This window comes from Butyricimonas sp. DFI.6.44 (assembly GCF_022132345.1).
Taxonomy (GTDB): domain Bacteria; phylum Bacteroidota; class Bacteroidia; order Bacteroidales; family Marinifilaceae; genus Butyricimonas; species Butyricimonas muris.
This window is the reverse complement of sequence record NZ_JAKNJD010000007.1, coordinates 230,686-285,844: the sequence shown is the minus strand read 5'-3', so window position 1 is coordinate 285,844 and position 55,159 is coordinate 230,686. Positions and strand designations below refer to the sequence as shown.

The following is a 55,159-nucleotide window of genomic DNA, read 5'->3' as shown; positions in this document are numbered from 1 at the left end:
TGAACAATGATATTCATCAGGTACAATCTGCCCCGGTAGAAGCTTTGATGACGCTCGCTAAAGAAATGGGTGCTCCTTTCGACCTCGTGAAATACGTGCACGAGAACGGTAAATTGCCGGTTGTAAACTTTGCTGCCGGTGGAATCGCCACTCCCGCCGATGCCGCTTTGATGATGCAATTGGGCTGCGAGGGTGTATTCGTTGGCTCCGGTATCTTCAAGTCGGGAGATCCTGCCAAGAGAGCGAGAGCTATCGTGTTGGCAACTACTTATTACAACGATCCGGTTAAATTGGCCGAATTGTCAGAGAACTTGGGCGAGCCGATGTCCGGGTTGGAAATATCCAAATTGGAAAATAAATACGCCGAGAGAGGGTGGTAAAATAATGAAAAAGATAGGCATTTTAGGGTTTCAGGGGGCTGTCGTCGAGCATGAGCGTCAGATTCAAGCATTGGGACATGAACCCGTGATCGTGAAATACCCGGAACAATTGGACGTTATTGACGCTATCATTTTGCCGGGAGGGGAGAGTACCACCATGGGTAAGATTCTCAATCGCACGGGGTTAATGGCCCCCCTGCGGGAGAAGATTGTCGGGGGACTTCCCGTGTGGGGAACTTGTGCCGGAATGATCTTGTTGGCAAAAGATCTGGTGAACGATTCGGTGACTCACTTGGGAGTTATGGATATCTCCGTGCGCCGCAATGCTTACGGTAGCCAGATTGATAGTTTCTCCACGAAACAGGTAATCCCCGCCGTTGACTCGAAAGAGATCGAGCTGGTGTTTATCCGCGCACCTTATATAACAAAGGTGGAAGACGGGGTGAAAGTATTGTGTGAACTGGACGGTCACGTGGTTGCCGCTGAAGAAAGAAATATGCTGGTGACCTCTTTTCATCCGGAACTTACGGATGATGTGACTTTCTTGAAATACTTTGTTTCTAAAATCAAATAGTTCATAGAGTTTTTAAGGTTTATAAAGTTCGTAAGGTTTATTACTTTATGAACTTTATAAACCTTATGAACTTTATAACTCTTTTCTTTCTACATCGCTTTTCTCAACTCTTCTGCCGTCAGCGTGGCGGTTCCGATCTTCTGTACCACGATTCCTGCCGCGATATTGGCGATGCGGATAGATTCCTTGATATCTTTACCTGCGGTCAGTGCTAACGCTAAGGCTGCCACCACGGTATCTCCGGCTCCGCTCACGTCGAACACTTCTTGCGAGTGTGTCGGGATATGCACGGTTTCTTGTCCAGAGATCAGGCTCATGCCTTTCTCGCTTCGAGTCACGAGCAAGGCTTTCAACCCGTACTTCCGGATGATTTCCTTTGCCGAAGCCTCGATTCCGGTGTCCTCGTTACTGATAGGATGCCCGATGATGTCCCCGAGTTCCTTCACGTTTGGCGTGATTAAATCCGCCCCGGCGTATTTTGCCCAGTTTTGTCCCTTGGGGTCCACGATGACATGCGTCCCGTGCTGTTTGGCGATCGAGATCAGAAAAGTGCAAATTTCGTCGGAAATCATGCCCTTCCCGTAATCGGAGATCACGAGAGTCGGGTTTTCACGGATGAGTTCTTCCAGATGAACTTTAAAATCTTCTTTTGTTTTCTCGGGTACTTCCAGTCGTTGCTCGTAGTCAAGGCGCACGATTTGTTGGCGTCCGCCGATAATGCGGGCTTTCGTGATCGTGGGTTGCTCTGTTTTGATGAACTCCGTGCGGATTCCCTTGCGGTGCGCCATTCGCTCGATCTCTTTCCCGAAAAAGTCGTATCCCACGGCTCCGCACAAGGTGGCTTGCCCGCCCAGACTGCTGATGTTGTTTGCCACGTTCGAGGCTCCGCCCAACCGGGATTCTTCCGTCACGATATTCACGATCGGCACGGGAGCCTCCGGCGAAATGCGTTCCACTTTCCCGAAATAATATTTGTCGAGCATCACGTCCCCGACGATTAATATTTTGCAATTACTGAAATCCATAATGAAAATTTAGAATTTATAGATTCTGTGATTTCGTGATTCTCGATTCTGTGATTTTTAATCACTAAATCATTGAATCGCTAAATCACAGAATCAGTATGTTATTCTTCCCCGCCGCCGAACATCATCAAGTAAGCCTTGATAAAATCGTTGATTTCACCGTCCATCACGGCTTGTACGTTTGATGTCTGGTAGTTGGTGCGGTGGTCTTTCACCCGTCGGTCGTCGAACACGTAGCTGCGGATTTGTGACCCCCATTCGATTTTCTTTTTTGTTCCCTCGATCTTGTCCATTTCTTCCTGACGTTTCCGAAGTTCCAGTTCGTACAACTGGGCTTTCAGCAATCGCATGGCGTTCTCCCGGTTCTGCAATTGCGAACGGGATTCCGTGTTCTCGATCATGATGCCTGTCGGGGCATGGCGCAGGCGTACTCCGGTTTCCACTTTGTTCACGTTCTGTCCCCCGGCACCTCCGCTTCGGAAAGTGTCCCAACTGATGTCGGCAGGGTTGATCGTGACCTCGATGGTGTCGTCCACGGCGGGATAGACAAATACCGAGGCGAAGGAGGTCATGCGCTTGTTCGACGCGTTGTAGGGGGACAGACGCACGAGACGATGCACGCCGTTTTCCGACTTCAGGTAGCCGTAAGCGTAATCGCCCTCGAATTCGAGCGTGGCGGATTTAATACCCGCTTCTTCACCTTCTTGGTAATCCACGTGTTTTACCTTGTAACCGTTCAGTTCACCCCAACGGATATACATCCGGTAGAGCATGCTTGCCCAGTCCATACTCTCCGTACCCCCGGCTCCGGAATTGATTTTCATGATAGCACCGAAATGGTCTTCCTCTTTACGCAGCATGTTGCGCATCTCGATATCCTCTACTACCCGTACGGTTTCCTCGTATTGGGCGTCTACTTCTTCTTCGGTGGCTTCTCCTTCCTTGGCGAAATCGAAAAGTACCTGTAAATCGCCCACGGCAGAAGTTACTTGTTCGTATCCTTCTATCCATGATTTTAATTCGCGTACCTTTCTCATCAAGACTTCCGCCTCTTTCGGGTTATCCCACAAGGAGGGATTTTGCGTTCTTAATTCTTCTTCAGCGAGTTGTACCTTTTTACCATCTATGTCAAAGATACCTCCTCAATGCTTCACCTCTCTCTGCCAGCTCTTTAATATGGTCGATCGTGATCATTGTATTTTTAGTTTATAAAGTTAATAAAGTTCGTAAGGTCTGTAAGGTCCATAAAGTCGAAAGTCCATGGCTCCTGCGGGCGCTTTACTATAACGGCAATTTTATTGCCGTTGATATAGTCCGAAGGACACCCGTGACCTTATAGACCTTATGGACTTTATAGACTTTTGACTGATAAAAAGGGGAATTTTTCCCTTTTTATTGTTTATTCATTTTACTGTCTATCGGGAAGTTTTTATTCACCCGGTTACTGGTGATCGGTTTCCCGGTCAGCGTGTTCTCCACCATGGTTTGTACTTCCTGTGCGAAATCTTCCTCGCCGCTGCTTCTTGCCCATCCGATCAACATTTGCAGTATCTGCATGCTGTTCCGTTCGTCCCGGTTAAGCATTTGCCTGCGGTTGGCGGATAGAGATTGGATATATCTTAACGTTTGAGCGTTATCCAGTGCCAAAGCCCATGCCAGATCGTTTGCTTTCTCGTTTTCTCCCGCTGTGTAATAGATCGGGATATAATAGATCAAGAAATAATCTGCCGGAACTTGGTAAAGCGGAATTTCTTCCAGTGATTTATCCAGTACTTTGACGGCTTCCTGCATCTTCGAGGAGTCTACGATTTCACTTATCGTGGAGTCGCCGAGTACCGTACTTTCGTTTACGGCTTCTTCCACCAGTTTCTGGGCAAGACGCAAGAAAGTATTCCGGTATTTCATCACGGCAATGGTATTGTCGTGGAAATGGTCGATATTTACTTTCGGGTCATTGATATTTCCCCAGACAAACTTATTCATCAAATTGTCATACAACACGTTCGAGTTGATGCGACCGAACTCGTAATATGCATCCTTGTTTTCCGTCTTGATCGGTACCACGCGGTAGCCGGCACCTTCCAGCTGGAAGTATTTGTCAAAGCCCATGTAGCTGTCCTGTCCCATGCCGATACCGAAATATACAGGCCGTTCCCAGTTATTGGCAGCCAGAATGTCGAGTACCATAAGTTGGGATTTATTCAGTGAGTTGCCTGTCAGCTTGATTTCCACCCTGTCCACGATCTCGTCTGCATCTTCCGGTTGCACGGTTCCGTTGGCGAGAACTTTCTCTTTGTCCACGGGGAGATACAGGCTCCGGGTAGGGATATAATTCAACGGTTCGCCTTGATAGCGGTTCGTCTTGTATTCCGCACCGTCCTGACCGACGAAATTCATTACTTCGGAGATGCTGAACGGCTTGTCGGTTCTCTCTTCGATAGCCACGAAGTCGCGTACTCCGTAATGATATTGGTCTTTCGTGAAAGAGATTGGTACCCCCGGTGATTCGTAGGCTTTTCGTTTCATCTGGTCGATATACCAGTCCCCGGCAAGCAAACTCAAATTCACGATGCGCACGTCCCGGCGGAAGCCTTCCACCTCTTGGGCGTACCACAACGGGAAGGTGTCATTGTCCCCGTAAGTGAACAGTATGGCGTTCGGGGCGCAGGTGCTCAAGTAGTTTTTGGCATGCGCGATCACCGCGTAACGTCCGCTGCGGTCATGGTCGTCCCAGTTTTGCGCCGCCATGTTCACCGGTACGGCGAACAGGCAAACTGCCGTTACTGCGATGGCAGCTTTGCGGGAATCCATTCTCTTTTGGAGAAGTTCCCAAAGGTAGAGTACCCCGAATCCTACCCAGATGGCAAACGCGTAGAATGATCCGGCGTAAGCGTAATCCCGTTCACGCGGTTGATAAGGATATTGGTTCAAGTAAAGCACGATGGCGATACCCGTGAGGAAGAAGAGCAGCATAACCACCCAGAAGTCTTTTTTTCCCTGTTTTCCCCGCTGGTATTGGTAGAACATACCCAGTAACCCGAGGATAAAAGGAAGCATGTAATATTTGTTGTTTGCCTTGTCGTGCTTCAACGTGTCGGGCATCATGCTTTGATCGCCGACCAGCATATTGTCGACGAAAGGAATGCCCGTGATCCAGTTCCCGTAACGGAAATCACCGTGTCCTTGAATATCATTTTGTCTTCCGGAGAAGTTCCACATGAAATACCTCAGGTACATGTGCCCGAGCTGATAACGGAACATGAATTTCAAATTTTGCCCGAAAGTCGGTTTTTGACGGTTTTGTCCGTCTACCGAGTACGTGGGGCCGGCGGGTAATCCCACCCATTCGATGTAAGACTGCGGGTCACGCGCGGTACTGTACATACGCGGCAGGATGGTACAAAAATGAGGATCGTATTTCACCTCGGTCTTGTGTCCCACGACATCGTATTTCCCGGTTTTCTCGTTCTGGTAATAGATCGGACCGCCTTCTTCCACGGCAATGACCGGGGCGTTGTAATAAGGTCCGTAGATCAACGGTTCCTGCCCATACTGGTCGCGGCTTATATAAGAAAGGAGCGCGAACACGTTATCCGGGCTGTTCTCGTCGATGGGAGGGTTGCTGACCGACCGGATAACCACCATGGCGTAGGAGGAGTAGCCGATCAACATGACCACGAAACAGGTCAGGATCGTGTTGACGATCGTGTGATTGTGTTTCAACGTGTAATATATACCGTAAGCAAGTCCGCTAATTAGAAGGATAGCGTAGACAACTACTCCCGTGTTGAAAGGTAGCCCCATGCTGTTGACGAACAGTAGTTCGAACCATCCGCCGATAATGATCACGTACGGGATCACACCCCACAGGATAGTCCCGAGGATCACGCAGGATAAAGCGGCAGCTTTGATCACACCCCATTTAGTCGTTTCGTATTTCTTGAAATAGTAGATAAACACGATGGCGGGAATTACCAGCAAGTTCAACAAGTGAACCCCGATGGAAAGCCCGATCATGTAAGCGATGAATACAAGCCAGCGATTGGCGTACGGTTGGAACGCCACGTTCTCCCATTTCAGGATCGCCCAGAACACGACAGCCGTGAACAGGGACGACATGGCATATACCTCGCCTTCCACGGCGGAGAACCAGAACGTGTCCGAGAACGTGTAGCATAGCGCACCGATCAGACCCGCACCCATGATAGCGTACAATTGTCCCATGGTACATTCTTCATCTTTTTTAATCACAACTTTCTTGGCCAGATGCGTGATTGTCCAGAACAGGAACAGTATCGTGAAGCCCGAACATAACGCCGACATGATATTAATCATGTAAGCCTGTGTTTCCGGGGACGGGGCAAAAATGGCGAACAGTCGCGAAACAATCATAAAGAAAGGTGCCCCGGGAGGGTGTCCTACCTGTAATCCGACTGACGTTGTGATGAACTCGCCGCAGTCCCATAAACTGGCTGTCGGTTCTACCGTGAGAATGTAAGTGATACTGGCTATCACGAACGCCACCCATCCGGTGACATTATTGATCAACCTGTAACTTAACGTGGGGTGATTTTTAATGTTGCACATGCTTCTCCTTCTTTGAATTTATATTTCTTATTAGTAATCAAGGATATCCTAAATTTGTTCCTTTTCAACCGCACGAAAATAGCAATTTTCTTTTAATTTTTCCGCATTTTGTTTTGGTGAAATGAAAAATTGCTATACATTTGCAGCGTCAAAAAACAAAATACTTGTTGAATTGACATGACGATTGTCCCATTGTGTAATGGTAGCACAGCAGATTTTGGTTCTGTCAGTCAAGGTTCGAATCCTTGTGGGACAACAAAAAAGAGAAGCCTTGCAGCAGGGAGTTGCAAGGTTTTTTGTCCGAAGTTCTTAGATACAATGCCCAGGTGGTGGAATCGGTAGACACGCTAGTTTCAGGGACTAGTGGCCGTACGGCTGTGCAAGTTCGAGTCTTGTTCTGGGTACAGAAAAACGCTTGATGGTGATAAACTGTCAAGCGTTTTGTTTTACCCGTGGTGAAATTGACGAGTTCCACCCACTCGAAGGGGTAGTCTTCATCCTCCTCGTCGCCGTACAGGAGGTTGTTGCGTTCGTTGCACATGTAGGCGTATTCCTGCAACATTCCGGTGATCAGTGCGTAGCTGCTGTCGAGAGTTTGCTCGTGCGTGTAACCGAGGGCTTCTTTCACGTTTACCAGAAACATGAAGCTACTCACGGGTTTATCCTGCTTTCCATGTTTTTTCGGGCGGCTATGATCTCCGCCTCGGTCATCGGGCTCATGTTCTTTATCGTCATGATAGATTTGTAGAAATAGACACTAGAATCCGTCTAAAAGAGAAAGTTACTGATCAGGATACGACGAAGGTAAAGTTGACTACCGGTGAAAAAAGAGGTCTGGAGCAAAATACAAGTGTCGATGAGGTCAAAAAGAGTGGAGTTGGGAGTTGGGTGTGGATCGTGTGGGGTGGCGTGGTAATTGCTGTCGTGTTGGTCGTGGTTGTGTATCGTGTACGTCTAATGGTTTGAATAAAAATACTTTGTCGCGATAAATATAAAATGAGAAATATGTCGTACATTTGTATCGAAGTATGACTAAATAGGATTGATTATGAATTTTAGAATGGTGTTTGTTTGGGGAATTATTGCCTCGTTGTTTTTATTGGCGGGATGCGTTGATAAGGATTTGTCGAAAAAAGAGGCTCCTGAAGGTTCCGGTGATTATTTTGATTTCCGTACGGCAAATAAATTGACGGCAGAGGTGAAGTATGATGTACCGAAAGGGTACGAGGTGTTTTTTGAGGCCTACGCGGAGTATCCCGTGGATACGATAAATGGGAGGACGGTGAAAAAAGAAAATCTGAAACCGTTATTCAGAGGGTTCACGGATGAAAATGGCGAGTATTCGGAGACGGTTCAAGTACCGACTTACGTGAATGAGATTTATTTATATTCGGCGAGTATAGCCGTGCCTATGGTGAAGACGTTGGAGGTTTCAAGAGGAAGAAGTATGGTATCCCGGGCAGGAGAGGACGGGTACGTGCATTCGACTTATCCGGTAGGCATGAAGGTGATAGATGGTATGACTTGGAATGATAAAGGTGTTCCTTCCAATCTGGGCGGAAAAAAAGATATTTCGGTAGACGGTTTAATCATGTTGAATGCGACGTTGAAGATGGATGATTCAAACGTGAGTGATTATATCGTGAAAAATAGTGAGGCGAACTTGAACGTGATAAAGGATGGGGCAACGGTGGATGTCGTGGTTATCAATAATTCCGGGAATACCCGTACGAATACGGTCGGATATTATTATTACTCGACAAACAACCCGCCACAGACAGCGGAAGAAGTGCAGAGAATTATCCTTTTCCCGAATGCAACATTCCCCGAAAAAGGTGGTTTGCAGTTGGGAGATAACGTGCGGCTTAAATATTGGGATGAGGTAAAGCAGGAGTGGAGTGAAACTTTCCCGGCGGGAGTGACAATCGGGTGGTTTATTCTGGCGGGAGGATACGACGCTAATAATCATACGGTAGTGGATGTTGCACGCGGACGTTCTATCGGGTTCTCGAATACAAGTTTGAATACAGAACAACGCAGCCACACGATTATCGTGCGTGATCCCAATACAAAAGTGCGTTACGTGGGACTTGAGGATCAGAATTTTAATTCATCACCCGTGTATCGTGATTTTATTTTTTCCATTGATGCGGATGATGACCACGTGGAATATAATGACGGAAGTATGCCGGACGGTAAGGATATGACGGATACTGACGGGGATGGAGTCCCGGATGTGGATGATGAATTCCCGAATGACGGGAGCGTGGCATATTCCATGACTTACGAGGGTACTTTGGCTTATGAAGATATTTGGCCGTATCAAGGCGATTATGATATGAATGATATGGTGGTTGAATATCATATAAAGCATTTTTTGAATAAAGGTAATTTGTTGGTTCGGGTAGAGGACTCGTGGACAGTGAAAAATGTCGGGGCACAATTGCAGAGTGGTTTCGGGTATCAGTACGGGTTTAGAAAGTATAAAGTTGGTAGTATGAGTGTTGAAACCACTTACCCGGGGCAATCTCGTTTCGCTAAGGACGCGAAAGGACTTGAGTATGCGCAACCGAATGATGCCACGATTATTTTATTTGACAGTGCTTTGGATGTGATAAATGCCCCGGAGGAGCAGAGAACGTTCACGGTAAAGATGACATTGAATGTGCCCACGAAGACGAATGAACTGGAGTTACCTCCTTATAATCCTTTTATTATCGTGAATACGAACGAGGGACGGGGGCACGAAGTGCATTTGCCGAATTACAAACCGACCGATTTGATGGACACGAAATTGTTGCATTACGGGCATGATTTGTCTGATCCGGAGAAAGGAATTTATTTTGTTTCGGATAATAATTTCCCTTTCGCGATACATATTATTAACGAATCGTTAGATTTGAAGAGTAAAGACGAGGGAAAGAGAATTGATGTGACTTACCCGCAATTTTCGAAATGGGCGTCATCGTTCGGGGAAGAAAATAAAGAGTGGTACAAACATAAAAAATGATTGTTTTGAGTATATCGAGGGAGTCGACTGTTTTTACAGTCGGCTTCTTTGTTATATCACTTTAATGCTTTGTCCGAGGGCGGTGATGATTTCGCCTTTCGTTATTTTTGCCCGTTTACGGGATTCCGGTTCTCCGTTGCGAGTGACTTCTCCGTTTTCGACAAGAATCTTTGCCATCGCGCCGCTTTCGGCTACGCGGGTGGCTTTCAGTAATTTTATTAATTCAATGTATTCGGTGTCTATTTCAAAGGTTATCATGGCATATAGATTTTGGGTACAAAGGTAACCAATTTTTATTGCATACCGTAAAGTAGAAACAACTTGAGGAGGCGAATGTTATTTTTGTGCCTTTAATTTTAAAAATAACTATCTTTTATTTTATAGAAGAATAGTAGAGTAATAATGTAAAGTAGATTGTATGAAGAAATTAGTCGTATTGGTAATGACTTGTATGTTGAGCCTGTCGGTTTTTGCCGAGGGATATCAAGTAAATTTGTTGAGCACGAAACAGACCGGAATGGGACACGTGGGCGTCGGGATGAAGTTGGGGGCAGAGAGTATGCATTTTAATCCGGCAGGGTTGGTGTTCTTGAAAACAAATATGGATTTTTCACTTGGAATTTCAGCCGTGATGGCGAAAGCGAAATATAGTAACGCGGGATATTCCGCTAAAACGGATAACCCGGTGAGTACGCCATTATACGCTTACGCGGGATTTAAGATATATGATAATCTGGCAGCGGGTATCAGTTTGACGACTCCTTACGGGAGTTCCTTGAAATGGCCGAAGCATTGGGAAGGTGCGTCGTTGATTCAGGATATTAGTTTAAAATCCTATGTAATACAACCCACGCTTTCATATAAGATCACGGATAAGTTGAGTATCGGTGTCGGTTTGCAATTGGCTTGGGGTAACGTGAATCTTTCCCGCGGATTGATGGGGGCAAAGGATTTTCAAGGGATAGGAACGGCATTGGAAAATTATTTGCCTTTATTGGCAGGACTTCCCTTGACTGATGCGGAAAAGCAAGGATTGCAGGATATGGTAACTCTGATGAAAAGCACAACGGTTCCGCCTGCTTACGCTCGTTTAGAGGGAAATGCTCATATGAGAGTAGGATTTAACGTGGGTATTATGTATGATGTTTGTGATAAAGTTACCGTGGGATTATCGTATCGTTCAAAGATAAAGATGCGTGTAAAGGAAGGGGATGCCGAATTGACTTATTCCAATCGGAATATTGAGAATATGTTCGGACAGATGGAATTGTTATTGGCTAAGTACGGAAGTTATTTGCCTGCAAATTTTCCGAATCTCTCTATCCCGAAATATGATCAAGGATCTTTCCACGCGGAATTGCCTTTGCCTTCCAACACGACGTTGGGAGTAAGCTATCGCCCTACGGATCGTTGGGAACTGGCGTTGGATTTGCAATACGTGGGTTGGAGTGCTTATGATTCATTAAACGTGTATTTCAACGAGGCCGAGTTAGGCATAGCCCCGATCAAGGCGGAGAAGAATTATAAAAATGCGATGACTTACCGTATCGGTGCGAGCTATAAGGCCACGGAGCGTTTGGATGTTCGTGCGGGAGTATATTTTGACCAATCACCGATCCGGAAGAACTTGTATAATCCGGAAACTCCGGGAATGAACAAATTAGGTATCTCTGCCGGATTAACATTCGAGCCTTACAAGAATTTGCAGATAGATGTCGCTTTCCTGTATATTCAAGGATTTGACCGAGATGGCAAATATCCCTATAAAAACGTGGTGACGGGTCAAGATGAGTCGTTTGGTGGAAAGTATAAATCCACGGCATTTACTCCTTCCATTGGATTGGCTTACCGGTTTTAATAAGTTATAAAGTTCATAAGGTTTATAAATCTTATGAACTTTATAAACCAAAATATAACGCAACGTTTCTTCGCATCTATTCGTACAACTGTGAAAATAAGTTGTAATTATGGATGCAATTAGTAATATCCCGGATCAGGGAACAAAGAAACGGGTTGTGATCGTGGGTGGAGGTTTCGGAGGGTTGAAATTAGCTCGTAAATTGAATGATCGTGATTTTCAAGTGGTGTTGTTGGATAAAAACAATTATCATCTTTTTCAGCCTTTATTGTACCAAGTGGCTACTTCGGGGATAGAGCCCAGTGCGATTTCTTTTCCTTTCCGGAAGATATTCAAGTATCGTCATGATTTCCACATTCGGATGTGCACGGTAGAGAAAGTGGTTTCGGAAAAGAATTGTATAGAAACATCAATAGGTAAGATTTCTTATGATTATCTGGTGATAGCCACGGGTGCAGGTACAAATTTCTTTGGTGACTCTACTTTGGCGGATCGGACGATGCAGTTGAAAACAACGTCGGATGCTTTGTTCAATCGTAACCGGGTGATCGAGAGTTTCGAGAAAGCATTGAATAGCGCGGATGATGATACTCGTAAACGGTGGTTGACATTCGTTATTGTCGGGGGTGGGGCTACCGGTATCGAGCTTGCCGGGGCGTTGGCGGAGATGAAAAAGTTTATGCTCCCGAAAGACTACCCGGAATTGGATTGGGATGAGATGAGGATTCTTTTGGTAGATGGGGGTGAGCGTTTGTTGAACGCTTTTTCGGAAAAGTCCTCGTTGGAGGTTGCCCGTAGTCTGTCAAGTATGCACGTGGAGATTTTGTTGAAAAAGTTGGTAAAGGAGTATGACGGGGAGAAGTTGACCTTTGTTGACGGGCAGCAGATCGTGACAAATAATGTCTTTTGGGTAGCCGGGGTAAAGGCGAATAGTTTGCCGGGACTGCCGCGAGAAGCTTACGGGCGGGGAAATCGATTGCTCGTGGATGAGTTTAACCGGGTAAAGGGAATGGCTGATGTGTTCGCGTTGGGCGATACGGCATTGATGATTACCACGGATTATCCCAACGGGCACCCTCAAGTGGTGCAACCCTCGATACAGCAAGCCGGTTTACTGGCAAATAATTTACGAAGTATGATCAAGGGCAAACCCCTTCGTCCTTTTAAATACAAGAATAAAGGTTCTATGGCTACAATCGGGAGAAACGATGCCGTGGCGGAATTATCCAAGGTGCGTTTCCGGGGATTCTTCGCTTGGCTGTTGTGGTTGTTGGTTCACTTGATGAGTATCGTCGGGGTGAAGAACCGTCTTTTTATTCTGATCAACTGGATGTGGAGTTACGTTACTTACGATCAGTCTTTGAGGATTCTGGTAAAACCGAAAATAAAGAAAAGCGACCCGTTCTGAGTCGCTTTTTCTTGTAAGTTATTCTCCCTTGGGAGCAGTCCCAGTGGCCACACTTTTACTGCGTTCAACGGATTGTAAAGCCAAATAGTTAGCCCCGAATTTCTCAAGGTTGTCCAATTCTGTTTCGTATTGGTCTTGATGAACTTCTTCCTCGGCTACCAAAGCTTCAAATAATTTCTTTGATACGGCATCAGCGTTTTCAGCGCATTCTTTTGCCCAAGCGTTATAATCGTTCACGCTGCCGACTTCCATGGCGGTAGCGAGTTCCAGCATCTCTTTGGGTTCGTGAATTTTCTTCACGTCGCCGGAAACTTTCATTTCAACTTCCCCTTTCAAGAACAGGATACGCTCGGCAAGTTGCTCCACGTGCATCATTTCTTGAATGGCGGTACGTTTGAAAAGACCGGATAATAAGTCATACCCCATATCATCGCAACGGAAATGGAAATACATGTACTGGTGTACAGCAAGCAATTCATCGCCTACCGCCCTGTTTAGTAGTTCGATACTTTTTTCTTTTTTACTCATGATAGTCAAAATTGTTAGTTATTTTTATTGTTTGCCAAATTATAAAAAAAATGTGATACATCCTAAATTTTGGCTTAGAATAAAAAAAGCGTACATTTGTTTAAGTATAAAATGATGATTATGAATAATTCTTCCCCGGTGTTGTTAGTGACACCTCCGTTCACGCAATTGAACACGCCATATCCCTCGATGATGTACTTGAAAGGTTTCCTGAACACGAGGGGAATCCCGACCGCACAGGTTGATTTGAGTCTGGAGGTTATTTTGGGTATATTTTCTTCCCGGGGATTGACGGAACTTTTCGAGAAGGCGGGGGAACAGTCTTTATCAAACAATGGAAAGCGGATTTATGCTTTGAGGAAAGAGTATACCCGCACGATTGATGCGGTGATTGCTTTTTTACAAGGGAAGAACCGCACGTTGGCTTATTCGATATGTGAAGAAAGTTTTTTGCCGAGAGCGGGGAGATTCGGGCAGACGGAGGATATGGAATGGGCATTCGGGATGATGGGGATGGAAGATAAAGCCCGCTATCTGGCGACGCTATATCTGGAAGACTTGTCGGATTTCTTGAAAGAATCCGTGGACGGAAATTTCGGATTCAGCCGTTATGCCGAGCATTTGGGACGTTCGGCTTCATCGTTTGATGAGTTGGCTGCCGAGCTGGCAAAGCCGTTGAGTTTCACGGATAGATATCTCACGGGATTGCTGACCGAGAAAATGGAGGCTTATCACCCGGATATCGTGGCGGTGACTATTCCTTTTCCGGGGAATTTGTACAGTGCTTTGCGATGCGGGGAATGGATTAAAAAGCATTATCCCGGGGTGACGGTTGCCATGGGAGGCGGTTTTGCCAACACGGAATTGCGTTCGCTGACAGATGCCCGTTTCTTTGCGTATACCGATTATTTATTGTTGGATGACGGGGAGTTGCCGATTTCACGTTTGATTGAACACGTGCGGGGAGGGTTGGACGAGAGCGGGTTGGTGCGTACGTTTATGTTACAAGACGGGAGAGTGGTGTATCACGACGATGTTGCGGCGGCGATTATTCCTCAAAGGGAAGTCGGGATTCCCGATTATTCGGGGTTGTTCCTCGATCGGTATATTTCCGTGATCGAGATAATTAACCCGATGCATAAGTTATGGAGTGACGGGAGATGGAATAAATTGACATTGGCTCACGGGTGTTATTGGGGAAAGTGTAGCTTTTGCGACGGTACGTTGGACTATATCCGACGCTACGAACCGAACGAGGTGAAAACTATCGTGGACAGGATGGAGAGAATGACGGAACAGACGGGGGAGGGCGGTTTTCATTTCGTGGACGAGGCGGCACCTCCTATGTTGTTGCGGGAAATGGCATTGGAGATATTGAGGCGGCGTTTGACTGTCGTGTGGTGGGGGAATATCCGTTTCGAGCGGGCTTTCACGGCGGATTTATGCAGGTTATTGAAGGCATCGGGCTGTATCGCCGTGTCGGGCGGGGTTGAAGTGGCATCCGAACGGGTGTTGGCATTGATCAATAAAGGTGTGACATTGCCTCAATTGATACGGACGACGGATCATTTTACACGAGCCGGAATTATGGTGCATACTTATTTGATGTACGGTTTCCCCTCGGAGACCGCAAGAGAAACGGTCGATTCGCTGGAAGTCGTGCGGCAGATGTTTGAGCGTGGGTTGATTCAATCCGGTTTCTGGCATCGTTTTGCCATGACGGCGCATAGCCCGGTCGGACAGGCACCGGGGCTTTTCGGTACACGGGTGACGGAACCGCCTTTCGGTGGGTTTGCCCGCAATGATGTGGCTTTCGAGGATTTGGAGGGAGGTGATCATGAACGGTTGGGTGACGGTTTGAGTCGTTCTTTATATAATTATATGCGAGGCGTGGGGTTTGATTTACCCTTGCAGAAATGGTTTGATTTTAAAATTCCTGTTTCAAGTGTATCGCCTCGTTTCGTGGAACAGCAAATGGAGGCGAGCGAATCTGTGGAGAATTTATATCCTCGGCGTTTGTATTGGATCGGGGGAGAGGTCGAGTTCGGTGCGGAGATCGTGAAAAAGGGGAAAATCGTGTTGACGCTCCATGATACTACGCGGGATATTCATTTGAAGATAAAAAAAGAAACTGCCGTTTTTCTGCATGATATCTTTTCCCGGATAAGCGCGGATGTTGGAGAGCCTTATTTGCTGAAAGATTTTTGTTGGGATTACGAAACGGCTATTCACGAGGATTTCCTGCCGTTTTGGTATGGTAAGGAAATGCAAGTGCTTCGGGAATACGGGTTGCTTTTGCTTTAAAACGGACAACTACCGCCATGTAGGGATAGTGCCGGTAAAATTTAGCTATTTATAGGGATTTCACGGGGGAGTGGAAGGGGTTATCTTTGTCATGAACAAAAAAGAAAGATAAAGATGAAAACGATAGGAATATTTTATGGCTCCACGACCGGGGCAACAGAAGGAGTCGCGGAAGCGATTGCTTCCCGCTTGGGTACAACAAACGTGTTTAACGTGGGTAACACGAAAGTGGACGAAGTGGATAAATATGATGTTTTGTTGTTGGGTAGTTCAACTTGGGGAATCGGTGAGTTGCAGGATGATTGGGGTGTTTTTCTCGATAAGTTGAAAGGTAAGAATTTGTCCGGCAAGATGGTTGCGATATTCGGTTGCGGGGACGGTATGTCGTTTGGTGGTTCTTTCTGTGATGCAATCGGTATTATTTACAATGAACTTCAAGGGACAGGATGTGAGTTTATCGGTAGCGTGGATGCTGACGGGTATAGTTATGATGATTCTGTCGCGTGCGTGGACGGTCGTTTCGTGGGATTACCGTTGGACGAGGCGAACGAGTCCGAGTTGACAGATAAAAGAATAGATACTTGGGTTAGTAATTTAAAACAAGTGATTTGTTGAGTCTAGTTGTTGTTGTTGAATTAGAGGGCTGATTTCCACGGCCCTCTTTTTGTTTGGAATTATTGAAGTTGGGGTGTCAATTTATAGATTGATTATTTTCCCTCTCTCCCCGATATATTCATACAATGCTTTGTAGAAAGCGTGGCGGGTGAGGGTTGGGGCATCGCCGAGTATGATAAGTTTCATGCGGGCCCGGGTGATAGCGACATTCATGCGACGCAGGTCATTGAGAAACCCGATGTTGCCGTCTTCGTTGGCACGGACGAGGCTGATGAGAATGACATCTCGTTCTTGACCTTGGAAACCGTCGACGGTGTGAATGGTAATAAGGCGTTTCAAGGGATGAAAGAAGCGGTTGTGCTTGATGAGTTGGCGGATGTATTGCACTTGCACCCGGTATGGAGAGATTAGTCCGAAGTCAATTCTTTCGTCTAAAACTCGTTCTATCCCGATTTTCTCGATATACTCTTGTAATTGTTGTACCAATAATTCTGCCTCCAGCTTGTTGATGCGCCCGAAGGTTTCGTTTACGCGGTCTTCCGAAAGTTCGAGTCGTGCCGTGTCGAACCACTCGACGGGGGTGTCGAACTCGAGGATATTGCGGTGGCTCACCTCGGGAGCGGCTTGCAGGCGTCCCCGGTAGAACCATTTTGACGGGAAATGCATGATGTCCTCGTGCATCCGGTATTGGATTTCGAGCATGGAAACAGTTTCCGGTTTCCGTCGGGAAATTTTTTGTATCAAAGTCCGGTCTAATCCGCCTCGTGCCGCCTCGATACATTTGATCGTGGGCGGGAGTTGGTAATGATCTCCGGCAAATACGACCCGGTTGGCTTTGGTGATAGCTATCCAGCAAGCGGCTTCGAGGGCTTGTGCCGCCTCGTCGATAAAAAGGGTGGAAAATGTTTTCCCGTTCAATATCTTGTTTGCGGAACCTACTAGAGTGCAGGCTATCACGCGGGCTTCCCCGAAGAGTTGGGCGTCGATTCTGATTTCCAGTTCAATGGCTTGGTCACGCAGGCGATTTAAGCGGGAGCGTTCCGATTCTTTTTTGTTTCCTTTCAAGCGTTTGACTCGAGCTATTGCTTCCCGTATGGCACTTCGGACGGAGCGTAACGTCGGGTAGGAGGGGTGTGATTCGAACCGGCGTTCGTACGTGAATGCGAGCATTTTGTCGTTTACCCGTGTCGGGTTACCGATTCGCATGACGTTTACCCCCCGGTCTACTAACTTCTCGGCTATCCAGTCTACTGCCGTGTTGCTTTGGGCGCATACCAGTACTTGGTTTTCCCGACGCAGTGTTTCGTACACGGCTTCTACTAGGGTTGTCGTTTTGCCCGTTCCGGGGGGACCGTGTACGACGGCAACTTCCTTGGCACGGAGTACCCGATTGACCGCTTTTTCCTGCGAAGGGTTCAGCCACATGAGGCGTGTCGGGAGAATTTCTCGTTGTTGCGGGGTGATACCGCCGAGAAGTACTTCCCGCAAGTGTGCCAAACGGTTGTTCTTTGCTTCCATGACTTCGGTCAACGCGGCAAACATGGTCTTGTATGAAGTACCGTCGAAATACAATTGAACGCCCAATTCGCGGGCGTTTTGTACGTCCAGCAAGGCATCGGGATGAGGCAACGCGACCAGCATCGTGTTCTCGTGCACGTAGCTGATAGTTGCCGAGAAATTGAAATAGCGTAATTGCCCGGCATCGTCAAACTTGAAAAAGCAAACCGGACGACCGTATTCGAAATTGTGTTCCGTTTCGTCATTCTCGTCACGATTGATCTCAACGACCAACTGGTTTAACGAGTTGTAGTAGCTTCGTCTGGGGGCTACCGGGTACCAACACACGCCTTGCCGGATACGTTTCGGTATTCCGGCTCGTTGGGTTTGTTGATAAAACATCTCCTTCTCGCATTCGTATTCCTGTTGCAATAACTTGTATTGCCGGAGTAAGTCGACGAGCGGGGAGTCTATCTGTTCGGAAGCCATGTGTAGGAGCTTACCATGTTAATATTTCTATTCCCGTTTCGGTGATCAAGACGGTATTTTCCCATTGGGCGGACGGTTGTTCGTCTTCGGTAATGACTGTCCAATCGTTCTCCTCGTCTATGAATATATCCGCTTTTCCCATGTTAATCATGGGTTCAATGGTAAAAATCATGCCGGGTACGAGGAGCATTCCCGTGCCTTTGCGTCCCACGTGTTCCACTTCGGGTATCTCGTGGAATTTCAGTCCTACCCCGTGCCCGCAAAATTCCCGTACCACGGTATAACCGTTGTTTTCGGCGTGGGCTTGGATGACGGCACCGATGTCACCGAGGAATCCCCATGGTTTGGTAGCCTCGATTCCTCTTTCAAGACATTCTTTCGTGACTTGCACTAGGCGCTGTTTGGCTTCCGAAACGTTGCCAATCATGAACATACGGGAGGCGTCGGAAAAGTAACCGTTATAGATGGTGGAAACATCGACGTTGATAATATCCCCGTCGCGCAGAATTACGTCTTTGCTCGGGATGCCGTGGCAAACTTCCTCGTTGATCGAGGTGCACACGCTTTTGGGAAATCCCTCGTAATTCAACGGTGCCGGGATAGCCCCGTGTGCCACGGTGAAATCGTAGACCAGCGTGTTGATGTCTTCGGTGGACATTCCCTCGTGGATATGTGCCGCCACGTGGTCAAGCACGGCGGTATTGATCTTGGCACTCTCCCGGATACCTTCTATCTGTTCTGCATTTTTAATGATTTTCCGGGGAGGAACGACGTGTCCCTGACGACGATAGTATTTCAGTTTTTCCTCGATTTCCGGGGAAAGTTTTTGTTCGTTCTTGTTAAATAGCATATTGCTTTCTCCTTTTTGTAATTGCACGCTAAGGTAGTGATTTTAAGGATAGGTTATTCTATTTCGCGAATAGATAATTACCAAGGCGGTCGACGGAAACATTCAATTCTTTTAAGTCTTTGATAAACAGATCGTGTCCGGAACGCAGATTGTCCCAGAAGTCAAGCAAGTCGGGATACGCTTTGTAGGTTTCCCTGTATCGCACCACGTTCTTGTCCGAGAATTTGAAAGGGAATATATAGACGGGGATATTCTTTTGCCCGTTCTGACGTGCCTGCACGGCGTACAGGTATATCTCTTTAATATGATTATCGGTCATCGGGAGACATCCGATCGTGACACAATTGCCGTGAATGCAAATACTTCCCCCGAGGTTTGATGCTTTGCTCTTCAGTCTGTCCGACCGGTTCGGGTAGTTTATCATCAGTGAAAGGTGGTAATTGCTGGCAGGGTTGAAATGGCTGATGTGATAGAAGCCTTCCGGTACTTGGAGATCACCTTGGCGGCGTTTAGGGCCTAAGCGACCGGAGCGGGCGCAGATGCGATAGGTCGTGATTTTCTTGTACACGGAGTCTTTAGGTGCTTTAGCGTAGACCGTCAAGCTCTCTTCCTGTTTATAAGCCGTGATAAGGATATGTATATTGTCAAACGATAACCCTGCATCTTGTAATCGTTGTCTTAACAAAGTTTCTTTTTCTTGGTAAGCATTCCGCACGCGGGGATATTTTTTTTGTTGCTTCACGAAATCCGGTTCGTTTTCCATAAACAAGCATAATGAGATGAGAAGGAGCATTTTCATAGTCTTTTCTTTTCGTGTCGTGTACAAAGTTCTGAAAAAATACGAGAAGATGCAAATAAAAAAAGATGCCCCGGAGAATCCGGAGCACCTTGCCTGTGTGTGTTGTGTGTATATGAGTGTGTGAATTTGAAGTTACTCGTTAATCATCACTACCAAGTATTTGGTTTGTTTCCAGAATGCACTCGGGTTGCTGATTTTCAAGGTTTGCATACCGTCGTTTCCCTCTTCCACGGCGTATGAATCGCTTGGGTGAACGGAAAGGATTTTTGCTTTCTTGGAGTTCAACGCTATCGTGGTCAACTCGCGCATATCACCGTCCACGAATGCAGCGTTTTGTGCTTGGGTGGATACGATTGGCGGGCAAAAGATTCCTTGCCGTGTGATCACGTTGGCATCTCTCAGGTTTTTTCTGGAACCTAACAAGTAGTGAACGGTGTTCATCGTTTGATCCTGTTGAGAGATCGTTTCTTTTTGTGAGGTTGATTCTTGTTGCAGGTTCTCCACGTTTTGATTCAATTCTGCAATTTGTTTCGTTTTGATACCCAGTTCTTTCTCTCTTGCGGCGAGAACTTGGTTGAGTTCGTTGAGTTTTTGGTCGCGGATAGCCAATTCTTCGTTCAGTCCGGCGATCAATTTCTTGAATTGTGCCGATTGGCTTTTGTTGGATTTTTCCAACTTGGCTATTTGAGTCTTGTAACCTTCAATAGCGTCCGCCAAGGCTTGCACGTCGTTCTTTAAAGCGGTGATTTGTGCTTTGCTCTTGTTACTCTTGCTGTCGCTTTGTGCTTCAACAGCAAGAATATGTTCCGCTTCCCGGATAGATTGCATTCCGGCTGAAATGTCATTTAGATCGGTCAGTAATTTCTCCATTTCATCGCCTTGAGTGTTGCTGATGGCTTGTAGTGAATCAATTTTCGCTAACGCTGATTTATATTTTTGTGAACTTTCCACGCAACTGCCCAGAAAAGCGATAGAAAACAGACTAATCGTTAAAAAGATAAACGTTCTCATAGTTTTTTTGTTTTTGATGTTTTATTCTATGTCTTAAATAAAACAACTGGTATGCCATGGTATTTTATTATATTTAAATGACTGATATACAGCGAATGTGTCGATTCGTGATATTGTGGAATATGGGGAATTAATTGCCTCACGTGTGGAATTTCTCCCCAGTATTGGCGTGGAATCATGTGGATAGTCCGGATTTTTTTGTGTAGATTTGTTTTTGGAGAAACCGATATATAGACCAACCGATGTATAAAGAATATCAGCCTCATGAAATATTGGCACCCTATATAGATAAGTATTGGGTGATGGAGGGTACGTTAGAGCCGGAGGAGCGCATTAAAATTTTGCCGGACGGGTGTACTGATTTTATATTTAATCTGGATGAGTCGGCTAACTTGGCAGATCAAAACGGGATGAAGATAGGAGGTATGCAGGCTTATTTTGTCGGTCCCATGCGGGCGTATTCCGAATTGCAGGTTTGTTCCGAGATGATACACTTGATCGGGGTGAGGTTTACTCCCTGTGGGTTGACCGTTTTCACGAAGATTCCCATGAGTGAGTTTACCGATCAGCGGGTGTTTCTACCGGATTTGGATGTTTTGTTTAACGCTGGTTTTGCTGCAATTTTGAGGGAGAAGAACACCTTGAAGGAACGTTTGCTGATAATCGAGAGATATTTGTTGTTTTGTTTACGTTATTCCGGGGAGGTGGATAAGCAGGTGGCGCGGGCGGTCGGGTTGATGCATCAAGCGGATGGAAAAATTCCCGTGCGGGAACTCATGGAGCAAGTTTGTTTGTGTCAACGGCATTTTGAACGTCGTTTTAAGCACGCGACCGGGTATACCCCGAAAGAATATACCCGTATCGTGAGATTTCGCCGCACCATGGATGTGTTGCGTCAAGTAACTCGTGACAATCTTTTCTCCGTGGCGATAGATTGTGGTTATTATGATCAGTCGCATCTGGTAAAAGAATTCAAGCGATTGTCCGGAAGTCCGCCTTCCGTGTTTGCCTCTTTGCCGAAAGGTATTCCGATTACATATTTAGACGGGTAAAAGTCGATTTTTTACAAGAGCTTAGAGTGTTCCCTCTCTTATATTTGCAAGTATAATTTTTAAATGTATTGAAAATGGAAGAATTTAAACGTAAGGCGGAATTATTGTTGGAACAGTGTGATAGCGTGGTGCTGGCATCCGTGGACGAGAATGGTTATCCCCGTCCGGTACCCATGTCCAAGGTGAAAAACGAGGGAATTACCACGATCTGGTTCTCGACGGGAACCTATTCCGAGAAAACAAAACATTTTGAGGTGAACCCGAAAGCGGGAGTGTGTTTCCAGAAGGAAATCAATAGTGTCGTGCTGACCGGAGATATCGAGGTTGTTACCGACAAGGCAGAGCAAGACGCGTTATGGCAGGATTGGTTTATCCAGCATTTCCCCGGCGGAAAGGATGACCCCACTTATTGCGTGTTGAAGTTTACGGCAAAGCGGGCTACTTATTGGCTTGATTTTAAGTTCGAACACGCTGAACTGTAGACAAACTAAACGAATTGGAGGGTAAAAGGCATCATTTCCCACGGGTGCCTTTTATTTATAAAAGGTATAAAATACATTTGATTGAGAATAGAATTTTTGGAAAATCTGTTTATAATCAATGCTTTGACTATGCTGATAGGAGTTTTATGAAAGTGTGATGGGTGTATGATAGAAGTATCACCCAACCAACTTCTTGTATGAGTGAAAGTTCCTTTTAGCTTGTAGTATGAATGGTGAGGGTTTTCCTATTTATTTCTAAAGAATCCGGCTATCGTTTGTAATTTAGCAATCCGGGAAAAGTCCGTCTTGTTTTTGGTGGTTATTTTCGCGTTGAAATACAAAAAACTATGGAACAAAAGTTATCGACAAAGGAGGAATACGTGAAACGAATCAACGTGATCGTGGAGTATATCAACAATCATTTGGGTGAGAATATCGACTTGGGAATCTTGTCTGAGATGTCCGGTTTTTCACCTTGGCATTTCCACCGGATCGTGCGGGCTTTTTTGGGTGAACCGATCGGGGCTTTCATCACGAGGATGCGTGTCGAGACTGCAGCTCGATTATTGCGCTATTCCGAATTACCCGTACAGGATATTGCTTTCCGGGTGGGGTATGACGTTCCCTCGTCGTTATCAAAGAGTTTCAGACTGTTTTATGGTATTTCACCGAATCAATACCGTAAAAATAAAAATTACACGATTATGAAACCTATTGAATTAAGACCGGATTTACCGTTGGAAATAGAGGAAAAAGTACTGGCACCCCAGCAAGTGATTTACGTGCGACTGGCGGGAGCGTATGTTAATCTGGATTATAGCGCCGCGTGGCAACGTTTGTGGAATCACGTGCGGGAGGAGAATCTTTTCGCACCGGAAGTCGGGCATCTTTGTATATATCACGATGATCCGAAAGTGACGGAACCGGATAAGTTACGTACGGATGTATGCTTGGCGTTGCCTCGTGTCGGGAAACCGAAAGGAGAAGTCGGGGTGAAAGAGGTCGCCGGTGGAAAGTATGCCATATTCCGTTACCGGGGACCGTACTTGAATCTTCATGCTGTTTATGACACTATCTATCTGAAATGGATACCCGAAAGGGGATACAAACTGGGGAATACTCCCGGTTTCGAGAAGTATTTGAATCATCCGGATCACGTGAAACCGGAGGATTTGGTGACAGAGGTTTATATCCCGGTGGAATAAGGGTGCGTTGATGAATTTAGAACAGCTGATATCTGTCAATGTCAGCTGTTTTCTCTAGCTTTTCGATGTTGAATAGAATAACAATCAGGAATATGATCTTTTTCATGGTACCATTTTTAGTTGAATAGTGTAAAGGTTTGAGAAAAATGGTACAAAATCAATTTTTTAGTCGTGAATTTATTCATAAGGAGTGATTTTTGTGAGAGGGAATGTGTATTTTCGTGAAATGATTATGACATGATGAAAGTAAAAAAGAGTGAAATCCCAGCCGATAGTCTTACCGTGAAATATTTTCCGGCGGATTATAAAGACTCGTTTCGTGTGATATCGAGTGAAAACATTTCAATTGCACCCGATGATTTGATGGTTCGTTTTTGGACGGATATGCCGGGGTGGGTGAATGTTCTTTTCAAGTTGCGTAATTTCCTCGTGAGATTTGTCGGGTTGAAAGGGGCGGAAGGAGATAGTCTTGAAGAGTTCAAACATTGTATACGTAATGGCGGAAAGTATCATTTTATTGAAATGTTGGCAAAGGATGAACGGGAAACCGTGATGTTGATGAAAGATAAGCATCTGGACGCGTATATCTCGGTTCGAATAGATGGCAGCAAGAGTGTTTACGTGAATACTCTCGTGAAGTATAATAACCGGTTGGGGAAAGTCTATTTCTTTGTGATTCGTCCTTTTCACGGACTCGTCGTCCGGTCTTCGTTGAAAAGGGCTATTAAAAGTGCTCACGTGAAAAATTAGGTGGACCTCGTGTTCTTCGTGTTTTGAATTTCATTCTTTTCATGCAAAAATCTTTCCAATAAATGCCAAAAGATATCGTGTGGTGATTGGTATTGGTTCGTATTAAGTTACCCGAAAAGTTTAATGAATGTTTAATCGCAATAAAAAAGAGAGGTCTTTTAAACCTCTCTAATTGCCTGATGCTCAGTAGTCGGGATGACAGGACTCTATTTTCTTTGCATTTATCATTTCTTAATGTGTTATCTCGTTTATGTTCAATCATTTTTAAATTTCGTGTTTTTTACGATTGTCCCGATTCTGTCCCGGGAGCATTCTTGTAACGTTCTCTTTTGTAGGCAATTCTTAAGCTGTCTTTTTATTTTTACTATCATTTGACTGTTCTTTTTGTTCAAGTTTGTCACGTAGAAGTGCGTTTTCTCTTTTTAACGTGTCAGCTAATTCTTTGTACACCTCAAATTTTTCTTCGGTATTATTGTCGTTATTTTCATCAATGAACATCTTTCCTTCGCCGGAAATGAACCAATTCAAATTGAGACGTGGTTCATATTGTTTTAGGCGAAAAATAAAGTCAAATGAAGGTAAATTCCGTTGATTAACCACGTTGCCCACGACAGAATTCTTGTAATTAAGTTCAAGAGCTAGACGGTTTTTGTTTATACCTAATGTTTTGATTATCTGTGATAATCTTTCCGATATAATTTCCTTCATAAATTATTTTTAAAAATACACATCCAAATGTTTGTATTTTGCAGTCATTTGTATGTATATTTGCATTAAACAAATATGTAATATAACAACACAAATGTATTGTATTATGAAACAAAAAACAATACCTAAAAAGGGGTACTCTTTTAGAATTGCGTATGATAATCTGTCAAGAGCTGACCAACGGGTTTTACGTAAAAACATAATGAAACGACTTCAGATCGAACGTTGTACTTTTTACCATCGAATGAAGGGGGTTGAGCCAACTCATATAGAGTATCAAATTATAAAGGAGGAATTTCAAAAGTTAGGAATTGAAGTAGTTTTTGAATATGAAAGAGAGCCTAACTGACCGTGAACGTGAGATTGCGGAATTAATAACTTGGGGGGCTTCCTATAAAGAGGTCGCTTGTATTCTAAACCTATCTGTTGAAACCGTGAAAGAGCATATAAAGCATATAAAGATGAAACTTGGTATAAATAAAGCAACAGAAATTGGTGCATATATCTTTTGTACGGAATATGATGTTCCTGTGCATAGAGATAAATTGGGACGAATTAGGAATATTGTGGCTGCAATTACTTGTGTATTAGCTTTTATTCTTGTTGAATATCAACAATTGAATGTTATTCGTACCACAACGACTCGTAATGTTCGGATCTCTGCAAAATCTCGACAAGCCAGACGTGGAAAAAATGATTATTATTTTGCTTATGAATACGATTGATGGCATATTGAATATTGATGTTATAAAATTATGCGACCGTTGTAGAGGAAATGGATTCCTGACAGTAAAGGATTTTGATACTCTTGAACCTAAGCGGGAAGTGTGTACAAAATGTTCTGGAAGCGGACGTTTACGAGTTAGTGGTGTGTTGAAAGTGACACCATTTGAGCCGAAAAATATTGAAAAATGATATTTAGATCGAATGACATGAGCAAAAAAATAAAAGCATACTTCGGTCGAGGTGTGAATAAGATTGAAATCGAATTAACCGAGGAGCAAGTAGCGAAGGTAAAGCGGCTACAAAAACACATTCGCTTGAAAAGAGAAGAGGAAGAATTGGCAAAAAAAGAGGGTAGCCCCCCCCGGTCAATACCATATTAATAGAAAACGATTTGAAGTATGAAATACAAAGATTTCATTCAAAAAATAGGAATTGTAGTGGAGGAATCGAAGTTATTATTGAGAGTATCGGGTGATATTATCTCTATTGACGGTAAATTTTTTTACGAATCTACAATTAATCGCATCCAACGGCTTTTACAACTTTATGGAGAATGTGAATGGTGGGTATTGCCGTCTGATACATTATCGGATGGTGTAATGTATAGAATAAAAATTTTCAGTTATAAATAACGATTTGAACCATGATACACGCCTCTCTTTGCACCGGGATAGGTGCTTGCGAACTCGCTGCTACATGGATGGAGTGGGAGAATGCCTTCTCGTGTGAGGTGGACGAGTTCTGTAACACAGTATTAAAATATTATTATCCTAATAGTAAGCATTATGGAAACATATTCGAACAAGACTTTAAAAAATGGAGAGGACGAATTGACATACTTACGGCGGGCTTCCCGTGTCAGCCATTTTCAATTGCTGGAGCAAGAGGAGGCTCGGAAGATGACCGCTACCTCTGGCCAGAGGTGCTTCGTGTCATCAACGAGATTAGACCGTCTTGGTTTGTTGGTGAAAATGTTAGTGGAATCACCTCTATGGTTTTCCCCGGCGAGGAGGTTACGGTGGGTCGCTACACGGATGTGTTCGGAGAAAGTTACAAGGAAACGGAAATGCGTGAGCAATTTATTATTGACCAAATCTGTAATGACCTTGAAAGTATCAATTATTCCGTCCAACCGATTATTATACCGGCTTGTGCCGTCGGAGCGCCCCACAGGAGGGATAGAGTCTGGTTTATTGCCAACCGTGCAGACACAGGGGTTGAAGGTTTGCAACGAGAAGGGAAAGACTGTATTTATGCCATTAGATATCCTACCCACGCCACAGAGGCGGGATTACAAGAGCGGCTCGACGATGGAAAGCAGGAGGATACAGAGGAAATCGGAGCAGGGCAGGACGATAGACTTGAACGACATGGCGGCAAGCGGACTATTACCGACCCCAATGGCGAGCGATGCAACTACGGGAGCGATAATCGGGAAGAACGACGTGTTCGTGGAGAACGGGAGCGGGATGTTACGGAAGATAAACCAAAATGGGACGAACGGGAGCGTGGGGTTGGCGAGGATGGTACAGTTATTACCAACACCGACAGCAAGGGATTATCAACCATCAGTTTCCCCCACGGCGTTGAAAAGAAAGAACGGGGCAATGAGGACGGATGCCCTGTGCAACATACCTGCAATCATAGGGAAACACACGAAACAAACAGGTGGCAAAACTTCCCAACTCAATCCCCTGTTTGTGGAAGAGATGCAAGGCTTCCCTTTGATGTACACCACCTTGCCATTCCTTACGGACGATGGAGAGAATGGTCTATAAAATCGTATGGGAATACTATGGTTCCGCAAGTAGTCTACGAGATATTCCGGGCGATAGAACAAGTAGAAAAAATGTTTAATGAAAACAATTTGTTTCAATTCGATAGTAAATAACTGATTATGCAAAAACATTGGGATAAACTTTGGGAGAAGATTGTCGAAACAGATAAGCAATTTGATGATTATCTGCAGAATTCCGGTTTGAGTGCTTCAGGAATGAAGAAGACTAAAGTTCTTGTGAAGGCTTGGAATGACCTGAAAAAATTAGCAGAGGAATTCGATCAGTTTGTTACTCCCGTGGAACCTGTTACGAATATTCTTCCGTGGGAGACATCTCAGTTTGCGGGGAAGTGGAAGTTTTGGAAGGAATATTTGCAGGAGCAACACGGGCAGGTTATGCGTTCTCGTTCTGAAAAGATGGCACTTGAATACTTGGCGATGTTAGCGGAGGACAGCGAAGAAAAAGCCTGCAAGATTATAGATTTCTCTTGTTACTTACGGGCGAAGTCTTTTATTCTACCTCCACAGAAAAAAGAAGATAATAATAAGTTGGTAAATAACACGGAAGATGGAACTTGGTAACATTATTCAAGGCATGGAACGGGACTGTGCCAAGGAAAGAAAAAAGTTAGAGGATGAATTGTTTACACATAAGTGTATGTACTCGCTTTCTTACGAGGAGTTTTGTTGGGCTCTGACAACTAACGCTAATAATATTTTGTTGAAACGAGGGTTTATGCATCATTTTGAGATTGATGCATCGAATCAAGAAGTTATCCGGCAGTTATTCTTGTATTTTGCAGGGGATTCGGCTTGCAAGTGGAATATTCATGCCGGTATTATTTTTGCCGGTAAGGTCGGTTGTGGAAAGACGTTGTTGCTGACAGCTTATATTCTTCTTGCTAATACAATGGCTCGTAAGCAGATAACAATGTATCACGCCAACGAGTTGTGTGAGTTTATTCGGGAACAAGGTATAAAGGAAATTGATCGTAAGCCCCTGTTTATTGATGAACTTGGTCGGGAACCTAACGAGGTTGTTGATTTCGGGAACGTGAAAAAGCCTATCGTGGATTTGTTGGCGAAACGTTACGAGCGGGGGGCAAGAACTTACGCGACCACGAATTTTAAACTCCAGAGTCTTGAGGAAAAGTACGGGCAATATATTGTTTCCCGGCTTCGGGAAATGTGTAATTATATACTCCTTCCCGGTGACTCAAGACGATTAATAAATCAAATTTAATTTTATTATCATGAAAACAGAAGTTATTGAGATTGAAAGCGGGATGATTGAATGTCCTGTGATGAATGACCAACGTTACGTGGCTATAAAGCCAGTGTGTGAAATGCTGGGTATCGCTTTTCTGACGCAAACTGAAGTGGTGAAATCTCATCCATTATTTGCAGACAATATTAGGTTGATCCGGTGTATGGCTAGAGATGGGAAGCTACGTGAAATGCTTTGTTTACCGTTGAAACGATTCTTCCTTTGGCTTGGAGGGATTCATCCTAATAAAGTGAAAGAAGAATCGAAAGAAGCTGTTTTAAGAAATCAAATATTAATCTGTGACTCTCTCTATGAGAAGTTTATAGGAGTATATGAATCTACACCTCTGAATAAGTAAACTCTATTTTAATAATTGTAAAAGGAAAATTATGGAACAGAAATTTGAATTTAAAGGAAATTTGGTCAGAATGAAAACCGATGAAAATGAGCAGTATTGGTTTGCGGGTATTGATGTTTGCAATATTTTAGGATATGCAGATTCCCATCAAAAGATTAAAAGTTTGGATGGAGATGAATATAGGCTTGACCGTATTGTAGACAGTCAAGGTAAGCTGAAAGAGACCTTGACCGTGAATGAATTTGGTTTGTATTCTTTAATCTTGACAAGCACTAAGCCGGAAGCGAAAGAATTTAAGCGGTGGATCACTCACGAGGTTCTGCCCGCGATTCGGAAGGCTGGACGTTACACGACAGAAGAAGAACGAGCGAGGGAGGATGAATTACAGAAAATCGCTTCTGAAATTCAGGTTCTTACTTCGGAAAAAGATGATTTGCAGAAGCGTTTGAACGAAAAGAAAAAATTAATCGAGAAGAAATCTTTGGGGATGCTTCAGATCATTCAAGCAGATTTCCGCCAACTACATCTTCCTTTCTCTAAATAAAAAGACTAATCCATGATCGCAGTTATAAAAAATATTCGTATGTTTGTGGTGAACTCCATACTAAGAGGCGGGCAGACCCGTCAAATATCAGCGGGTATTTTTTATACCTGTGCTGATCATATATACGGTTTCGTACCCCCGTGTAGAGTCTTAATGGACCTACTGCCTCTTAGGTGGAGTTCAACGGGAAAGGCGGAACCGTTTTTTTATTATAATTTCCGTCAGCTTAGAACAAATATATCTGTAATGAACTCCACAGAGAAAACTTGTTCCGGGGTGAAGTATAGTACCCTCGTATCAACGGATGACGCACGACAAGCGTTTCAAGAGAGATTTCCGTTAGTCAGGAAATTGAAAGTAAAGCATCGTAAGTATTATTATTTCGCTCACGCCGTGTATGGTGAGCGGAAATTGTTTTGTCATGCCTACAAAAGTTGGGAGGCTTTGTTCGTTAGGTTTGCCGCAGAGTACGCGGATAAAGTGTTATCGGTAGATGTACCATGAGAATGAACTTTCGGGATAAAACCAAAGATGGAAAATTGTAGTGCATAAAATTTGATATATGGCTAGAACATTAAAAACAACGAAAACTCCCAGTATTGGAACCACGGACAAGGTAACGCTTGTCCGTGAATTCTTGGAAGAGAACTACGAGATCCGGATTAACGAGTTTGACACGTCGAAATCTTATATCGTGTCTAAAATAAAACAATACGATCACTCTATTTCTTTTAACGATATATACTTGCATCTTTTGGAGGAAGGCATTTCCGTGGGAACGAATGTGCTAAAGATGATTCTTACTTCCCCGAATTACAGCAAGACCTGTAACCCGGTTGTTGATTATTTCGAGAATATAAAAGGAAAGTACCGGGGAGAGAGTCAGATTGACATCTTGTGTTCGCACATAAAGGCTCGGGAGTTTGAAGATCAGCCCGAGGGGTATTACCAGCAGCGGGCGACCTATATAATAAAAAAGTGGTTGGTGTCAGCCGTCGCCTGTGCCTTGGGAATACGACCGAATGATGTTGCTCTTGGGCTTGTTTCGGCTCACGAGGGGATCGGGAAAACATGGTTTTTCGAGTTCCTTGTTCCGGATGAGTTGAAGGAATATTACAAGGCTTCAGACAAGGATCCGGATATCTTCGATATGACGAAAGACTTCACCCGGAATTTCATGGTCAATTTTGATGAACTGGTTGGGATAACGAAAGCTAGGGCGGATATGTTCAAGAAGGTGATGTCGGCCAAAAAGCTATCAATAAAACGCCCGAGAGAAGAGTTTTCACAGCTTGTTAATAGAATAGCCTCGGCAGCGTTTACCTCGAACAGAACGCCGGAAATGGGCGGATTTTTACAAATGGAAATGGGATTGAGAAGATTCGGGATTATCGAGATAGACGGGATAGATATAAGCTATTCTCAAAAGGTCGACGTGGATCAGCTTTGGGCTGAAGCGACCATGTTGCTCGAGCAGGATTTTGATTACGTGTTCAACACGGATGATTATAATGCCTTCAAAGAATTTAATGTACGATATTTGGTTCAATCATCTTCTGCAATATTGGTAAACTTGCATTATGAACGACCGGAGTCCGAATCCGATGGAACATGGATGATGGCTTCCGAAATACTCAAGGAGTTGAAACAGCACAAAAAGATTCTCATGAGTATGGGCTTGATTAACGAGATCACTATCGGGATGGCACTTACTGCTCAAGGTTTCTTGAAAAAAGGAATTAAAGAGAAAGAAATTGGTACCAGATACAAGTATTTAGTCAAATCAAAGTTATAAATCACTATTTACGTGCCTTGTTACGTATGTATATAATTATTTTTCAAATAATTATCTTATTCCTTATAAGGAATATATATTTATGTCCCGTGAGCAATCAAAAAACAAAGTTAGCTTACAACCCTACAACCTTACAACCTTTTGCTTGTAAAGCCTTACGGGACGGGAGTTGTAGAGGTTGTAACTCTTGTAAAACTATAAAAAATGCAGGGTTACAACCACCTACAACCATGACAAAAAATGATGTAAAAAATCAACCCAACAACCGTGTAATGTATTGTTGATGAGAAAAATAATACCTGATTGTTGGTTGTAGGCATATATATGATTATATTTACAGTTAAATGACTTATTCGATATGGAAGTGACAACGAAAATTAAATTGAAGCCTTACTTGAGGGAATTCTTGATCGCTAAATTTGGGGAAGAGCCTATCCGCTTTCCGGAGAACTCCGATTTGCTTGCATTGATACACGTTTTAAGGATAAAGCCTCCGAAACGTGATATTGTTCAAGATGACGTGAACACGGAGATAGTGATTCCTTATCAACGTTTGGGACGGGATCCACGAACCTATAATTATCTCGGGAAAAGGGCTCAGATGGAATTTCAGAAACGAGTGCATACGTTGTTTTGCATCACGTTGAATGACTACGTGGCACATAAAGTTCACGTGGAGCAATTCGAGTGGCAGGCGGCGATCGAGTTGTTTGCCGAGGAATACCACATCGAGTCGATCACGACAGACGGGTTAAAGCAAAAGAATTATCGGGATCGGAACGGGAAGCGATTTAAACGAGAAAACAGGTTTAAACATTAAACTAAGTTAAAATAATACTTTTTTCTTACGACATTGGTGATGGAAAATTTATATAAATGTCACTTGTATGTCATTTGACTGTATGCATTTGGGTGCATTTTTTGTGTAATATTTTAATTATCAGATATATGAATAAAATTTTGTGTAACAGACTAGAATTTTGCTTTCTGCATGAAGTTGACGTTACTTATCCCGGTACGTGTAAATTGAAAAATGGATATAAATTTCATTACCTGCCAACGGATGAAGTTGAATTGACGATTTCAAACAAGCTATCGGATCCGGGAGCGTTGAAAACGGAAACGGTGAAAATAAAGACTGGGGCGGATTGTGCGCTTCTTACCCGAATTCCTACAGCTCGAGTTATTCTTGTTTTAACTACTTCAGAAAATGAGAAATACATAGTCGGCTCAACTCAATACCCGGCAACTTATACTTACCAAGAAAAGATTCCGGTGACGGAAATAACATTCACGGCGAATTCTTGAATTTAGACCACCGCCAAAGGTGGTCTATACATTATAGTCCTTTCTTTTCGCCTTTATTCCAAATAATATTGTGTAACAAAATAAGTTACACATGAACGAATCTCTTCTGATTGAATTATGCTCATCCGATTGGGCGATCTCGGAAACGGCTGCCGCTGTTTTGGAGCGGACAGTTATTCGAATGCTAAATGATTCTACGTATAAAATAGACCCGGTAGACGTACCCATTCGGGCAAACATGAATGCCCTAGTGAATATGGATGGTGATTCGGGAAATCCTTTTGATAGTTTGGAGCAAGATAGCGTGGCTATTATTCCACTTATCGGGATTATGACAAAATATTCTTCATGGTACCGTTACGGTTGTGACGAATTGGCGAATATTATTCGATTGGCAAACGCGAGTGATAAAATTTCCGGGGTAGTGTTGTACGCTAACTGCCCGGGGGGTGATATCCAAGCCGTCTTCCAGTTACAGGATGCGATCACTAACATGACAAAACCGATCGTGACATTAACTGATGGCTATTTGTGTTCTGCCGGGTTATGGGTTGCATCATACACGGATCATATTTTTGCTTTAAATGCAATGAACGTGATCGGGAGTATCGGGGTGATGTACACGATTTACGATTATTCCGCTCAAGATGAAAAATACGGGATTAAATCAACCACGGTTTATCCCCCGGAAAGTAAATGGAAGAACCTGCCCGAACGCGATATGACGAAAACAGAGCCGGACGATACGCTTTTAATCAGGGAACGCTTATCCCCTCTTGCCGTGCAATTCCAGAATGTAATCAAAGAAAATATTCCGGATTTGGATTTAAGTGTAGAGGGTATAATTGAAGGTCGGGATTTTTACGCTAAAGATGCACTTCAATATCATTTTATCGATGGTATCATGAATTTGGCGAGTGTAGTGGAATTCGTGAAGAACGAAGCCCGAAAACGAGAGTCTATTTTATCAACGTTTTAATTTATTATATATGAAAGAAAGAGTTAAACAACGGGTGCAGGCAGTGCTGGCTGCTCTTGGTTTTATTACGAAAGTGAAGGAAAAAACAATGACCAATGATGATTGGAGTCAGTTTTATGCCAATTATAAAGCACAATTTGGCATCACCTTGGAGGAAGATAATGCCATTGCCGATGAACCTCCGGCTGCTCCGGAAGCTACAACAATTAGTAGCGAGTTACAACAAGAGGTTGCGACGTTTATCGAGGGGTTGTCTGGGAGTCAGGGAGAACAGCATGATGAACCGTTGACAATGGAAAGCATGATCCGGGCAATGATGGGTGCGATTACCACGATGCAAAAACAACCGGAAAGTTCTGCTCCCGTGACCGTGGTTAAGGCAGATGCAAAGGTGTTACCTGTTGTTTTGGGAACTTGCGCTCATTCTGACACTCATCTGTTCGGGATAGAGCATCCTATTTTTGCTAAATCTGCTTGGTATAATCAGGTTATGGCAAATCGCAAGCTGCATGATTCCGCTTTAACGACAGAGGAAGTGAATGCTTTTTCTGAATCTTTCCGCGACTATACGCGTAGTATCACGGCTCGTGTTCAAGAATTACATATAAGTAACCAACTTGGATTGTTGGACTATAAAACAATGGCGGCAGGACAGTTCGCGATTGACTACGGCGAATTGAAGATCGAGTTCGGGAAAGAATATCTCACTCGACGTCAAGATATGATTATCGCGTACTTGCGTACACTCAAAACGGTAGACCATATTTTCCCGTGGCGTTCGGGCATTCAAGATGGCGAAATAATCCCGACGGCATTCTTCGGGGAGTTCTCCCAAAGGTATCAAGCCGGAGAGGTCTTCAAAGGATCCGCTAAAATATCTCAAGAGATTGCTCGGGTGTCAGACGTGATGATCAAGTACAAGTTCGAAGATCTGATCGCTCTTGAGAAGCAATACATCGGGTACTTGAATAAGGAAGGATCCGATGTGATGAAGTGGACGTTTATTGAATGGTTGCTTGTTTATATCTACAAAGCTATGTTCAACGAGCAGGTTCGTCGACGTGTGGTCGGGGTGTTGGTCCCGGTTCAAGAAGGTGTTGATAACCCGGCGATGTTTGCCGCGGATGGCGTGTTGCGTGCGATTGAACGGGTGGAGGAAGGTATGAAGGTTTTGCCTTACAAGAACCTGAAAACGTACACGCAGGCGACGATCGTGGATTACGTGGAGACGTTCTTCGAGGAAGTGAACAAAATTCTGCCCTCGTTGGATGGCATGAAGTTGTACATAAACGAGAAGCATGTACCTTGGTACCGTCAGGGGTTCCGGAGTAAATATGGTACGGACACTGATTATGCCGGACCGAAAATGCAGGCGATTGATTACTCTCTGGAACAATTTGTCCCGGTTCCGAACATGGACTACAATGACTACAAGATGTGGATCACTCTTCCCGGTAATATAGAGTCACTTCAACACCTGCCGGGAGAAATGTATAACATTTACTTCGAGCGTCGTTTGGAGGCTCTGTTGGCAATGGGACGATGGAAAGAGGGCGCTGCCGTGAACATGGCAGGGTTGCAGTGCGAGTCTGAAACGGAGTTGGCAAAGACGAAACGTAAATTGCAGTGGATCTTCACGAACTTCCCCGTGACGGAGCTTGTGGCAGATGCGACAGAAGTCGATGGAAACTTGAACACGCAGTTCATTACCGGGAAGAACACGAAAGCCACCGCGATTACAGCGATAAACGATGCTCCGGCAGACCGGGTGGTAAAGATCATTTGTGGTGATACGGCGAACGCAACCACTATTGCGAAAAGTGGAAAGTTCGAGAAGATCTCGGCTGCATGGTCACCGACAGCAGTAGGTGATTACATTAAACTTTATCAAGAGTTACATGTGGTAACGAAGACTATCGGAGGCAAGCAGATCAAGGTCACGGAACCGACCGGAAATTGGCTTGAACTTGAGCGTAAAGTTACGGCGTAGTATATAATGAGGGCTTTTTGCCCTCTTTTATAACATTTAATTTGAAAAGAATATGGCGATAAATGTAAATAACCTGCAGGCGAGTACTTCTCAAGATAAAATTCCTGCAATCAAGTACCGGATTTACTGTGCTAAAAAAATGGATATCGATTGGGATAAGTGGGATAAAGCGACGGATGGAGTCATAAAAAAATTGCCTATTTTAGCGGGTAAGTGTTGTTCGTATATTGATTGCCAAGCGAATTCCGTAAAACCTAATGCGGCAACTGTTGGAGAGGTTGCCCCTCAAGGACAACTTACAATAAATTGCAGTTACGAGGGAATAACTCCCGAGGCGCTTCAATTTATCTACAATAATAATGGAGAAGAGTTTGTCGTGATCTGGGAGAACTGTCTAACCGGTAAGAAATTCATCGCCGGTTCCCCGTGTAGCTGTTTGAGGCTAAGTTACGAGTCCCTTGGCGTTATTGATGATTGGCAGGGTGCCAACTTGAAGTTCGTGGGTGCAGCTTGTCCTGATCCGTTTTGGTTTTTCGAGGGGGATATTCCGCTTGAGCCAGTTGCAGAACCGGGAGTATGATAAATCAAAGGTGTCGTTTCCGGCACCTTTTTTAAAATAAAATACTATGTACACATTTGAAGAGAAAAATAGAATTATAATCCAGAATGCCTCTGCAGGGCATTTCGAGAAAGATAAAGCTTTGTTTTTCAAACATTGCTCAAACCCTAAACTCGAGAGGGATATTCAGCGTGCGAATGCTTTTACTTATGCGAAGGTCGATGGACAGATTTTAAGCGAGCTATTAAATAAGTTGACTTTAGAGGAAATACTCGCTAATCGAGTGGGAGAGGTTAAAAGTCCAAGCAAGAAAAAACAATCGACTTTATCTAAGAAAGGTAGTGGTTCAAAGGGGAGTAAGCGACCTCGGGAGAATAAATCTAAGTCGGAAAACAAGACCGTTGCTCCTGTTGAAAGCGATAAAAAAAAAGAACCAAACGAGAAGAGTTCCCCGGAATAGCGTGGGATAACAATTCGGATCCGAACGTGCAAACGTGTATTATCCTGTATGACGAACGTATAAACCGATACCGACGTATGCAGGATATTTCTATTTTATTAGACACGGAACCGACACCGGAGCTTTGTGTTGAGATGGTGGAGTGTGATATATTACAAAAACAAGCGCATGAGGAGTTATGTGCCTATGATAAACACAAGAAATTTTTATACAAACATCCGCTTGTGGTTCATCAACAAAAAATGAGTGTTTACCTTGCTAAAATTGAAGAGATTCGCAAGAATCGTCCTCAAGTTCTTTTATGTGAAGTTACAAATTTGATTCAAAATATCCGGCGTATCAAGAGCAATATTCGTAATAAAAAATCCAAAGATATTAATACATTAAAGAAATGGGAATTGAACCTTGAAATAGCTAAAACTAAATATGATATAATAACCTCTATGTTCTCTTCTTGAAGAATATGTTTGATGTTTTTATTGCTCACACTTGCTTGTTGTATCATTTAACAATACATTTGTACTCTTTACTGAAAACATATTGAAGTTTCTTCTTGATATATAAAATGATAATATGCGAGGATTGATTAATGATCGGGGATATTTATTCAATGTTGGTAATATTGATGGAAAAAAGACGATAATTAATAATATTGGAATTAAAGTGTTTGATTTGTCAATGCAGAAGGTTGGAACGGAAGAGATGGAGCACATTAACAAGACTTTGAATAATGAGTTGAATCAGTCTAATAAGAAAATTAGATTTATTGTAATAAAGTTGACAGAATGGTCTCTATTGAACTGTATTCTTTATAGTAAAGTTTCTGTTTTTAAAGATTTCTTTTTGTTATTAAATAAATATCCACATAAGATTTATATTCAAGAAGATATATATAATAAAAAATATTTCTTTTCGGATATATTGGAACGACTTGAATTATCAAAAATTCATCTTCTTGATTATATAATTTATTCAAAATGTTATATAGGTTGTTATAATCATTGTTTAGCAGACGAATATTATTTGATCGGTAGAGACAAGCGTCGCCAGTATAATCCTAATTTTTGGAAAGAATTAGATTTTCATGCAAGTAAAAAAATGTATGTTAATTCTGATTTCGTGAAAGACCTTTTGGTTCCAGAAGATTTTTTAACGATAGACGAAATAAAGAAGAAACTTGGGGACTACATTGATTTTTTGAATACGTTAAATCTAGAAATTGTAATCTATCAAACAAATGAAGAATTTACTTTTGAGGTATTAGAATTTTTGACACAAATAAAAGAAAATACATTTTTTGAGTTGTATGTAAATGATAATGATTTTCTTGCTAAAGAGTTTGATCGTTTTATTGATTTGTTTCATTATTATTTAACTAAAATAAAAAATATTGATTTAGAGTTGAGTAAAGTTTCATCATCAGTTTCTGTTAGATATAAATTTCAAAGTAAAGATTTGGGTGTGGATAATTTCCAACGAATGATGGAAGACTTTAAAATGTTTTTGGAATTATCTGAATTTGGAAATCAAAGTGGTATAGAGTATCTAGATGAAGAGAGGTTATCTAATGATTTGAATTATAAGAGAGCAATAGATGAAGTTATTAAGGAATGGAAACGACTTAAAATTGATATTCAAATGGCTAAAGAAAGACGAATGTTAGATTTTAAAGAGTTTTACCTTAATAAAATGATCAATATCGAAGATTCAGGTTGTATGTCGGTTGATGATAAATCTCCCTTAGAGCAAATCACGGCAATGTCTGGTTTCAAAGTTGATAATATTGTTGTGTATGATAATCGACAGCAAATTGAAAATCTGTTTAACGGGTGTCACATTAATTACAATCAAAATGACGAGAAATTGTTGAAGTATTTCTCTGATTATTGTGACAAGGAAGTAGCAAAAAAATATAGAGAATATTTGAATGAATTAAAAGAGATGCGTACAGAACCATCTAGAAAGAAATCATTGAAGGTTAAGCTTAGAACTTTTTTAATTAAAAATGCTCAAAAAATAGGAGATAAAAGTTTGGAATTGTTATTGGATTATTTGGCATCATTAGTGATAGGTTAAGTTTACAAGAAATTACTTGAGTTATATGGTCGATTATTGATTAAATAAAAAAGTTTTTTAAATTATTTACTGTGATCTATCAGCCTCTTTTCAGAGGCTTTTTTTTGTTGGAATTATAGCGGAAAAGTATAGAAACAGGGAAAAAAGTATCCGATTTTAAGGAGTTGATATTTTATTGATAATCATGTGTTTGATTGTTAGTAATGTACGATTTCCACGAAAAGGAATAAATACAATGAATGTAAGTTCATCCCAAACCGCTGAGGGTGGGCGGATGTAATGCAAAATCTCAAAAAGGGGGTAATATGATTTCGTGTTGATAATAAGGAATTTGATGCTTTTAGTGTAATCTATTGAAAATTGTTTGTTCCGGGATAGAATTGTTGAATAAAGTGTTCGATTTGAAATCGTCCTTTCTGATGGGGTGGTGACATACTACCTTGCTTTAAAATCTCAAGCAGCATGGAAAAACTATATTGGATAACAGAGCAACGTCGGGTGCGAGAACTTATTCCACTCGACTTTAATCCCCGGAAGGTAAATGAAGATAAGCAACGTAAACTCATCGAGAGTATTGGGACGTTTAATTTGGTGGAGATACCGGTAATCAATAAGGACAATCGAATTATCGCGGGGCAACGTAGGTACGAGGCTCTTTGGTTCGCGGGCAAGCAGGATGAATTTATTGACGTGCGAGTACCTAACCGGATGTTGACCGAAGATGAAGTTAAACGTTACAACTTGATATCTAACACTCATGCCGGGGAGTGGGACTTGGAGAAGTTGGAAGAGTTCTTTGCCGATATCGATTATAAGGACATTATCTGCGAACTGCCGGAGATATCCGCAGAACTTCCTTCCACGGATATGGTAACAGCCAAGCCAGAAGAAACCAAAGAGATTCTTGAAGATGAATTTGACGAGGGGCCAGTTGCGGATCCGGTAACAAAGCCCGGGGATTTGTACGAGCTTAATGAACATCGGCTACTTTGTGCAGATAGTACTGATATGCACGCCGTGGAAAGACTCATGGATGGTAAGTTAGCGCAAATGGTGTTCACGGATCCTCCATATAACGTGAAAGTAGCTGATATCGTCGGTTTGGGGAAAATCAAACATGATGAATTTAAGATGGCCTCGGGGGAAATGAATAAATCACGTTTTACCCGATTCTTGGAAGACGTTATCATGAATCTCATCAAGTATAGTAAAAATGGCTCTATTCATTACATTTGTATGGATTGGAAGCACGTGAACGAGTTGTCCACTGCTGGCAAATTGTACCAAGAATTTAAGCAGCTTATTATTTGGGTAAAAGATAACGGGGGGATGGGAACGTTTTACCGTTCTCAGCATGAACTGATTTTTGTCTACAAAAACGGTAAGGGGAAACATATAAATAACTTCGAGTTGGGACAAAATGGACGATATCGCACGAATGTTTGGCAGTTTGCCGGGATGAACTCTGTGGGTAACAGGGAAAGGGATGCCTTGGAAGATCATCCTACTGTTAAACCCGTGAAACTCGTGGCGGATGCGATGTATGACTGTAGTAAGGAGGGAAATATTATACTTGATCTTTTTTTAGGATCCGGAACTACGATTGTTGCGGCAGAACAAACGGGGCGGGTATGTTTCGGGCAGGAAATGGATGAGAAGTACTGTGACACGATAATTCGCCGTTATTTACGATTTATGAAGCAATATGGACACCCGGTTACGATAAAACGGAATGGTGTGGTCTTGGAGTCTGCCGAACTCGCTAAATTCTTGTAATATGTACGATGAGTCTTTCCTGAATAAAATTAGCAGCTTCGGGGTTCTTGGATATTCCGTGGAGAAAATAATTTCCCTCGTGGATCCGGAGGATTCTGAAGTCCTAAAGCGGGATATCGAAACACCGGGGACTGATGTTTACAAGGCGTATTGGAAGGGAAAAACCACGGGCGAATACACGATGGATAAAGTGCTTTTTGATAAGGGGACGAAAGACCGGGATACGGATGCGAACGAAAGAATGAGGATTCGTATGCAGGTAGATAAAATAAACGACAAAATAAGTGAGAGCTTCGGGTTATGAGTTTGCAGCAATTACAGAAACTTCCACTTGCTGTTGTACAGCGTTTCCTTGATGTCCGTGATGCCAAGGCAGTAGGAATAGGTACGGCTTTGGCAGAATACATTTTGCAAGTAAACTTTGCTTCTAATCTGCATAAAAAATACGCTTCTATTACGGAATGTGCTAAAAAAATGCAGCAAGAATATAAAGAGCTTTCGGTGCATACCTGTCGACAGCGGATTTACGATGCAATAAATTACTTTAACTGCGATTGTAACGTTACCTCGGAAGCATGGAATAATTATTTCGCCGATCAGATGATGGCGCTGCGGGATGTAAACTTGGTGGCACACAATTTTAAGGAAGCCCGTTTGTGTATGCAGGAGGCTCGCAAGTACCGGATAGAGGCATCAAGCAACATAATTGATCCTCGCCTAAAAGAGTTTAAGCAACAACTTGTTTCTCCGGATCTCGAGATAGAGCGTATGGGGGTGAAAAAACAAGGGCTGTTGAAGGCTTACGAGAAAGCGAAGGAGATTATTAATGCCCGGGATATTCCGGATCACGAGAAGAAACGACTTATCGAGGAAGTTGAGCGGGAACTAGATATTCAAGACACGGAGTATGAAGAAATGTAAGACAGAATCCGACATTTTTAACCAGAACTACCTTTCGGTGGTTCAAATCCTGATGAAACTCGCGGATCCCACTTTTTTGTTCGGGGAAGTCGGGCGTGGATCCGGTAAGACCACGCATATGCTTTCCCCTCGAGTGGATCGTGTACAAAACTCTATGCCGGGGGCGGTTCTCGTGCTTGGAGCGTCAACTTACAAATCAATTTTCGATAATATCCTTGCCGGACTGATCGGGTATTTTCAAGAGAATTATATCCGGGGTATCTATTACGAGGTTGGGAAAGAGCCTCCACGACACTTTAAACCGTGTACCACTTTTATAGATGATTGGCGACACACCGTGAGTTTTCATACCGGGACGGTGATCCAGTTCGTGAGTTGCGATCGGCCGGAAAGTATGCTCGGGAAAAATGCCGCACACCTTTTCATTGACGAGATGCTCCGGATCCCGGAAGATAAATTCACCGAGCGCATTATTCCGGCGCTGCGAGCTGATCGGTCAAAATTTGGACACTCGCATTATTTTATGGGGATCACGGGTTTTTCTTCAACCCCGAACTTCGAAACGGATGAAGATTGGTGGACGAAGTATGAAAAAGACGTGGACTGGGATTTGATTGCCTGTATCCAAGAAATGGCATACGAGTTGGATATCCGTTTGGCCGAACTTGAGATTGCCAAGAAAGAATTTAACGAAGATGCAATAAAACAGCTCACGAGATTTGTAGAAAGGTGGGGTTCTCGAATTAATTCTTTTCGGAAGGGAGAAACCTATTATCTTCGAGCATCTTCCTTTTCTAACCTTAAAATTCTGGGTATAGATTATATTATCAATCAGGTGAAGTCAATCAAAGACGAGGACAAACTTAATACATCCATATTCTCCGTGCGGAAGCAGAAGGTGAAGGATATGTTTTTCGGGAAGTTTGGTAAGGAACATGTTTTTGATGACAGTTACGTGTATAATCTCATTGATACTTTTTCGGCGGATATGCAGCTTGAGGAATCGAGTCGTAATTTGAAATATTGCAATTCCAATATGCCTTTGTATGCGGGCTTTGATCCGGGACCGTTTATGTCGATTGTTTTTGGACAGAGACAGCATGGACGACCTTCTACCTTCCGGGCGATAAAGAACTTTTGGGTGATCCATCCGGAGCAACACGAGGAAGTGGCAGAGAAGATCGATACGTTTTTCAAGTATCATCGGCGAAAGGAAATATTTTTGCACTATGACCGGGCGGCGAATCAGAATGATCCCCATTACCGGAAGTATTATCCTCTAGCGACGGATCTGAACGATACGGATGCAATTCTTCTGCAGAAAGCTCTTGTTAAACGGGGATGGAGCGTAAAGCTAATGTCGCTGAATCAATCAACCATATATCATCACCAACATTATCGCCTCTTGAATATCTTATTCAGTAAGCCGGATGGGCGCAGAGATAATATTTTAATTGATAGAAACGAGTGCGATGCTTTGATAAGTAGTATAAATCATTCCCCGCTCAAACGAACTGATGGACGAGTTCAGTTAGACAAATCTTCAGAGAAGGAATTAGAGTATAAGGATCAGGCGTATTATTCAACTCAAATTGCAACGGCTTTTCTCTATTTGTTATGGGGAGAATATAAACACTTGCTTCCTGAAGATTCCGGAGGAAATATGGGGTATTCTGGTACTTATTCTGGTAGTTGATACCGAAAGATAAATACATTTAAATGGTTGATTATCTGTGTATTATTGTGGCGAATAACTTGCGTGTCCGGGAAAGAAATTGCTACTTTGCTGTACAATAAATGACAGTAAATCAATAAGATATGAACGCACAAATAGAAAACATCCTCGGGCAGCAAACAACTAAAACAAGCAAAATCCAACAATTAATCAGACTTGGATTAACCCGTACTCAAATCGCCCAACTTGTAACAAACGGGAATTACGGTTTTGTTCAAAACGTGTACGCGAAAATGAGAGCGCAAGGATTATTGAACAATCTAAGCACGATAATAACGGTAGCGGCTTTTACACGTAGATTTGGGGTTGAATTTGAAGCCTACAACGTGGATAAATATACATTGAAAAACGCTTTAAAAAATGCGGGGATTAATTGTGAAATGGAAAGATATAATCATACTACTAGAGCGCATTGGAAAATTGTTTCAGACGCTTCTTTATCCGGAAATTATACTTTTGAACTTGTAAGTCCGATTTTACAAGGAGAAGCGGGGTTGATAGAACTTGAGAGGGTTTGTAAAGTATTGGAAGAATGCCATGCGAAAGTAAATAGAAGCTGCGGGACACACGTTCACATGGATGCCACGGGGATGGACTTGAATACATGGAAAAATATTTATAAAAACTATGCTCGCCTTGAAGACGTGATCGACGGTTTTATGCCATTGAGCCGCAGAAATAATATGTACTGCAGGGGATTCAGAGATTTTACTAACTTTGAATCTTCGATTGACGAGGCGGAAACGCTTGAAGATATCGCACGGATATTTTGGGATAGCAGATATTATAAAATTAATCCTCTATCTTATAGCCGCCATAATACTTGCGAATTTAGACAACACAGCGGAACGGTTGAATTTGTAAAGATCGGAACTTGGGTACGGTTCTTGAATAATTTGATTGATTATTCGAAAAACAACTTGGTGGCGGATGCTTCCCTTGAGGGACTTAAAGAATTTAATAGTGATGAGATTGTAACGTATTATAAAAATAGAACTAATAAATTGAGATAATGGAAAAGGAATATAGACTAAAGGATGGAGGCTTAATCAAAGCCTCTTCTCCACAAGAATTTGTAACAAGGTTACGGGAGGGAAGTAAGTTTGATAGTCATTTGACGGATGATGAGTATATGAAAGCCTTTGCAGAGAGGTTTAAAATTCAGACGGGAAAAGTTATCCCGTTAGATACGCCAGAGTATTTTATGATAGCGTTAATTGATTTTGGATATGTGATGATTGTATAATATTGAAATTATATTGATTTACTTAAAGAGGCTTTTATAGCCTCTTTTTTTGTATATTTTGATTAGACATTTGTTTGGAACTAGTAAACGATTATCTTTGTAAAAGATATATAAATACGAAGTTTATGAAAAAAATGTTGTGTGGATTATTGCTGAGTGTTTTGTTGGTAGGATGTATTCCAACGCAAAGGATGACACGTGTGATTACTTTAGATTTGACAAAGTACACCAAGTTGGGATTTTTCATTACTGAAGCAAATTTGGTGAATCAGGAGTATGACCCGATAGGATTAGTGAGTGTTTATTTAGAGTCGGGGAAAGAGGTAAGTGTTACGAAGAAAGAGGGAGGTGATCCTGTCTATGGCCAAGATATTGTTATCAAAAAGGGAAAATTCATTGATGCTTCTTTAGAAGAGGCGTTGGAAATGATGTATAATGAAGCCCACTCAAAAGGAGCAAATGCAATTATTAATTTGAAATATTCCTATGATTCAACACTTGGTAGTTGGGAAGTGACAGGGATGATGGTTAAAATGAAATGATATTGTTGTAATTGTGATTCTATGTATAATATAATTGTATGATTTTAATTGATAAATATAGACAGAGAGTTTTAATAAAAAAGATATTGAAGCGAAAGAGAAAGATTCGACGACGCTTGAAAAGAAAATCGGTTTCCGAGATCGAACATGAAATTAGAGCTCCACGTTTTTTTAAAAGACATGCTTTGAAAAAAGAACGAGTCTTTTTTAAGAAAAATAAGAAGATCTGTTGTTCTGAATATGATAGTGAAGTGCATGCTCCAGAGGTTTTTTCTTTGATAAAAAATCCTGAAGGAGTAATTGCATTTATAAATAAATTGAACTCTAATTTAAAACAAAAGAAAAGTACATTTGTGCATCTGACAAATGTACGAGTAATAGAGCATAATGCAATTGTTCTATTGCTTGCTGTGATGAATTTATTTAAAAATAGAGGGATCGATTTTGAAGGGAATAAACCTTTGGATCGAGAATGTAGGAATAAAATACATTCTTCAGGATTCTTTCATCACTTGTTTCGAGGGGCAAGATTTCCATTTAAACAATCTTCGAATAATTTTATTAGAGAATCAGGCAAGAAAACTAGTGGAGATAAAGCGCAAGAAGTTATCGATTTTGCGACAAAACGAATATGGGGGACAAAAAAGCTTTCAAAAGGAGTGTATAAGATATTAATGGAATTAATGCAAAACACTCATACGCATGCCTCAACAGATCAGGAGGGATATCATCATTGGTGGTTAACAGTGAATTATATCGATAATAAAGCCTGTTTTTCTTTTTTTGATTATGGCGTTGGAATTTTTACTAGCCTAAAGACGAAAAAAGAAGGTGCGAAGTTTTTTAAAGGATTAGATATATTACATGAATTTTTTGGGTATAAAAATAATGCAGAGGATTTACGTTTGATATTGGAAGGCAAATTGCACATGACATCCATGAATACAAGTTATCGAGGTAAAGGACTTCCTGGAATGAAAGAAACATTAGACCGAAACTTAATTTCTAATTTACACGTAATTACAAATGATAGTTTTGCAGATGTAGCAAATAATGATTATAAAACTTTGAATTGTTCTTTAAATGGTACATTTTTGTACTGGGAATTAACAGGAAATAATATAGTGCATGAAAAAAGAGAGTTTAAGCGTTCTTGAGGATTTCAGTTTTAAAACGGGACCAAGATATGTAAGAGAAGGTGAAAATTCTGGAGAAAAATTCAGGAAAGAAATATTATATCCTCGTGTGAAGGATGCCATCGAGCAAAATTTTCAATTAGAGATTATTTTGGATGGAGTTGCAGGGTATGGTACTTCATTTTTGGAAGAAGCATTTGGAGGATTAATTAGGGAAAATGGTTTGACTTATAATCAAATATCTTCCCATGTAAAAATAATATCGGAAGAAGAGGATTATTTGATTGAGGATATTGATCAATATATGAAAGATGCACAAGAAGAAGCAAATAAGAATAAGAAATAGTGATATCATTAATGTTATTATTAATTTTGCATGTATAGTATTGATGGTTTTAGCATTGATCCCATCAATGAAATTTGATTATACTGTGTCAATTTTTGATGTAATTGTTTTATTGTTTTCTTCTTGTTTAACAATATGGTTAGCAATATATGTTGTGCGTAAGGTTGAATGGAATGTAACGAATCGGCGTACAGATAATGAAATAATTGCAAGTATGCTGAAAGAAATTCTTCCCGTGTGTTCAGAATTAAAGGAATTTGCCCATGAGAGAAAGGATATATATGATGATATTCCTCCTTTGTGCAAACAGCTTATGGTAATATTGAGTAATGTAAGAGAATTATCTCAAGCTTTGAAAGGTAAAATCGGAGAAGAGCATGAAAAACTTTTTGCAACAATCAAGAAAACAAGAAATGATATGACATCTATTAGTGGTGATAGGGAATCTCTGAATTTTCTGATTGTTGAAGAGGGGAAAGTAAGATTTGGTAGAAGTAAATTACAACAAATACAAAAGGATATTGAAAATATTCATATTTTAACTCATAAATATTGGGCTGAGATTTATAAGATGTAATTGCTCCCAATAGATTAGATGATACCATTTTTGCGCTATGCATCAATTTTTAGCGTGAAAATGGTATCATTTTTTATAGCAATTGCTATGAATTCAGGGACTTTTCTTATCTTTGCAGTGTCAACAACATTAATTCAAAGTATTCATGGAAAGTATTATCTTAATGATATTGAGGCAGCATATGGGTGTGAGTCCCAAGACTTATCAGCTTTGGTTGATGTTGTTGACGGTGACTGCCTCTTTTTTATTTATCTATAAAACTTTTTGTAATGTCAACAACAAAAGTCGAATTCGCATCTACGGTTGCGGAAATCCCAACTCTTCATGGGATACTGAAACAAGAGGAGAAAGTGAACTACTACAAGGAACTATTCCTGCAAAATTTGGCTTCTAAAAATATCGAAGCCTATCGTAAAACTTGGGCAAAGGCTCGGGCTGAATTATCTCGCATGAAAATGGAATATCACTTTGCCGGAAAGGAGGTGAATCATGTGTAAACCTATCGAAAACGTGAAGGTTGATAATGCTGTAATTACCGCACGTGTTGCGCATTATCTTGGGTGCTTACAAGCGAATAATAATGAAGACTTATGCATGATGCTTGCCAACATTGCCGAGATGAAACGTTTTTTTATTAGCTTACAAGGACGTGATGTTGATGCGAATGAATTATTGGGATACCTTGGTTATGTGCAATACATCGAGGATGCTTTGAAAGAATTAATGTATGACGAAACAGCTGCAAAAAATGGAAACGGAAAAGAATAAGAAAACGGAAGATTCGGTAGAAAAGAGAGAAACTGATCTAAATAAAATGACTCCACTCGAGATTATCACTCGTTGTGGGGAGTTGCGCTACTCGCTTACGCAGATAATCGCTTTATTGCGTCCTCGGCTATCGAATGATGAGATTCTTCGGGTAACTCTTGCGATGCGTACTCCCGGATCCGACGAGTATAACGCTTATGAAACCGGAATGACTACAGCAGATTTCAAGTTGCAGTCTGAATTGCTGGAACGAGCCGGGATGGATAAAGATTCCTACGAGGCATTTACCGCGGAACAACGTCGGCAGGCTATTAATGCCGCACTACAAGATAAATTCGGGATATCCGAATCGTAAACCTGACATTAGATTTTGCACCCGCCATGAAAGTGGCGGGTTTTTTCAAAAATTATGGGATAAAAGTTTGTTTTGGTAACGAAAAATGTTACCTTTGTATTGTTGTTAATCAAATAGAGTTCTATGAAAAGAGTGTTTAAGATTCGGGAGATTATTCGGATTTTAGAATCGCTCGGTTGGTATAAGGCCAGACAAAACGGTACAAGCCATCGGCAATTCAAACACCCGACTATCCGGAAAACGGTAACAGTTGACGGAAAGCTTTCAGATGATGTTTCGGCAGACAATCTGAAAAGCATGGAGAGACAGGCAGGTATAAAATTTAAAGATTACGTGGATTAACCCCCACGTAATCTAAAAAACAAAGGAGATATGAAAACATTACAGGTGATTGTTCAAAAAGCGGGGAAGGGAGTATCAGCCCATTTGCCGGAGGTTGACGGGTATGTGATTTCCCGTCCAACGTTTGAAAAATTGAAAAAAGATATTCGCTCGGGACTTCAATTTCACATTGAGGGGCTATACCCGGAAGAACGTGCCGAGTGGATGGATGGAGATTTTGGATTTGTGTATCAATTTGAAGATATACCATCCTTGTTAGAAAGTTATAACGGACTTATAAATCAGACGGTTCTTGCTCGTATCGCGGGTATAAACGAGAGCCTGATGAGACAGTATGTTCTTGGGATTAAGCGTCCGGGGGCAAAAGTAAAACAACGAATCCTTGATGGGTTAAAAATATACGCGAATGAATTGCTATCGGTAAACTTTGCTCAATGAGCTCTGTTTGATAATCAACAACTATCCCCGGCTTTACAGGTCGGGGATTTTTTTGTCCTTTCCTCTCCCTTTAAGCGGATTTAAATTCGAGCTATGGGAACACGACAAGTCATATCAGGGGCGGAAGCGATACGCCGAATGAGGTTAATCTCGAAGATGAAGGACGAGACCTTCACGCTGATCCACTTCACTTGCAACCGGAAAACTGGTGTTGGAGGGGAACTCCGAAAGGTTGAACATTGTCGGTTACGTCCGGCTATGCCGGAGAAAGTGACGAAGGTGGATCCGGATCACTACTTGACTTACGTGATATCGGATACAGACGAACCCCGGATGTGTTGGAAAAAATTGCTTCGTTTTGTTGCTTTTCCCCCTCGATACGAGTTATTAAAAGTAGATTGGTTTATTGATTAAGGTTATGGATAAATTTGAAATGAACGGTGATTCTGGATTCTACACGTCTAACGGGAATGTAGTGACCTTTGAAGTACAAGGTGCGATCTCTCGGGATGGGATGTCGAATAGTGAGTATCACAACCTATACGCTCGTTATCTGAACGAGAACCGGACAATGCAACTACAAGGGTTTACCGTCCCGATCTGGGGAGAAGGCCATAACTTGTATCCCCAAGAAGTGTATAACACGGTTTCCGACAACAAGCTACTCCCGGAAATACTCCAAAAGCAAGTAGAATTCTTATTTGGTCGAGGACCGTATCTTTACACGACGATCACGGAAGGAGAGGGAAAAAATAAAAAGCAGGTTCGGGTTCCGGTCGAAGACGAAAAGATTATGTCTTGGCTTGAATCTTGGGAAGCTAACGGGTACGGGCATTTCTGGGACTACCTGATAAACTTGATTGAAGATTTTTATCACACCAATTGCTGCATCACTCAATATCATTTCAACGTGTCTCGTCGGGTATCGGGTTCGATACCCGTGCGAGCACTTTCGTATCAATGTAGCGATCGTGCGAGATTCGCGACAAATAAACAGATTCCCGTCAATCGGCAGTTAAGTGATGCCGACTGTCAATACGTGATTCTCGGGGACTGGATGGCTCCGGCTTCGGAGTTTGAGATATACCATCGCTTCGATCCGGCGAATCCTTTTGCATACCCAACCGCAATTAGCTGGGTAAAAGATAAAACGTTCGGGAAATCAATCTATCCCTTTTGCCGATGGTTTAAAGGACTCCAAGAGTGGATCAAGGGATCGAACCTTACTCCCCGGTATATAAATTCATACCTGCGTAACGCATTGAATGCCCATGTGCATGTTATTATTCCCGGTTCTTGGTACCAACACGAGAAAGGCGTTCTTGAAAACATTTGTCGAGATAACATGATAAACGGGACTGCTCGTTCGACTTACTACAAAGGCGTGAAGTTGACAGATGAAAGCGGGAATCCGGTGGAGTTCCACGAGGGGATGATGGAGCAATTGATTAATTACCAACTCCGGCAGATCACGAAATTTCTTTCCGGTGAAGGGGAAAACCAAGGGAAACTATGGGCATCGACTAAATGGGGAGAAGACGGGTGGGAGTTCAAGGATTTTCCCGGCTCGTTTAAAGAGTACATGGAAGCGGTGATTAGTTATGACAAGCGAGCGGATCAGGTGATCCTTGCCGGTAAAGGTATTAATGCCTCGATCACGAACGTGGAAAATGACGGGGTTCTATCGAAGTCCGGTTCCGATGTTTATTATAACTATTTGATCTATGCGAATGCCTTGGTGATAGCGGAATTTTACGTGACACAAGATATCAACAGGGCAATCCGGTATAATTTCCCGTATGCCGTGAAAGAGAATATTCGACTCGGGTTCCGGATTGATATACCGAGCAAGCAGCAAGAAACAACTCCTGCAGACCGTCAGGAAAATGTGGTAGGTAAATAAAAGTCTGGACTATGATACAAATACCATTTTCAAGAGATAATTTTGCAGATGAAGCAAAATCCCGGATATCGGGTATAAACACGACACTAGAGTTTGATAATATCGAGAGTGGGTTGTTGAAAGCAGCTCACTTGGTAGCTGACACTATCGGGGAACAAACCTACTCGAAAATCGTGCAGGCATACCCGGATCCGGATGTCGAGGCTTTAGAATTTTTGCAACGCTCCTTGTTGCATTGGGCTCTCTACGAGCAATTAATTTATTTGATCGTTCGGATCGGTAATGATGGGATCACCACGAAGAAAAATAATGATGAAACCACCATTTACAAGTATCAACAAGACGAACTGGCGAATAACCTGATCAACACGGCTTGGTTCTGGATGGGTAAATTGATCGGTGTGTTGAATCGTGATCCGGAAAATTTTAAAGAGTGGACCGATTCGGGGCAAAAGCAGGAACTGGACGAGTTGCCGATATCGGTGCAAGATTTCAATCGATGGTTGGGAATCAACAATCTTTATTTCATGATCCGAGTACGATGGATTATCCGTGAAGTGTGGATGGATAGCGTGGAACCCCGGTTTGGAGAGGTCGTGGATGAAAGATTGCGAGATAAGGTTTCCCGGGCAGTAGTGTACTCTGTCATGGCGTTGGCCTGTAAACGCCTCGCTTATGCTGATCTCCCGGAGAGTGTCCGGAAAGATATTGATAACGAGCAGAGTAAAACCAACAAGGATAAAGCTGAAACACATATCCGGGAATCCGTGTCCCGGCAATTCGAGGAACAGGCAATCCGGTACTGGAATGATCTGGATTTGGCGATCTCGAACGGCAGGAAATCAGAAAGTAATATATACGATAACCCATTCCCAGTTACCGGGGATGATAAATTTATGGTGGTATGATAGAGATACAAGGGAAACGTAAAAAGATTGTTTTGCCGTCAGCATGGGAAGACTTAAGCACGAAACAATTTATTCTTACTATCGTGAAATTACTTGAATTGCTTGGGCGGAAAATAAAGATTAATGAGTTCAGGTTAGCCTTGTTACTGTTATACACGGGGTACAAACCGGGGTCGGATGCTAGAATACACAGATGGCAGGTATTAAAGTTCCGGCTAAAGTTATGTTGTGTATCCGTAAAATATTTTCTTCTGTTTTTATTTGGCCGTTTTAGATTTCGTGCGATGCTGACATTGCTCGGGGAATGGCGACGTATCCATTTCCCCGACTTGTCGGCAATTGCCGAGCGGCGGGAGATAATTAATTCGAACTTGGTCATACTCTCGGAACAAATTAAATTCCCGTTGCGAGAAGGGCGTGACGGTTGGGAAGTGAATAATTGTTTCAATCGTAACCCGATTCCTTGGATCCGTCCTCGATTACGTAGATATGCCGGAAAACAGTTTGACGTGGGGATTATTATCCGGACGAATATCACGGCACGGGAGTTCTCGGATGCCTTCGATATCGTGAAAGCATTCGCGGAAAGTCATTCGGAAGAATGCTTGAATGCGTTGTGTGCGATTCTTTATCCCCGGTACTCGCTGCATGGCCGCAATATTTCATCACGACACTACAAGCATTTCGAGAGAGTATCTTACCCGGTTCGTTACGCCGTGATGATATGGTTTACCGGGATCGTGCGATACTTCACCGAACACGCTATTTATCGGGTGTTGTTTTCCGGTACCGGGGAGCAAAATGAAAAAATCAACCTTGGTATGACTGAAACGATCATGTCCCTTTCGCTTGTCGGTTTCGGTACGACCGCCGAAATGGAGCGGGTATCGGTTGTTGATTATTTTGATATGCAGGTGAAGGCGTTGAAAAAAATGATCTCGGATGCCCGAGGTGGAGGGGCGACACTGGAGGATATCGCCAAGGCTACAAAATTATCTTACGCTGTAATTGAACAACTGTCATGATAAGTACAACGATAATTCAAGATTTGATTATTTATTTCGCTCGCTTTATCCCGATTCGGGTACGGAAAGAAATGTTGAAGCAGCCTCAAAATGCCCGTTTTGCCGGGTACGAGGAAGTAAAAGCGGATATATTAAACGTTTCGGAAGTACAGGCCCTTTCGGACTTTGATTCGTTCGTGGTTTCCGTGAACAACAAGCTGGTATCGGACCGGGTAAAGAATTCCCGGAACTTCATGCTTTTTATCGAGTATGGAGATATAAAAGTACAGACAGCAAACGGGGTAACACGCAACGAGGTTGGTTTATCCGTTTCGGTAGCTTGCGAATTGAACGAGGCAAACAACGATATGTTGAACGAGGCAATGAAAATGCAGCGGGGACTCGAATTAATGCAGTTGATCCTGACGGATATGCAGGAAGAGAGTAAAAATTGTGGCGTGTTGGAGTTTGCCACGTCGCCAGTACAAGTCATGCCATTGGACCCGTCATTGTTTTTCGGCCATGGCGGTTGGGCGGCTTCATTTGTTCGTAAACAGGCTGTAATATGAAAGAGAAAATTGACGCTTTGAAAGAGACTTTCTTGTTGCTACCGGAATGGGCGGATCGCTATAATTACTTGGTGGAACTGGGAGAATCTTTACCTGCAATGCCCGTGGCATTTCAAGTGCCGGAGAACCGGATTGCTTGCAATTCTATGTTGTATTTCTACGTGTGTTATATCCAAGACGTTTGCTATATATTTGCTTCTGCTAATGCTGCTATACCTGCCGGGTTAGCCGCCATGCTTTTTAATTTCTGCGACGGGGTACCCCGGAAAGATATCCGGGATAATATGCCGTATCTACTTGCTGTCCTGAAAGAACTGGGGTTGATTGATAATCTGACACTGTCGAGGCGTGTGGCTCTATTGACAATGGTTGAAAAAATCTACAATCGAAGTAGCTTGTGAGAAACTAGAATTTAACTGTTTTAGGGCTGAAAATCATGTGCGTTTATATGAATATCTGTGGCATGTTATTTGTTTAGCTATAATAAAAAAAATACTTAAAACCAAACTAAGTGTAAGTTATTTCGTATTAATCACTATATTTGCATCGATAATCAAATAAAGGAGGTAACATTATGAGCATATTAAAAGAAGTAGTAGAGTTCTTTTTGAATGGCATTCGTGTCTTTAGGGCTGCTTCTAGTGGATGCTATAAACAAGACTCTGAGATGATGTCTGAGATTCGCCAAGATGTTTCTGATATGGGGAAAGGTCGGGTGAATGATAAAGGAAGATTAATGGAAGATCGTAGAAATGTTGAGAGTGATGTTCGACGAGCTTTTGATAAAGTAGTTTTTAATGGGTAAGCAGGAGATTAAACAACGTGAAACACAAGTAGCAACGGGTAATGGTGTTGGTAAGCAATTAGAACAGACTTATATTGTTGATGATAATTGTTTGCCTTCTCCTCAAGAATTAGCGGCTTATAAAGAAATTGATCCTCGTATTGTCGATTATTTAATTAATGCTTCGGTGAAAGAACAGGAGCATCGTCACAAGATAGACGAGTGTAAAATTAATCTTGTGCGTAGGGCTAATCGGCAGGAAGGAAGAATGAATTGGTGGGGAATGTTTTTTGCTTTTTTCGCTATAGTTGTGATGGTAGCTCTCACTGCTTATGCGTTGTACTTGGATAAGCCGTGGTTTGCTGGAGTTCTTGGAGCGGGAACGTTAATATCGGTGGCTTCGATTTTTGTAAAATCAAACGAAACAAAAAATAGTCCAGAAAAACGAGGTAAATAAGTCCCGTTTTTGAGGTGTAGTTGTACATGGAGAAGCACGGAAACGGGAGAATGGAATGTACAATCTAAATAATAAGAAGTGGGAATGAGTGAAGAGAAAATATTATTGAATGCGTTACTTGATTTAAGCGGTAACATTAAACGTACAGCTCTGGTTATTGAGCATCTCTGAAACTTCACAATTTTAGAGAAAACCCGCCACGAGAATGGCGGGCTTTTTTGTTCTACCTTATTTTATTGCTTAATTGGAGTATTTTTTCTACAAGCATTTGGAGCATAAACAAAATTGTACTACATTCGTGATGTAGAACCTGCTGGGCTTAATTGTTGCGAAACAATGCCTAAATAGGCAGGTCGTTCTTTTTATTATAGTGTGTATGTC

66 protein-coding genes and 2 tRNA genes (1 of these 68 cut by a window edge) are annotated in these 55,159 nt (G+C 42.5%); 58 read left to right on the top strand and 10 right to left on the bottom strand.

The features are described 5' to 3' along the window. Together pdxS and pdxT are read left to right on the top strand one after the other, a co-directional pair. On the top strand, positions 1 to 380 hold the 3' end of the coding sequence (gene pdxS, locus L0M98_RS11825) for a pyridoxal 5'-phosphate synthase lyase subunit PdxS (RefSeq protein ID WP_099293818.1). The gene continues 490 nt to the left of window position 1, outside the view; the window shows 380 of its 870 coding nt (coding positions 491-870); its start codon lies off the left edge, out of view; it ends in the stop codon at positions 378 to 380. A 4-nt stretch (positions 381 to 384) separates the two neighbouring features. Beyond that, entirely contained in the window at positions 385 to 954 is a 570-nt protein-coding gene (gene pdxT / locus L0M98_RS11820; protein WP_099293816.1) for a pyridoxal 5'-phosphate synthase glutaminase subunit PdxT, read from the top strand. Positions 955 to 1,043: 89 nt separating this feature from the next. Here pdxT and rfaE1 read toward each other — a convergent pair whose 3' ends face one another. The 3 genes from rfaE1 to L0M98_RS11805 all read right to left on the bottom strand — a co-directional run bounded on the left by rfaE1 (position 1,044) and on the right by L0M98_RS11805 (position 6,566). After that, positions 1,044 to 1,979 (bottom strand): D-glycero-beta-D-manno-heptose-7-phosphate kinase, encoded by a 936-nt coding sequence (gene rfaE1 / locus L0M98_RS11815; protein WP_227216057.1) that lies wholly within the window; start codon positions 1,977 to 1,979, stop codon positions 1,044 to 1,046. A gap of 101 nt (positions 1,980 to 2,080) precedes the next feature. Further along, positions 2,081 to 3,173, bottom strand: a protein-coding gene (gene prfB / locus L0M98_RS11810; protein ID WP_227216055.1) for a peptide chain release factor 2 whose coding sequence is annotated in 2 segments (ribosomal slippage) — positions 2,081 to 3,109 and positions 3,111 to 3,173 — 1,092 coding nt in all. Because the reading frame shifts where the segments join, the coding sequence is not laid out codon by codon here. A gap of 198 nt (positions 3,174 to 3,371) precedes the next feature. Next, positions 3,372 to 6,566, bottom strand: coding sequence for a glycosyltransferase family 117 protein (locus L0M98_RS11805; RefSeq protein WP_227216054.1), 3,195 nt, complete (start codon positions 6,564 to 6,566; stop codon positions 3,372 to 3,374). A gap of 185 nt (positions 6,567 to 6,751) precedes the next feature. Here L0M98_RS11805 and L0M98_RS11800 point away from each other — a divergent pair. The 5 genes from L0M98_RS11800 to L0M98_RS11780 all read left to right on the top strand — a co-directional run bounded on the left by L0M98_RS11800 (position 6,752) and on the right by L0M98_RS11780 (position 9,576). After that, positions 6,752 to 6,822, top strand: a tRNA-Gln gene (locus tag L0M98_RS11800). Between the two features lie 64 nt (positions 6,823 to 6,886). Further along, positions 6,887 to 6,970: transfer RNA gene (locus tag L0M98_RS11795), tRNA-Leu, on the top strand. 14 nt (positions 6,971 to 6,984) lie between these two features. Next, positions 6,985 to 7,314, top strand: a complete 330-nt coding sequence (locus L0M98_RS11790; protein ID WP_227216051.1) for a hypothetical protein — start codon at positions 6,985 to 6,987, stop codon at positions 7,312 to 7,314. 62 nt (positions 7,315 to 7,376) lie between these two features. After that, complete coding sequence (locus L0M98_RS11785) at positions 7,377 to 7,532, top strand: hypothetical protein (RefSeq protein WP_227216050.1); 156 nt, start codon at positions 7,377 to 7,379, stop codon at positions 7,530 to 7,532. Between the two features lie 82 nt (positions 7,533 to 7,614). Beyond that, positions 7,615 to 9,576, top strand: a complete 1,962-nt coding sequence (locus L0M98_RS11780; RefSeq protein WP_227216048.1) for an LruC domain-containing protein — start codon at positions 7,615 to 7,617, stop codon at positions 9,574 to 9,576. Positions 9,577 to 9,627: 51 nt separating this feature from the next. Here L0M98_RS11780 and L0M98_RS11775 read toward each other — a convergent pair whose 3' ends face one another. Then, positions 9,628 to 9,834, bottom strand: a complete 207-nt coding sequence (locus L0M98_RS11775; protein WP_099293806.1) for an RNA-binding S4 domain-containing protein — start codon at positions 9,832 to 9,834, stop codon at positions 9,628 to 9,630. A gap of 160 nt (positions 9,835 to 9,994) precedes the next feature. Here L0M98_RS11775 and L0M98_RS11770 point away from each other — a divergent pair, with 160 nt between their 5' ends. Both L0M98_RS11770 and L0M98_RS11765 read left to right on the top strand, forming a co-directional pair. Further along, entirely contained in the window at positions 9,995 to 11,434 is a 1,440-nt protein-coding gene (locus L0M98_RS11770) for an OmpP1/FadL family transporter (RefSeq protein ID WP_227216046.1), read from the top strand. A 109-nt stretch (positions 11,435 to 11,543) separates the two neighbouring features. Then, positions 11,544 to 12,842 carry an NAD(P)/FAD-dependent oxidoreductase gene (locus L0M98_RS11765; RefSeq protein ID WP_227216044.1) on the top strand — a complete coding sequence of 433 codons (1,299 nt, stop codon included), beginning with the start codon at positions 11,544 to 11,546 and terminating at the stop codon, positions 12,840 to 12,842. A gap of 18 nt (positions 12,843 to 12,860) precedes the next feature. Here the strand turns inward: L0M98_RS11765 and L0M98_RS11760 are convergent, their stop codons facing one another. Next, positions 12,861 to 13,370, bottom strand: a complete 510-nt coding sequence (locus L0M98_RS11760; RefSeq protein ID WP_099293800.1) for a bacterioferritin — start codon at positions 13,368 to 13,370, stop codon at positions 12,861 to 12,863. Positions 13,371 to 13,490: 120 nt separating this feature from the next. Here L0M98_RS11760 and L0M98_RS11755 point away from each other — a divergent pair, with 120 nt between their 5' ends. Further along, positions 13,491 to 15,674 carry a B12-binding domain-containing radical SAM protein gene (locus L0M98_RS11755; protein ID WP_227216042.1) on the top strand — a complete coding sequence of 728 codons (2,184 nt, stop codon included), beginning with the start codon at positions 13,491 to 13,493 and terminating at the stop codon, positions 15,672 to 15,674. A 114-nt stretch (positions 15,675 to 15,788) separates the two neighbouring features. After that, positions 15,789 to 16,289, top strand: coding sequence for a flavodoxin FldA (gene fldA / locus L0M98_RS11750; RefSeq protein ID WP_099294709.1), 501 nt, complete (start codon positions 15,789 to 15,791; stop codon positions 16,287 to 16,289). Between the two features lie 81 nt (positions 16,290 to 16,370). Here the strand turns inward: fldA and L0M98_RS11745 are convergent, their stop codons facing one another. From L0M98_RS11745 to L0M98_RS11730, 4 genes are all read right to left on the bottom strand, one after another. Continuing rightward, a complete protein-coding gene (locus tag L0M98_RS11745; RefSeq protein WP_227216040.1) occupies positions 16,371 to 18,275 on the bottom strand; it encodes an AAA domain-containing protein in 1,905 nt (634 codons plus the stop codon). 10 nt (positions 18,276 to 18,285) lie between these two features. Further along, positions 18,286 to 19,125, bottom strand: a complete 840-nt coding sequence (gene map / locus L0M98_RS11740) for a type I methionyl aminopeptidase (protein ID WP_099294707.1) — start codon at positions 19,123 to 19,125, stop codon at positions 18,286 to 18,288. A gap of 58 nt (positions 19,126 to 19,183) precedes the next feature. Next, on the bottom strand, positions 19,184 to 19,888 hold the full coding sequence (locus tag L0M98_RS11735; protein ID WP_218014309.1) for a L,D-transpeptidase family protein: 705 nt from the start codon (positions 19,886 to 19,888) through the stop codon (positions 19,184 to 19,186). A 168-nt stretch (positions 19,889 to 20,056) separates the two neighbouring features. Next, entirely contained in the window at positions 20,057 to 20,935 is an 879-nt protein-coding gene (locus tag L0M98_RS11730) for a hypothetical protein (RefSeq protein ID WP_099293794.1), read from the bottom strand. Positions 20,936 to 21,177: 242 nt separating this feature from the next. Here L0M98_RS11730 and L0M98_RS11725 point away from each other — a divergent pair, with 242 nt between their 5' ends. The 4 genes from L0M98_RS11725 (at position 21,178) to L0M98_RS11710 (ending at position 24,424) form a co-directional block, all read left to right on the top strand. Continuing rightward, positions 21,178 to 21,987, top strand: coding sequence for an AraC family transcriptional regulator (locus L0M98_RS11725; RefSeq protein ID WP_186978395.1), 810 nt, complete (start codon positions 21,178 to 21,180; stop codon positions 21,985 to 21,987). A 74-nt stretch (positions 21,988 to 22,061) separates the two neighbouring features. After that, positions 22,062 to 22,469 carry a pyridoxamine 5'-phosphate oxidase family protein gene (locus L0M98_RS11720; RefSeq protein WP_227216039.1) on the top strand — a complete coding sequence of 136 codons (408 nt, stop codon included), beginning with the start codon at positions 22,062 to 22,064 and terminating at the stop codon, positions 22,467 to 22,469. Positions 22,470 to 22,816: 347 nt separating this feature from the next. Beyond that, the gene (locus tag L0M98_RS11715; protein ID WP_227216038.1) at positions 22,817 to 23,674 is read left to right on the top strand and encodes an AraC family transcriptional regulator; all 858 of its coding nucleotides are present in this window, start codon (positions 22,817 to 22,819) and stop codon (positions 23,672 to 23,674) included. A 237-nt stretch (positions 23,675 to 23,911) separates the two neighbouring features. Then, positions 23,912 to 24,424, top strand: coding sequence for a DUF2867 domain-containing protein (locus L0M98_RS11710; protein ID WP_227216036.1), 513 nt, complete (start codon positions 23,912 to 23,914; stop codon positions 24,422 to 24,424). 342 nt (positions 24,425 to 24,766) lie between these two features. Here the strand turns inward: L0M98_RS11710 and L0M98_RS11705 are convergent, their stop codons facing one another. After that, positions 24,767 to 25,132 (bottom strand): hypothetical protein, encoded by a 366-nt coding sequence (locus L0M98_RS11705; RefSeq protein ID WP_227216035.1) that lies wholly within the window; start codon positions 25,130 to 25,132, stop codon positions 24,767 to 24,769. Positions 25,133 to 25,238: 106 nt separating this feature from the next. On the opposite strand from L0M98_RS11705, the gene L0M98_RS11700 reads away from it, so the two are divergent. From L0M98_RS11700 to L0M98_RS11490, 43 genes are all read left to right on the top strand, one after another. Beyond that, positions 25,239 to 25,481: a hypothetical protein gene (locus L0M98_RS11700; protein ID WP_227216033.1), complete on the top strand. Its 243-nt coding sequence runs from the start codon at positions 25,239 to 25,241 to the stop codon at positions 25,479 to 25,481. Next, entirely contained in the window at positions 25,462 to 25,857 is a 396-nt protein-coding gene (locus L0M98_RS11695; protein ID WP_227216031.1) for a response regulator transcription factor, read from the top strand. Before L0M98_RS11700 ends, L0M98_RS11695 begins: the two co-directional genes overlap by 20 nt. After that, positions 25,844 to 26,047, top strand: coding sequence for a hypothetical protein (locus tag L0M98_RS11690; RefSeq protein ID WP_227216029.1), 204 nt, complete (start codon positions 25,844 to 25,846; stop codon positions 26,045 to 26,047). The genes L0M98_RS11695 and L0M98_RS11690 overlap by 14 nt, the downstream gene beginning before the upstream one ends. Positions 26,048 to 26,064: 17 nt before the next feature. After that, entirely contained in the window at positions 26,065 to 26,238 is a 174-nt protein-coding gene (locus L0M98_RS11685; RefSeq protein WP_237961699.1) for a hypothetical protein, read from the top strand. Positions 26,239 to 26,256: 18 nt separating this feature from the next. Beyond that, complete coding sequence (locus L0M98_RS11680) at positions 26,257 to 26,490, top strand: hypothetical protein (RefSeq protein ID WP_227216027.1); 234 nt, start codon at positions 26,257 to 26,259, stop codon at positions 26,488 to 26,490. A gap of 11 nt (positions 26,491 to 26,501) precedes the next feature. Further along, positions 26,502 to 27,749 carry a DNA cytosine methyltransferase gene (locus L0M98_RS11675; protein ID WP_227216025.1) on the top strand — a complete coding sequence of 416 codons (1,248 nt, stop codon included), beginning with the start codon at positions 26,502 to 26,504 and terminating at the stop codon, positions 27,747 to 27,749. A 6-nt stretch (positions 27,750 to 27,755) separates the two neighbouring features. After that, positions 27,756 to 28,217, top strand: coding sequence for a hypothetical protein (locus tag L0M98_RS11670; protein WP_227216023.1), 462 nt, complete (start codon positions 27,756 to 27,758; stop codon positions 28,215 to 28,217). Further along, positions 28,204 to 28,878, top strand: coding sequence for a hypothetical protein (locus L0M98_RS11665; protein WP_227216021.1), 675 nt, complete (start codon positions 28,204 to 28,206; stop codon positions 28,876 to 28,878). The genes L0M98_RS11670 and L0M98_RS11665 overlap by 14 nt, the downstream gene beginning before the upstream one ends. 10 nt (positions 28,879 to 28,888) lie before the next feature. Beyond that, a complete protein-coding gene (locus L0M98_RS11660) occupies positions 28,889 to 29,260 on the top strand; it encodes a phage antirepressor N-terminal domain-containing protein (protein WP_227216020.1) in 372 nt (123 codons plus the stop codon). A 31-nt stretch (positions 29,261 to 29,291) separates the two neighbouring features. Continuing rightward, complete coding sequence (locus L0M98_RS11655; protein ID WP_227216018.1) at positions 29,292 to 29,804, top strand: BRO-N domain-containing protein; 513 nt, start codon at positions 29,292 to 29,294, stop codon at positions 29,802 to 29,804. 246 nt (positions 29,805 to 30,050) lie between these two features. After that, a complete protein-coding gene (locus tag L0M98_RS11650) occupies positions 30,051 to 30,308 on the top strand; it encodes a hypothetical protein (RefSeq protein ID WP_227216017.1) in 258 nt (85 codons plus the stop codon). Between the two features lie 58 nt (positions 30,309 to 30,366). Then, positions 30,367 to 31,599 carry a VapE domain-containing protein gene (locus L0M98_RS11645; RefSeq protein WP_227216016.1) on the top strand — a complete coding sequence of 411 codons (1,233 nt, stop codon included), beginning with the start codon at positions 30,367 to 30,369 and terminating at the stop codon, positions 31,597 to 31,599. A 358-nt stretch (positions 31,600 to 31,957) separates the two neighbouring features. Continuing rightward, positions 31,958 to 32,419, top strand: a complete 462-nt coding sequence (locus tag L0M98_RS11640) for a hypothetical protein (RefSeq protein ID WP_227216014.1) — start codon at positions 31,958 to 31,960, stop codon at positions 32,417 to 32,419. Between the two features lie 128 nt (positions 32,420 to 32,547). Continuing rightward, positions 32,548 to 32,907 carry a hypothetical protein gene (locus tag L0M98_RS11635; protein WP_227216012.1) on the top strand — a complete coding sequence of 120 codons (360 nt, stop codon included), beginning with the start codon at positions 32,548 to 32,550 and terminating at the stop codon, positions 32,905 to 32,907. 91 nt (positions 32,908 to 32,998) lie between these two features. Beyond that, a complete protein-coding gene (locus tag L0M98_RS11630; protein WP_227216011.1) occupies positions 32,999 to 33,886 on the top strand; it encodes a S49 family peptidase in 888 nt (295 codons plus the stop codon). Positions 33,887 to 33,896: 10 nt separating this feature from the next. Next, positions 33,897 to 35,876 carry a hypothetical protein gene (locus L0M98_RS11625; RefSeq protein ID WP_227216009.1) on the top strand — a complete coding sequence of 660 codons (1,980 nt, stop codon included), beginning with the start codon at positions 33,897 to 33,899 and terminating at the stop codon, positions 35,874 to 35,876. 52 nt (positions 35,877 to 35,928) lie between these two features. Further along, complete coding sequence (locus L0M98_RS11620; protein WP_227216008.1) at positions 35,929 to 36,456, top strand: hypothetical protein; 528 nt, start codon at positions 35,929 to 35,931, stop codon at positions 36,454 to 36,456. Between the two features lie 46 nt (positions 36,457 to 36,502). Further along, a complete protein-coding gene (locus tag L0M98_RS11615) occupies positions 36,503 to 36,895 on the top strand; it encodes a hypothetical protein (protein WP_227216007.1) in 393 nt (130 codons plus the stop codon). 77 nt (positions 36,896 to 36,972) lie between these two features. Next, positions 36,973 to 37,353, top strand: a complete 381-nt coding sequence (locus L0M98_RS11610) for a hypothetical protein (RefSeq protein WP_227216006.1) — start codon at positions 36,973 to 36,975, stop codon at positions 37,351 to 37,353. A 115-nt stretch (positions 37,354 to 37,468) separates the two neighbouring features. Next, positions 37,469 to 38,971 carry a hypothetical protein gene (locus L0M98_RS11605; protein ID WP_227216004.1) on the top strand — a complete coding sequence of 501 codons (1,503 nt, stop codon included), beginning with the start codon at positions 37,469 to 37,471 and terminating at the stop codon, positions 38,969 to 38,971. Positions 38,972 to 39,433: 462 nt separating this feature from the next. Further along, a complete protein-coding gene (locus L0M98_RS11600) occupies positions 39,434 to 40,747 on the top strand; it encodes a DNA modification methylase (protein WP_227216002.1) in 1,314 nt (437 codons plus the stop codon). A gap of 1 nt (position 40,748) precedes the next feature. Then, the gene (locus L0M98_RS11595) at positions 40,749 to 41,051 is read left to right on the top strand and encodes a hypothetical protein (RefSeq protein WP_227216001.1); all 303 of its coding nucleotides are present in this window, start codon (positions 40,749 to 40,751) and stop codon (positions 41,049 to 41,051) included. Then, positions 41,048 to 41,668, top strand: coding sequence for a hypothetical protein (locus tag L0M98_RS11590; RefSeq protein ID WP_227215999.1), 621 nt, complete (start codon positions 41,048 to 41,050; stop codon positions 41,666 to 41,668). Before L0M98_RS11595 ends, L0M98_RS11590 begins: the two co-directional genes overlap by 4 nt. Beyond that, complete coding sequence (locus L0M98_RS11585) at positions 41,655 to 43,364, top strand: hypothetical protein (protein WP_227215997.1); 1,710 nt, start codon at positions 41,655 to 41,657, stop codon at positions 43,362 to 43,364. Before L0M98_RS11590 ends, L0M98_RS11585 begins: the two co-directional genes overlap by 14 nt. A 122-nt stretch (positions 43,365 to 43,486) precedes the next feature. Then, positions 43,487 to 44,416: an amidoligase family protein gene (locus L0M98_RS11580; RefSeq protein WP_227215995.1), complete on the top strand. Its 930-nt coding sequence runs from the start codon at positions 43,487 to 43,489 to the stop codon at positions 44,414 to 44,416. Beyond that, positions 44,416 to 44,649 (top strand): hypothetical protein, encoded by a 234-nt coding sequence (locus L0M98_RS11575; RefSeq protein WP_227215993.1) that lies wholly within the window; start codon positions 44,416 to 44,418, stop codon positions 44,647 to 44,649. Before L0M98_RS11580 ends, L0M98_RS11575 begins: the two co-directional genes overlap by 1 nt. 125 nt (positions 44,650 to 44,774) lie before the next feature. Further along, a complete protein-coding gene (locus tag L0M98_RS11570) occupies positions 44,775 to 45,191 on the top strand; it encodes a YbjQ family protein (RefSeq protein WP_227215992.1) in 417 nt (138 codons plus the stop codon). Positions 45,192 to 45,229: 38 nt separating this feature from the next. Next, entirely contained in the window at positions 45,230 to 46,348 is a 1,119-nt protein-coding gene (locus L0M98_RS11565) for a hypothetical protein (protein WP_227215990.1), read from the top strand. After that, entirely contained in the window at positions 46,320 to 46,673 is a 354-nt protein-coding gene (locus L0M98_RS11560; RefSeq protein ID WP_227215989.1) for an STAS-like domain-containing protein, read from the top strand. The genes L0M98_RS11565 and L0M98_RS11560 overlap by 29 nt, the downstream gene beginning before the upstream one ends. Further along, a complete protein-coding gene (locus L0M98_RS11555; protein WP_227215988.1) occupies positions 46,639 to 47,250 on the top strand; it encodes a hypothetical protein in 612 nt (203 codons plus the stop codon). The genes L0M98_RS11560 and L0M98_RS11555 overlap by 35 nt, the downstream gene beginning before the upstream one ends. Before the next feature lie 269 nt (positions 47,251 to 47,519). After that, entirely contained in the window at positions 47,520 to 47,747 is a 228-nt protein-coding gene (locus L0M98_RS11550) for a hypothetical protein (RefSeq protein WP_227215987.1), read from the top strand. A 13-nt stretch (positions 47,748 to 47,760) separates the two neighbouring features. Next, positions 47,761 to 48,018, top strand: coding sequence for a hypothetical protein (locus L0M98_RS11545; protein ID WP_227215986.1), 258 nt, complete (start codon positions 47,761 to 47,763; stop codon positions 48,016 to 48,018). Continuing rightward, positions 47,978 to 48,373 (top strand): hypothetical protein, encoded by a 396-nt coding sequence (locus L0M98_RS11540; RefSeq protein WP_227215985.1) that lies wholly within the window; start codon positions 47,978 to 47,980, stop codon positions 48,371 to 48,373. Before L0M98_RS11545 ends, L0M98_RS11540 begins: the two co-directional genes overlap by 41 nt. Before the next feature lie 123 nt (positions 48,374 to 48,496). Next, positions 48,497 to 48,715: a type II toxin-antitoxin system HicA family toxin gene (locus tag L0M98_RS11535; RefSeq protein ID WP_227215984.1), complete on the top strand. Its 219-nt coding sequence runs from the start codon at positions 48,497 to 48,499 to the stop codon at positions 48,713 to 48,715. Positions 48,716 to 48,745: 30 nt separating this feature from the next. Further along, positions 48,746 to 49,153 (top strand): hypothetical protein, encoded by a 408-nt coding sequence (locus L0M98_RS11530; RefSeq protein WP_227215983.1) that lies wholly within the window; start codon positions 48,746 to 48,748, stop codon positions 49,151 to 49,153. A 93-nt stretch (positions 49,154 to 49,246) separates the two neighbouring features. Beyond that, positions 49,247 to 49,567, top strand: coding sequence for a hypothetical protein (locus L0M98_RS11525; RefSeq protein ID WP_227215982.1), 321 nt, complete (start codon positions 49,247 to 49,249; stop codon positions 49,565 to 49,567). Between the two features lie 4 nt (positions 49,568 to 49,571). Continuing rightward, positions 49,572 to 51,056 carry a hypothetical protein gene (locus L0M98_RS11520; RefSeq protein WP_227215981.1) on the top strand — a complete coding sequence of 495 codons (1,485 nt, stop codon included), beginning with the start codon at positions 49,572 to 49,574 and terminating at the stop codon, positions 51,054 to 51,056. An 11-nt stretch (positions 51,057 to 51,067) separates the two neighbouring features. Continuing rightward, positions 51,068 to 51,964: a DUF6712 family protein gene (locus L0M98_RS11515; RefSeq protein ID WP_227215980.1), complete on the top strand. Its 897-nt coding sequence runs from the start codon at positions 51,068 to 51,070 to the stop codon at positions 51,962 to 51,964. Then, positions 51,961 to 52,989: a hypothetical protein gene (locus tag L0M98_RS11510; protein WP_227215979.1), complete on the top strand. Its 1,029-nt coding sequence runs from the start codon at positions 51,961 to 51,963 to the stop codon at positions 52,987 to 52,989. Before L0M98_RS11515 ends, L0M98_RS11510 begins: the two co-directional genes overlap by 4 nt. Further along, positions 52,986 to 53,537: a hypothetical protein gene (locus tag L0M98_RS11505; protein WP_227215978.1), complete on the top strand. Its 552-nt coding sequence runs from the start codon at positions 52,986 to 52,988 to the stop codon at positions 53,535 to 53,537. The genes L0M98_RS11510 and L0M98_RS11505 overlap by 4 nt, the downstream gene beginning before the upstream one ends. Continuing rightward, a complete protein-coding gene (locus L0M98_RS11500) occupies positions 53,534 to 53,938 on the top strand; it encodes a SufE family protein (protein ID WP_227215977.1) in 405 nt (134 codons plus the stop codon). The genes L0M98_RS11505 and L0M98_RS11500 overlap by 4 nt, the downstream gene beginning before the upstream one ends. 173 nt (positions 53,939 to 54,111) lie before the next feature. Next, positions 54,112 to 54,342 carry a hypothetical protein gene (locus L0M98_RS11495; protein WP_227215976.1) on the top strand — a complete coding sequence of 77 codons (231 nt, stop codon included), beginning with the start codon at positions 54,112 to 54,114 and terminating at the stop codon, positions 54,340 to 54,342. Next, positions 54,335 to 54,778 carry a DUF2335 domain-containing protein gene (locus L0M98_RS11490; protein ID WP_227215975.1) on the top strand — a complete coding sequence of 148 codons (444 nt, stop codon included), beginning with the start codon at positions 54,335 to 54,337 and terminating at the stop codon, positions 54,776 to 54,778. Before L0M98_RS11495 ends, L0M98_RS11490 begins: the two co-directional genes overlap by 8 nt. Positions 54,779 to 55,159: the final 381 nt, after the last annotated feature.

What these genes read in the sequence shown, in the direction of transcription:
- L0M98_RS11755 (WP_227216042.1), top strand. Translation starts at nt 13,491, where the DNA reads ATGAATAATTCTTCCCCGGTGTTGTTAGTGACACCTCCGTTCACGCAA.
- L0M98_RS11505 (WP_227215978.1), top strand. Translation starts at nt 52,986, where the DNA reads ATGATAAGTACAACGATAATTCAAGATTTGATTATTTATTTCGCTCGC.
- L0M98_RS11605 (WP_227216004.1), top strand. Translation starts at nt 37,469, where the DNA reads ATGCGAGGATTGATTAATGATCGGGGATATTTATTCAATGTTGGTAAT.
- L0M98_RS11695 (WP_227216031.1), top strand. Translation starts at nt 25,462, where the DNA reads ATGAAAGAGAGCCTAACTGACCGTGAACGTGAGATTGCGGAATTAATA.
- L0M98_RS11730 (WP_099293794.1), bottom strand. Translation starts at nt 20,935, where the DNA reads ATGAGAACGTTTATCTTTTTAACGATTAGTCTGTTTTCTATCGCTTTT.
- L0M98_RS11640 (WP_227216014.1), top strand. Translation starts at nt 31,958, where the DNA reads ATGGAAGTGACAACGAAAATTAAATTGAAGCCTTACTTGAGGGAATTC.
- L0M98_RS11665 (WP_227216021.1), top strand. Translation starts at nt 28,204, where the DNA reads ATGGAACTTGGTAACATTATTCAAGGCATGGAACGGGACTGTGCCAAG.
- map (WP_099294707.1), bottom strand. Translation starts at nt 19,125, where the DNA reads ATGCTATTTAACAAGAACGAACAAAAACTTTCCCCGGAAATCGAGGAA.
- L0M98_RS11600 (WP_227216002.1), top strand. Translation starts at nt 39,434, where the DNA reads ATGGAAAAACTATATTGGATAACAGAGCAACGTCGGGTGCGAGAACTT.
- L0M98_RS11500 (WP_227215977.1), top strand. Translation starts at nt 53,534, where the DNA reads ATGAAAGAGAAAATTGACGCTTTGAAAGAGACTTTCTTGTTGCTACCG.
- L0M98_RS11515 (WP_227215980.1), top strand. Translation starts at nt 51,068, where the DNA reads ATGATACAAATACCATTTTCAAGAGATAATTTTGCAGATGAAGCAAAA.
- L0M98_RS11705 (WP_227216035.1), bottom strand. Translation starts at nt 25,132, where the DNA reads ATGAAGGAAATTATATCGGAAAGATTATCACAGATAATCAAAACATTA.
- L0M98_RS11585 (WP_227215997.1), top strand. Translation starts at nt 41,655, where the DNA reads ATGAAGAAATGTAAGACAGAATCCGACATTTTTAACCAGAACTACCTT.
- L0M98_RS11625 (WP_227216009.1), top strand. Translation starts at nt 33,897, where the DNA reads ATGAAAGAAAGAGTTAAACAACGGGTGCAGGCAGTGCTGGCTGCTCTT.
- L0M98_RS11495 (WP_227215976.1), top strand. Translation starts at nt 54,112, where the DNA reads ATGAGCATATTAAAAGAAGTAGTAGAGTTCTTTTTGAATGGCATTCGT.
- L0M98_RS11680 (WP_227216027.1), top strand. Translation starts at nt 26,257, where the DNA reads ATGAAATACAAAGATTTCATTCAAAAAATAGGAATTGTAGTGGAGGAA.
- L0M98_RS11555 (WP_227215988.1), top strand. Translation starts at nt 46,639, where the DNA reads ATGCACAAGAAGAAGCAAATAAGAATAAGAAATAGTGATATCATTAAT.
- L0M98_RS11490 (WP_227215975.1), top strand. Translation starts at nt 54,335, where the DNA reads ATGGGTAAGCAGGAGATTAAACAACGTGAAACACAAGTAGCAACGGGT.
- L0M98_RS11630 (WP_227216011.1), top strand. Translation starts at nt 32,999, where the DNA reads ATGAACGAATCTCTTCTGATTGAATTATGCTCATCCGATTGGGCGATC.
- L0M98_RS11690 (WP_227216029.1), top strand. Translation starts at nt 25,844, where the DNA reads ATGAATACGATTGATGGCATATTGAATATTGATGTTATAAAATTATGC.
- L0M98_RS11510 (WP_227215979.1), top strand. Translation starts at nt 51,961, where the DNA reads ATGATAGAGATACAAGGGAAACGTAAAAAGATTGTTTTGCCGTCAGCA.
- L0M98_RS11700 (WP_227216033.1), top strand. Translation starts at nt 25,239, where the DNA reads ATGAAACAAAAAACAATACCTAAAAAGGGGTACTCTTTTAGAATTGCG.
- pdxT (WP_099293816.1), top strand. Translation starts at nt 385, where the DNA reads ATGAAAAAGATAGGCATTTTAGGGTTTCAGGGGGCTGTCGTCGAGCAT.
- L0M98_RS11620 (WP_227216008.1), top strand. Translation starts at nt 35,929, where the DNA reads ATGGCGATAAATGTAAATAACCTGCAGGCGAGTACTTCTCAAGATAAA.
- L0M98_RS11530 (WP_227215983.1), top strand. Translation starts at nt 48,746, where the DNA reads ATGAAAACATTACAGGTGATTGTTCAAAAAGCGGGGAAGGGAGTATCA.
- L0M98_RS11660 (WP_227216020.1), top strand. Translation starts at nt 28,889, where the DNA reads ATGAAAACAGAAGTTATTGAGATTGAAAGCGGGATGATTGAATGTCCT.
- L0M98_RS11715 (WP_227216038.1), top strand. Translation starts at nt 22,817, where the DNA reads ATGGAACAAAAGTTATCGACAAAGGAGGAATACGTGAAACGAATCAAC.
- L0M98_RS11710 (WP_227216036.1), top strand. Translation starts at nt 23,912, where the DNA reads ATGATGAAAGTAAAAAAGAGTGAAATCCCAGCCGATAGTCTTACCGTG.
- L0M98_RS11650 (WP_227216017.1), top strand. Translation starts at nt 30,051, where the DNA reads ATGAACTCCACAGAGAAAACTTGTTCCGGGGTGAAGTATAGTACCCTC.
- L0M98_RS11760 (WP_099293800.1), bottom strand. Translation starts at nt 13,370, where the DNA reads ATGAGTAAAAAAGAAAAAAGTATCGAACTACTAAACAGGGCGGTAGGC.
- L0M98_RS11565 (WP_227215990.1), top strand. Translation starts at nt 45,230, where the DNA reads ATGATTTTAATTGATAAATATAGACAGAGAGTTTTAATAAAAAAGATA.
- L0M98_RS11770 (WP_227216046.1), top strand. Translation starts at nt 9,995, where the DNA reads ATGAAGAAATTAGTCGTATTGGTAATGACTTGTATGTTGAGCCTGTCG.
- L0M98_RS11670 (WP_227216023.1), top strand. Translation starts at nt 27,756, where the DNA reads ATGCAAAAACATTGGGATAAACTTTGGGAGAAGATTGTCGAAACAGAT.
- L0M98_RS11775 (WP_099293806.1), bottom strand. Translation starts at nt 9,834, where the DNA reads ATGATAACCTTTGAAATAGACACCGAATACATTGAATTAATAAAATTA.
- L0M98_RS11540 (WP_227215985.1), top strand. Translation starts at nt 47,978, where the DNA reads ATGACGAAACAGCTGCAAAAAATGGAAACGGAAAAGAATAAGAAAACG.
- L0M98_RS11720 (WP_227216039.1), top strand. Translation starts at nt 22,062, where the DNA reads ATGGAAGAATTTAAACGTAAGGCGGAATTATTGTTGGAACAGTGTGAT.
- L0M98_RS11805 (WP_227216054.1), bottom strand. Translation starts at nt 6,566, where the DNA reads ATGTGCAACATTAAAAATCACCCCACGTTAAGTTACAGGTTGATCAAT.
- L0M98_RS11645 (WP_227216016.1), top strand. Translation starts at nt 30,367, where the DNA reads ATGGCTAGAACATTAAAAACAACGAAAACTCCCAGTATTGGAACCACG.
- L0M98_RS11520 (WP_227215981.1), top strand. Translation starts at nt 49,572, where the DNA reads ATGGATAAATTTGAAATGAACGGTGATTCTGGATTCTACACGTCTAAC.
- L0M98_RS11575 (WP_227215993.1), top strand. Translation starts at nt 44,416, where the DNA reads ATGGAAAAGGAATATAGACTAAAGGATGGAGGCTTAATCAAAGCCTCT.
- L0M98_RS11735 (WP_218014309.1), bottom strand. Translation starts at nt 19,888, where the DNA reads ATGGAAAACGAACCGGATTTCGTGAAGCAACAAAAAAAATATCCCCGC.
- L0M98_RS11655 (WP_227216018.1), top strand. Translation starts at nt 29,292, where the DNA reads ATGGAACAGAAATTTGAATTTAAAGGAAATTTGGTCAGAATGAAAACC.
- L0M98_RS11765 (WP_227216044.1), top strand. Translation starts at nt 11,544, where the DNA reads ATGGATGCAATTAGTAATATCCCGGATCAGGGAACAAAGAAACGGGTT.
- L0M98_RS11595 (WP_227216001.1), top strand. Translation starts at nt 40,749, where the DNA reads ATGTACGATGAGTCTTTCCTGAATAAAATTAGCAGCTTCGGGGTTCTT.
- L0M98_RS11525 (WP_227215982.1), top strand. Translation starts at nt 49,247, where the DNA reads ATGGGAACACGACAAGTCATATCAGGGGCGGAAGCGATACGCCGAATG.
- fldA (WP_099294709.1), top strand. Translation starts at nt 15,789, where the DNA reads ATGAAAACGATAGGAATATTTTATGGCTCCACGACCGGGGCAACAGAA.
- L0M98_RS11725 (WP_186978395.1), top strand. Translation starts at nt 21,178, where the DNA reads ATGTATAAAGAATATCAGCCTCATGAAATATTGGCACCCTATATAGAT.
- L0M98_RS11685 (WP_237961699.1), top strand. Translation starts at nt 26,065, where the DNA reads ATGAGCAAAAAAATAAAAGCATACTTCGGTCGAGGTGTGAATAAGATT.
- L0M98_RS11675 (WP_227216025.1), top strand. Translation starts at nt 26,502, where the DNA reads ATGATACACGCCTCTCTTTGCACCGGGATAGGTGCTTGCGAACTCGCT.
- L0M98_RS11780 (WP_227216048.1), top strand. Translation starts at nt 7,615, where the DNA reads ATGAATTTTAGAATGGTGTTTGTTTGGGGAATTATTGCCTCGTTGTTT.
- L0M98_RS11550 (WP_227215987.1), top strand. Translation starts at nt 47,520, where the DNA reads ATGTCAACAACAAAAGTCGAATTCGCATCTACGGTTGCGGAAATCCCA.
- L0M98_RS11745 (WP_227216040.1), bottom strand. Translation starts at nt 18,275, where the DNA reads ATGGCTTCCGAACAGATAGACTCCCCGCTCGTCGACTTACTCCGGCAA.
- L0M98_RS11615 (WP_227216007.1), top strand. Translation starts at nt 36,503, where the DNA reads ATGTACACATTTGAAGAGAAAAATAGAATTATAATCCAGAATGCCTCT.
- L0M98_RS11560 (WP_227215989.1), top strand. Translation starts at nt 46,320, where the DNA reads ATGAAAAAAGAGAGTTTAAGCGTTCTTGAGGATTTCAGTTTTAAAACG.
- L0M98_RS11535 (WP_227215984.1), top strand. Translation starts at nt 48,497, where the DNA reads ATGAAAAGAGTGTTTAAGATTCGGGAGATTATTCGGATTTTAGAATCG.
- L0M98_RS11580 (WP_227215995.1), top strand. Translation starts at nt 43,487, where the DNA reads ATGAACGCACAAATAGAAAACATCCTCGGGCAGCAAACAACTAAAACA.
- L0M98_RS11635 (WP_227216012.1), top strand. Translation starts at nt 32,548, where the DNA reads ATGAATAAAATTTTGTGTAACAGACTAGAATTTTGCTTTCTGCATGAA.
- L0M98_RS11790 (WP_227216051.1), top strand. Translation starts at nt 6,985, where the DNA reads ATGGTGATAAACTGTCAAGCGTTTTGTTTTACCCGTGGTGAAATTGAC.
- L0M98_RS11590 (WP_227215999.1), top strand. Translation starts at nt 41,048, where the DNA reads ATGAGTTTGCAGCAATTACAGAAACTTCCACTTGCTGTTGTACAGCGT.
- L0M98_RS11610 (WP_227216006.1), top strand. Translation starts at nt 36,973, where the DNA reads ATGCAGGATATTTCTATTTTATTAGACACGGAACCGACACCGGAGCTT.
- rfaE1 (WP_227216057.1), bottom strand. Translation starts at nt 1,979, where the DNA reads ATGGATTTCAGTAATTGCAAAATATTAATCGTCGGGGACGTGATGCTC.
- L0M98_RS11570 (WP_227215992.1), top strand. Translation starts at nt 44,775, where the DNA reads ATGAAAAAAATGTTGTGTGGATTATTGCTGAGTGTTTTGTTGGTAGGA.